This window comes from Psychrobacter sp. WY6 (genome assembly GCF_018448495.1).
In the GTDB taxonomy this organism is placed as follows: Bacteria; Pseudomonadota; Gammaproteobacteria; order Pseudomonadales; family Moraxellaceae; genus Psychrobacter.
Window position 1 is genome coordinate 2,998,912 of the sequence record NZ_CP049902.1, and the last position, 57,671, is coordinate 3,056,582.

Below are 57,671 nucleotides of genomic sequence, written 5' to 3' on the forward strand. Positions count from 1 at the left end.
CACGATGAACGATCCCAAAACACTGAATGCCTTTAGCACAGTGCTCAAAGATGCCATGATGAATACACTGACGAACGCAGATGAAGACAAAGACGTCAGAATCATCATCCTGCAAGGCGCAGGCAATAACTTTTCAAGTGGCGGCCATATCGGTGAGATGTTAGAAAACGGCATGGAAAGCGAGGCGCTGTCGAATAAGCTAAACTTTATGGTTGGCGAAGTCGCTGAGATTAGCTTAAAGTTGCGTAATATTCATAAGCCTATTATCGCCAAATTAGAAGGCGCAGTGGCAGGTGCTGGCATGAACTTGGCACTGACTTGTGATTTTCGCATAGCCGCTGATAATGCCAAATTCGTGCAAGCCTTTGTCAATATCGGTCTAATACCAGATGCTGGCGGCATTTATTTACTGAATCAATTGATCGGTGTGGCTAAAACCACTGAGATGGTCATGCTTGGCGATAAACTCAAAGCGGAAGATATGGCACGCTTAAACTTGGTTAATGATGTGGTCAGTAGCGACGAGCTGGATGCTAGCGTACTAGCATTGGCAACGCGCCTGAGCAATCTGCCTGGAAAAGCATTGGCATCAATGAAGCATATAATACGCACGCTTATATGGGCCTCAATGAAGCGCTCGATATGGAAGTGGATCAACAGACCATGCTTGCTAAAACGGATGATTTTAAAGAAGGTATTACCGCCTTTATGGAAAAACGTAAGCCGGTTTATCAAGGTAAATAATAACCTGATCACACTCTGTTTTGCGCTATCATCAAAAAGGCTACCTAATGGCAGCCTTTTTTTTAGGTCATACGATATAAAAAAATTTCGTATTTAACATATCTTTAAGTAACACTTTTAACTCTTAAGAATCAGAGGCTGTTTTATAATGATGCGGTAAGGTAAATATCTTGTCAAAACCCAAGGTAAAGATAAAGGTATAAACCAAGAAAAATAGCAGTAACGCCGCCTCCATCATAAAAGCTTTGATTAAGCCAACATCATACCAAATCATATAAAGTGGTAAGCAAATCAATACCAAGCCGCCTTCAAATCCTAAAGCATGCGCACTGCGAATGAGTAAGGTACGCTTTGCCACCTGCTTGCGACGTTCCCACGCTTCAAAAGCTGTATTATATAAGAAGTTCCAAATCACTGCTGCCAATGACACCATCACAGCAACTGGTAAGGATTCTGCCGCGTCGCTACCGCTCAGCTTCATCAATACGAAAGTAGAAGAAATGATAGCGATAAGCTCGAAAATAGTCACATAGACGATACGACGTTTGAGTGGGGATAAAGTAATCAACCAAGACTCCAAAGCACTTAAGCGTAAACAAAAAGTGCCTATCAAAGTATCGGTCCGTCCCGAGATAGAAAAGATAGATTCAGTACAGAGCCACGGTTTCCGCCTGCTGCTATATTATACCTAATATAACCGGGAAAATCAGTTAGTGCTTATGTCAAAATCAGACATCAAAAATCGCTTATTTTGCTGGTTGACCCCATTGATTTGTTTCATGCTTAGTGTCGCTTGCAAGAAATATAATCAATAAAATACCTAATAATGGAATAAGTGATATTAAAATCCACCATCCTGAGCGATTGGTATCGTGCAATCTACGTATAGTAACCGCTAAGTTTGGTATGAACAAACCGAGTGCAACTAGTATATAAAACAACCCTACGCCTGTATCAAAGATGATCGTATCTAGGATCTAGGATCATAGCAATAATCATTAACCCTGTTTGTATAAGCAAGAAATACCAGTACTCTTTACGGCGAGCGCGCCCAGAGAAATTGGTATAATTTCTCAAGCCTTTTTTGAACCAGTCGATGATGCCATAGTTTGCTTCAGCGCTATGATTATTAGCCATTACAGAGTTGTTCAAAGGTGGCGGCGTCGCTTTATCAAGCATACTTCTACTTTCTATCGGATTTGTCATTTTTAGTCTCTAAAGGTGAAAGTCGCTGATTAAGATTAATGAGCAGCTTGCATTATAATTACTCAATAAAAGTTTGCAAAGACTTATTGATATTTTTGAACTTTTATCCTTAACAAAAAACCTCGCATCATAAGACACGAGGTTCGTTTTAAATAATCTAAATTTTCAAACCAAAATTAGGTCAACTGAGCAACGTTAATTTTGTCGGCTTCTTCAGTATAAGAATCCATACGATCGAAGTTCATGTACTGATACACTTCCTCGCCCATGCTATCAAGCATACCAGCGTACTGCTGATATTCTTCGTTGGTTGGCAATTTACCAAGTACCGCTGCTACGGCTGCAAGCTCTGCAGAAGCTAGGTATACGTTAGCGCCTTGACCCAAACGATTCGGGAAGTTACGAGTTGACGTCGATACCGCCGTAGACTTCGGTGCGATACGTGCTTGGTTACCCATACATAGTGAACAACCTGGCATCTCAGTACGAGCGCCGGCTTGAGCGTAGATGTTGTAGTAACCTTCTTCCATCAACTGACGCGCATCCATCTTAGTAGGTGGCGCAATCCATAGACGAGTCTTGAGGCTTCCTGCTGGTACGTCTTGTAGTAGCTTACCCGCAGCACGGAAATGACCGATGTTGGTCATACATGAACCAATGAACACTTCATCAATGGTATCGCCAGCGACATCAGCCAATGTTTTTGCATCGTCTGGATCGTTCGGGCAGCAAAGGATAGGCTCTTTGATGGTGCTCATATCGATAGTCATATCGATGGCGTATTCTGCATCAGCATCAGCACGTAATAGGCTTGGGTTCGCTAGCCATTCTTGCATCTGCTCGATACGACGGCTGATAGTACGTGCATCGCCATAGCCTTCTGAGATCATCCACTTAAGTAACGTGATGTTTGAGTTTAAATACTCAGTCACCGATGCTTCAGACAAAGTGATGGTACAACCAGCAGCACTACGCTCAGCTGAGGCATCAGATAACTCAAACGCTTGCTCAGCGGTTAAGTCTTCTAGACCTTCGATCTCTAAGATACGACCATTAAACTCGTTGATTTTGCCTTTCTTATCAACGGTCAATAGACCTTCTTTGATCGCTTGATAAGGAATCGCATGAACCAAGTCACGCAACGTGATTCCAGCCTGACGTTCGCCAACGAAGCGTACACGGACAGATTCAGGCATATCAAGTGGCATCACACCAGTTGCTGCTGCGAATGCTACTAGACCAGAACCTGCTGGGAATGAGATACCCATTGGGAAACGAGTATGCGAGTCACCACCAGTACCAACGGTATCTGGAAGTAGCATACGGTTCAACCAGCTATGAATGATACCATCGCCTGGACGTAAGCTTACGCCGCCACGGTTCATAAAGTCAGGTAGTGTGTGCTGAGTCTCAACGTCAACTGGCTTTGGATAAGCGGCAGTGTGACAAATGACTGCATTACTAAGTCTGCTTGGAAACCTAGGCAAGCCAAATTTTAGCTCATCACGAGTATCGGACCAGTCGTATCCTGCGATCCTACAGTCGTCATTTTAGGCTCACAGTACATGCCCGGACGTACGCCTTCTAGACCACAAGCTTTGCCGACCATTTTTTGCGCTAGGGTAAAGCCTTTACCCGTATCAACTGGCTCTTCTGGCTTAGCAAAGATATCTGAATGTCCAAGACCCATGTATGCGCGGGCACGATTGGTCAAACCACGACCAACGATCAATGGAATACGACCGCCAGCACGAACTTCATCAAGCAATGTTGGTGAGTTCAATTTGAACGTAGACAACACTTCATCAGAATCATGCTTAGTGATTTTGCCTTCATACGGATAGATGTCAAACACATCACCCATGTTTAGGTTATCAACGGCTACTTTTTCGATTGGTAATGCGCCAGAATCTTCCATAGTATTAAAGAAGATAGGAGCAATATTGTTACCTAATACGAGACCGCCGCCACGTTTGTTTGGCACGTTAGGGATATCATCGCCCATGAGCCACAATACTGAGTTGGTTGCAGACTTACGGCTAGAGCCAGTACCTACCACGTCACCAACATAAGCGAGTGGATGGCCTTTTTCTTTTAACGCTTCGATTTGCTTCATTGGACCGACAACGCCCTCTTCGTCAGCAGTAATGCCATCGCGAGAGTTTTTGTGCATAGCCAATGAATGCAATGGGATATCAGGACGGCTCCATGCATCTTGCGCAGGCGACAAGTCATCGGTGTTGGTTTCGCCAGTCACTTTAAACGTCGTGTAAGTCGTCTTTGCTGGTACAGCATCACGGTTCAAGAACCATTCAGCGTCAGCCCAAGATTGAACCACTTCTTTAGCGATAGCATTGCCTGCTTCTGCTTTTTCAGTCACGTCATTGAACGCGTCAAAACACCAGTAACGTCTTTTTCAACGCTTCAGCATCTTGTGCCACTTCCGCGTCATCCAGTGCCGCAACCAATGGTTGAACGTTGTAGCCACCTTGCATCGTGCCTAGATTTGAACGCTTTTTGCTTGCTAATAAGTGGTGAAGAGGTTTCACCCTTAAGGATCGCTGCTAAAAACGCCGCTTTAACGTATGCCGCTTGTCACGCCAGCAGGGAATACGGTTTTCTAGCAGTCGTTCATCAAGAACGCATCTTCGCCTGCTGTGGATTCTTTAGTATTCAACCACTCTGCTACTTGTTTTTCATTCAGTGGTAGCGGAACCGTTCCTAGCTCAGCACGTTCTTCGACATGTTTACGATAAGCTTAACACACAATAGTCGTCCTCGTCGTTGGGAAGATTAGTACATTACGTGGGTAGTCAGCATGACCGCCTGCGTCTAATACTAGGATGGAATAATTATTGGTGCATCATAGCTTAAAACGCCCTAAATGTTAATGGCTCAGCCTTTAAAAGGCTCATAAAGCGGTTATAAAGGGCTCATATTGAACATTTATTATATAAATAGTACCATCAACAATATGATTGAGTACCCTTGCAAATCGAATACAGCTTGTCATTTTAGTCAAGCACCGCTCGATTTATGATTAAATAAACACCTGTGCCTGCTAGACGCTTTGTAGGATATTTTATAAAATGTCATCTTGATACGATAGCTTAGAGAAATCACTTAGAAAAATAGCGCTTGAAAAAACAGCTTTTATTAGCCATATACTAAATGAATAAATATTAAGGATGATGATATGGATAGTAGTGCAATGGAAAACAAAAATAGGGAAAACAGCGATATGGAAAACAGTATATAAAAAGTAACGCTAACTATCAAAACGGTCTCAAAGTTCGCACCGAGGTCATGGGAGCAGAGCACGTCAAACGCTCACTTGACAGCACGACTGGATTTACCCAACCGTTACAAGACTGGATTATTGAACACGCTTGGGGCAGCACATGGCAAGATGACTCAGTATTACCACGCAAATACCGCTCATTAATCACTATTGCTTTTTTAATTGCGCAAAAAAGCCCCACTGAGCTAAAAGGGCACATTCGAGGTGCAATCAATAATGGCGCACTGTCGCTGAGATTCGAGAAGTATTATGCACAGCTTGCCTTATTGCGGTGCACCCGCTACCCAAGAAGCGTTTCGTGCTGCCATAGATATCCTGAATGAGTTGGATATTGATATAGATTTTAAAACTATGGTAATCAACCAATCGTAGTAGTCTTAAATCAGTAACCTTAAAAAGGTCAGTTAAACACAGATTGATTAAAAATCGACCTCTAAATTTCTGTTATAATACCTCCACTCAGAAAACATGCTAATAATTCCATAAACCCTTACACTATAAAGGGTTAAGAGATAATTTATTATGACAACTGCCGTACAACACATGTGCCTGCTGCTAGGGTCAAACCTAAAAAAGCCATTCAAGGCGAAAAACTACGTGGCTACGATAAAGTTGCACGTATCCCAATTAAATGATTCCGACCATCGAGGCAAAGAAAAGCCAGATTGGATTCGGGTTAAAATGTCCTCACCTGCTGAAGTGGCGCGTATCAAAGCTACCCTTGCGTGAGCAGAAGCTCTATACTGTCTGCGAGGAAGCGGCCTGCCCTAACCTGCCGCAGTGCTTCGCTGATGGTACGGCTACTTTTATGATTATGGGTGATATCTGTACCCGTCGCTGTCCATTCTGTGACGTCGGTCATGGTCGTCCAAATGAGCTAGATGCAGATGAGCCGCGCCATACTGCCGAGACCATTTTAGGCTTGCAGCTTAAATATGCAGTAATCACCTCTGTGGATCGTGACGATCTAAAAGATGGCGGTGCTGCGCACTTCGTAGAAGTACTCAATGAATCTCGCGCACTTAGCCCAAATTGCCTCATTGAAATATTGGTGCCAGATTTCCGTGGTCGTATGGAAGTGGCTTTAGACCTACTGACAGAAACACCACCAGATGTCTTTAACCACAATATCGAAACCGTGCCACGCCTGTATAAAGCTTTCCGTCCAGGTTCTGACTATCAGCATTCGTTAGATTTGCTCAAGCTCTATAAAGAGCGTCGCCCTGATATTGCCACCAAGTGCGGTTTTATGGTTGGCCTTGGTGAGACTGAAGAAGAGATTTATGCTCTGCTTGATGACCTAAAAGCGCACAATGTGGATATGATTACGGTTGGTCAGTACCTGCAACCTAGTAAGAATCATGCGCCCGTTGATCGCTATGTGCATCCAGATGAGTTCCAACGTTATATGGATTATGGCAAAAAGATTGGCTTCTTTAATATTTGGGCAGGCCCGATGGTACGCTCAAGCTATTTTGCCGATCGTCAATATTACGGTGAAGACTGCCCTGCACCAATTCGTAGTAAAAAAGCCTTGGCAGCAGAAGGCAAACTTGGTTGTTAAGTGTCAGGGTTTAATGAGCTAATACTTAAAAATTAAGTTAAGCATGTAAAAAGGGTGAATAACATAAACTGTTATTCACCCTTTTTTATGACTTTAACGAATTATTAAAACCTTCAACCGAAACGTCTTAAATGGTTAAAGTGGGCGTTGGCTCGCCACTGTTTCTAGTATTAAGGATGGCGATAGCAATAACGATCACGCCACCCACTAGACCAGTCGTTATTCCAGGATAGATAATAGCAAAGCTCCGATTGCCAAAATAACGCGTGTTACTGGGCTCATATCGCTTTTAAAATAACCCTCTAATGCTGCACTAAGTGCGAGAACACCCGTAATTGATGTCAATACTACCGTGATAATATCGATAATAGGTGGTAGCGGGAAGTCCTTAGCAGTTACCGCAAGCCCAGTAGGATCAATCATTAACATCGCTGGACTATAGATAAACATAAACGGCACGATAAATCCGGCGAGTGCCAGTTTGAGCGATAAGAACCCTGTCTTCATCGGATCGCCACCAGATATGCCCGCACCAGCAAAGGCGGCTAGACACACAGGCGGTGTAATATTGGCAAAAATACCAAAGTAGAAAACAAACATGTGCGCTGATAAAATTGGGATATCAAAGCCAGCTAAGGCGGGTGCTGCCATCGTTGCCGTAATAATATAGGCAGGAATAGACGGTAGTCCCATGCCCAATACCATCGAGGCAAGCATGGTCAAAATGAGCGTGAAAAATAATGACCCTGCACCAAGTGTGACAATTGATGAGGTCATCACCGTTCCAAAGCTGGTTAGACTCACGACTCCGATGATAATACCGACGACTGCACAAGCTGCCATGACCGCGAGCGACTGGCGTGCGCCATCTTCTAATGCACCCAAAATGTCAGAGAAACCCATCCTGGTCTCTTTTCGCAGCATACTAACTACGACAGTAAAACCAATGGTATAAGCCGCTGCATATCCGACGGGCACATTTCTGATTAATAAGAAAATCAAAAATACAATCGGTAGCAGCATATGACCGCGGGCTTTTAACACTTCTTTCACGGCTGGCAAGCTTTCTTTAGCGATACCTTTTAGATCACGACGACCAGCGCGAAAATGTACCTGCGCAATGACGCCCAGATAATACAATATCGCTGGCAATAAGGCCGCCAACGCAATTGTGCTATACGGCAAGCCTGTTGTCTCCGCCATGATAAAGGCACTCGCGCCCATAATTGGCGGTAATATTTGCCCGCCAACAGAGGCACTTGCCTCAACGGCACCCGCAAAATCTTTGTGGTAACCAACCTTTTTCATGAGTGGAATGGTAAAGGCACCAGTACTGACCACGTTTGACAAAGCAGAGCCATTAATACTACCCATAAAGCCACTAGAAATCACTGCTACTTTTGCCGGACCACCTTTTTTGTGACCCGCGATTGCCAATGCCAAATCATTAAACAGCTGTCCCATCCCTGAGCGCGCTAAGAATGCACCAAAAAGAATGAATAAGAAGATAAAAGTGACCGATGCACCAATCGCAACAGAATATAAACCTTCCGTTTTTAAGAATAATTGACCAAAAATATCACCCATGTCATAAGGACGCGTCAGCAGCCTATCGGGCATAAAGTCCAAATGGCTGACAAACGGATACGCCAAAAATATCCCTGCCAATATCGGTAAAATCCAACCTGTGATACGGCGACTGCCTTCTAATACGCAGACTACCGTAATCAGCGAAAATATCACATCCATCTGATTGGCCATACCGCCACGTGAGGTCACGATATCTTGATACTCATATATGAGATAAGCCATACCAGACAATGACAGGGCAAACCATATCCAGTCATACCATGCCACGCGCTGACGGCTGCTTTTTTTACTTGCGGGGAAAATTAAGAAAATTAAGGCAAAACCAATGCCCACGTGTACAGAGCGCTGTAGCAGCGCTGGCATGGGATTAAAGGTGATATATAAATGAAACAGTGAATATAAAATGCAAAGTCCAGCGATAAAATACTTCACTGGCCCTTGAGTGATGTGCCTTGTGATGGATTCTCTATCATACTTTTCTAATATGGCTTTATTGTGGGCTTGCGCCTCAAGTTCAGCGTCGACATGAGTATCAGCATCCGTGTTGGAATGTATAGGCAAGTCGTTCTTGATATGGTTATCTGACATCGTTGTCACATTATTGTGATCCATCACTTGGGAGTTCATGACACAAGTCCTTGTTAAATCTATCAATGAAACCATACGTTTTCGGCATGATCGTTACTTCAGAATAGTCTGGCACCCAGCGATGAATGAGCATCTGGTAATTACCATAGTCAATCTCACCTTTGGTAAGCCGTGAGACCACCCAATTGAGCTTAGGCAATTTCTCATTGATTTGATAACCCAGATAGCCAGGTTTTTGTATGGGAGCAAGTGCTTCGGTTGAGGGTGTACCCGCCCCAAAAGCTTCAAAATAAGTGGTGGTCAGCAGCAATTCAGCGTCTTCTGTACTGCTGCTGTCTATACGTTGGTATTGCTCTTCCCCCATTGTTTTTCTACAGAGTGTATCCAGCGCAATTGAAAATTTGGCTCGACAAAGTAGCAAACCTTGTCGTTAGCACCGTCAACGCCTGCAACACGCACTTCCACCACAGGCTGACGAACAAAGAGATGCCATAGCGTAAAAAAAACCAGCGCGGCAATGCCTGCCACGCCAATCAATAACCCTAAACGCTTATTTAGCTGCTTGCTCATCATAGTACTTTTTAGCGCCAGGATGGATAGGTGCGACCATACCTTCACGAGCGGTTGCTAAGCTAATATCATTAGCCGCTTGGTGCGCTGTTTTTAGACCGTCTAAATTGTCAAATAACGCTTTGGTCAGCTTGTAACCATCTGCTTCAGACAACTCAGAGCTAACCAATAGAGCATTCATGATTGCTGCGGTTGGAATCGCGGCGTCATTGCCATAAGTGCCAGCAGGAATCTCAAAGGTCTTAAAGTAAGGCTTAGTCGCAATGATTTCTTGTAGCTTGTCTTGATTGATGGTGATCAACTGTAAGTCTAAGCCCTGCTCTAGCTCCATCAATGAAGAGTTTGGCAGACCACTACTAAAGAAAGCCGCTTCAATTTTACCCGCTTTCATACCGTCCGCTGCTTCCGAAAGCCTAAATAATCAACGGTAACGTCATCATATGTGATACCAAACCCTTCTAATAGCGTCCGAGCATTTACTTCTGTGCCAGAGCCTTGATCGCCCACAGCGATGCGCTTACCACGTAAGTCTTCAATATTTTTGATGCCAGATTTTTTGGTGGTGACAATTTGCACCACATTAGGGTACAAGACTGCAATCTGTTGGATGTTGGTTATTGGCTTATCAAAGTTGTTTTTGCCTTCGACCGCGTCGGTGACTACATCACTAAGCGCCAATACCATATCGACTTTACCTTGGGTCAATAGATTGACATTTTCGACTGAAGCCCCAGTAGTTTGTGTTTTGAGTTGACCCCAAAGGTTTTGACATAGACTTCTGATAATGAAGTGCCGATGATGTTATAAGGGCCAGATGCTCCGCCAGTGGCGATGGTCAGAAACTTGGTATCCAGCTTGTCGGCGGCAGTGTCAGTAGCAGCGCTATCTGTTGCCGTACTGTCTGTACTTTCTGAACTTGGTGATGAGCATGCTGTCAGACCTAAAGTGGCGCTTAACATTGCTGATAAAAGTAACGGAGATTTTAGAGAGTTGAGCATTGAATTCATCCTTGAAATAATCGAGTTAATACACTTAACGGCATCAATATATCAATAGTGATGCGTTACAGACCTGTAATAATATAGCAATTCTTGCTATAAATAAACTGCCATCCAGATTCCCTCTACACTCACACTTTATATGCGAAGCTATTTAAGTAAAGGCGCAGCAGTTCTTGTAATGAATCAATAGCCAAATATAGTTTTTCTATGCGGAACAATGTTTCATAATATAATTCATTTAACCAAAGTCTGTGTTTATTGTAAACCTTTATAATCATCTAAATATAAACGAGACTATTTGTTATTTGACAAAAAAATACTGATATAAAATGACTAGATGGTAGCTCTTAATGCACTTTTACCATACTGTAGGATTGATTATATTTTATATATAAACCCTAAGCCGTTATCTTGTAAGGCAGCTCACTTAAAGTAGATCCCGTCTAAATTTATAAATTCGTCACCACATATCTTGGCAACGTTATCTGTTACTCTAAAAATAGGGAAAACCTTTATGACAATATCTAGTGTAGAAAAGTCAGCGGCAGTATCAGCATTAGTATCTGCCGATATCGCCATCATTGGCGGTAGTGGTCTTTATCAGATGCAAGATTTAACCAATAAACGTAGTGTCAGCATATCGACGCCTTACGGCAAACCCTCTGATGATATTGTCTTAGGTGAATTAAATGGCGTAAAGGTCGCTTTTCTAACTCGTCATGGTCAAGGTCACAAACTCACCCCTTCCGAAGTGCCTTATCGCGCCAATATTTATGCCCTCAAAACTTTGGGCGTACGTTACGTCATTTCGGTATCGGCAGTGGGCTCATTAAGAGAAGCGCTTAAACCCTTAGATATGGTCATTCCCGATCAAATGATTGATATGACTAAGCATCGAAAAAGTAGTTTTTTTGGGGAAGGAGCAGTGGCACACGTCGCGATGGCTGATCCTTTATGTCCTAAAGTCGCGGATATTCTAACGCGTGCTTATACTCAGGCGCAGATAGCTGAAGGTCAATGTCATGCAAAAGCCACGTATGTCTGTATCGAAGGGCCGCAGTTTTCCACTCGTGCAGAGTCAAACTGGTATCGGCAGATGCAAGCGGACATCATCGGCATGACCAATATGCCAGAGGCCAAGCTTGCACGTGAAGCGAGTATGGCTTACGCAACACTCGCATTAGTGACAGATTTTGATTGTTGGCATCCGAATGAGGAAGCCGTTAGTGCCGATTATGCTATTCAGAATTTGATGAAAAACGCCGATAATGCGCAGCACGTTATTAAACAAGCGGTCGACCTACTAGCAGCAGAACAGCCTGACTCTATTGCCCATACAGCTTTAGCTCAAGCGTTAGTAACGCCAGTAGAAGCGATGAGCGATGAGACCAAGACCAGACTTTTAGTATTATTGCCTTAGCAGTATGCATTTATGGTCAACAAAAAAGCCATCAAACTATAATCAACCCAATAGGGTCTACACAATAGTTTGATGGCTTTTTAACACCTAAAAATCTCAAATGATAAGACGTTATCAATTCTTAGTTCTCAATAAACTTGCAATCACCAAGCCAACATTCAGGTAAATACGGTAAATCTTCAGGCTCATCGATATCAGGCAAAGGCGCTAACAACGCTACAGACCAGCTCAATTCTGCCAAGCGCTGTTGAGTGACCTTTGCTACGCTCGCTGTACTCCATTCGATAGTGCTAAATAAACGAGCAGCAACTTGCTTAAAACCAAACAGCACATAACCACCATCAAAAGCCGGAATCATCACGCTATCTTGTGTTTCTAACTGTTGGGCAGCCTGTCGAATACGAATAGTTGTGAGACTAGGACAGTCCGTACCGATTAATAAAACCTGTTCAAAGCGTTTCGTTTCGAGAGGGTGTAACGCACGCTGACTGGCGGTTAACATACGCAAACCCAAATCACCATCTGCTTGTGCTGACCATTGCAGCGAGTCAGGCAAATTAAGCGCTTGCCAGCATGGATCAGTTGGCGCAGGACTGACGCATAACTCCACGGCAAAGCCAGTAGCTAAGGCCTGCTCTATACTATGCAATAGCAGTCTACGTGCCATTTGCGCGGCACCTTCAATGCCAAGCGCGGGTTGCAAGCGCGTTTTTGCCATGTCCTGTGCGGGGAACTTGGCGAAAAGGATAATACAAGTTTGTGGTTTTTGATTCATGGTAAGAGTTTATGCTTTTATTTATAATAACGAGCTTTGATATTATCGGCCGATACACCGCGCCAATAATCAAATCGTAGGTGCCACATCAAAATAATCGTCCGCCAATTGCCGTGCTGTTGCCAACGTCTTGCCGAAGTAATGACTTGGCTTTTCAGACAAGCAGGTTTAGCAATATTTTTAACTGCTTACCTTTTAGCTGTTTGCAAAGCTCGACATCTTCCATCAACGCTTGGTTAGGATAGCCACCGATTTGCTCAAATAAAGACTGGCTAATAAAAATAGCTTGGTCGCCTGTCGCGATTCCGCTCAACCGTGAGCTAATTATCATTTGACTGACCAATCGCAGTATCAGTTGACGACTGGCTATTTGCACATTAAAACGTCCCCACTCTGCCCGTTTCATCGCCTCAGAAACACTCTCTATAGCATCCATTGGCAATTGCGTATCGGCATGCAAAAAAAGTAATACCTCACCAGTTGCTAACGCTGCACCTGTATTCATTTGCAGCGCGCGCCCTGCTTTAGACTCAGTCATTTGCCAATCAATTTTACGATCATTATCAGGCATTAACTCATTAATAAAACTTCGGATCATGGCAATAGAATCATCGTTTGAGCCACCATCAACCTTACTTGCTGCGGTTTTGGATTTAACCTATTGATATTATCAAACAATAGAGGCAAATTATCTGCTTCATTGAGTACTGGAATAATTATCGAAATCTTAGCCATTACAATTAGCAGCGCTCACTTTTATTTTTTATTACCATTATTTCTTATTAAGGTTCCAATTATAATTGGTATAGCCAATCTTCGTTTTACCCGCTTTTAGATCAGTGGTTTGCGACTTATTAAGCCCTAAAGACGAGCTGTAACGAGCCAAAAACCCTTCTAGATTATTCGTACCGCGCCAGTTGGTTTCAAAGTCTTCTTTATACCATTTAAAAATTGGCGATACCTCAAGCGTACCTCCTTTAAGACGATTACGACTGCTATCGCCTAAGAATTTACTTGTTACTTGTTCTAATTGCTTATCCAATTTACTGCCTGTAAAAGCATCATCTGACAAGGCTGGACAGCCAATACTCGCACAGTTTACGGCAAAATGAATACGTGGTTCGTTATAGCGTTTTGAGCCACGGATTAGATTGTGCTCGATGTCATCAAGTGAACGCTTTTTGCCTAATAGCGTGACAAAATCTTGTTTCCATGGCCAGCCAAAGAGGCCACCGATATCTTTAATTGATTTGATGTTAGGATACTTGGTCAACACGAGCTCTACGGTGCCAGCATTATAGACGTTGATCAAAAATGCCAATTGCTCGTCTTTATTCCAGCCGTTAAATTCCGACTGGCTAACTTTACTAGTCGCCGCCATATAGCTGTCAAGCTTGCTCTTATCCGCTTTCATACCATTATAATTAACGACAGACGCTTTACCACTATTAGTCATGGTAACGTTTTTATTCAGTAAGCTATCCCAAGTGCTATGATTAAAATCCGCATAACTTGCCATACTGGTTAACAGGATAGAAGTGGTCACTGCCGTTTTGATCAATAAACCACTACTTAAAAAAAGTCTTGTACTATTAAATCTTTGGCTATTAAATACTGACATGATTGACTCCGGTTAAATCGAGGATATTTCTTCTATCGCCTGCTCTGTTATCTCTTCCTCTAGCGCACCACCGCAGCTACTTCCCTGTCCCGCCGTACAGCCATAGCAGTGATCTGCAATGGCAATATCATCGCCAGCAGGATTTTGAGTTAATAAATCGCTTAGATGACGACGGGATTTGTTGGGCACCGGAATCTCTAATTGCTGGTTAAAGTCACAATCAAACAATTCCCCTAACCAATTGACACTGATGGTCGATCGGCACATGACTTCGGTCAAATTAGCAGCCACATAATTGGCTTTGAGCAAATCCATATAGGGGTGGAATTGGTTTTTGGCCAATAGCACCGCACCAAAGCGCTGAATCGGCATATTGGTCAAGGCAAATAACTGATGGAATTCGATATCGAAATGTTCTTTTAACTCGTGCTTATAATCTGCTTCTAGTTGTTTCTGATTGGGAGGTAGCGTAGCACCTTGCGGGTTATAAACGAGGTTGAGCGTTAAGTTTGAACCCACTTTGCCATAACCTAAGGCGTTGAGCTTATGCAATCCCAATATACTGCCATCAAATGCACCCTTGCCGCGCTGCTTATCGACATTTTCTAATGAATAACATGGCATTGAAGCCACCACTTCGACCTCATTGTCTGCCAAAAACTGCGCCATGTCCTCAAAGCCTTCTTCCATCAGGATAGTCAGATTACAGCGATCAATCACTGTTACACCCAAGGCGCGCGCGGCTGTGACCAAATACTTAAAGTCTTCGTGCATCTCAGGGGCACCACCCGTTAAATCAAGCGTCTCAATATTTTGTGTTACTAATACTTGTAGAATCAACTCAACCAACTCACGCGACATCATCTCTGTACGGTAAGGACTGGCCGCCACATGACAATGCACACAAGACATGTTACATAAGTAACCCATATTGACTTGTAGTGTCGTCAGCGCGCGACGTTTAATCGTTGGAAAATCTGTATGTTCGAGTAATTCGATAGTTGATTCATTAATGGTATAAAACCCGATGGTAGTACCTCTAAAGCAAGAGTAATAACGCAAAAATAAAAGGTTAAAAAAGAAAAACTCACACGCAAGCAATTGCTTTTTATGACTATTTCATAAAATTATCATCTCATTTTTAGACTTATCACTTTGTGTTTTATCTAATTAATCATACCTGATTGTGAAACAGTATTGACAACTAATATCTTAATTTTCACCTTTTATGCCAAATGAGCATGACGTCTCGTAGGATGTCATACAGCACTTGTCAATTTGGCTTTTAAGATATTATATTCAGCAGCTTTATAGATCGACCTTCTCATCCAATTGGCAATACCACAGTTGTCAGTGCAAAACTCTTAAATAGCATTGACCGCACAAGGCTTTATCGCTAAATTGGTTGCAACATTCCTATCTTTTAAAACAACATTCACTGATAAAATATGAATACTTTTAGAATATAGAAAGCCCACCACGTACCATGCTTTGACACACGGATGTAAGCATCAAATCACCTTTAAGGATAACGTAATGAATATGAGCACATTACTAAAACCAACTGTACTGAGCATTGGATTAATGAGTGTCATAGGTTGCACTACCATGCAGACCGCGCCCAAGGATATGAGCAACTCAGCAACTGTCTATTACAATGGCAACATCATCACGATGGAGGGTGATCAGCCGCAAATGGCTGAAGCCTTAGTCACCCAAGCGGGCAAGATTGCCTATGTGGGCAATTTACAAGAGGCGCAATCGAAATATAAAAATGCCGCGCAGATTAATCTACAAGATAAAACCTTATTACCCAGCTTTATCGATCCGCACAGTCATTTGATATGGTGTCGAACACCATGGGTCAGGTCAATCTCAACCCGCCGCCTATCGGTCAAGTCGATAGTATTCCCAAAATGATGCAAACGCTAAAAGATTATAAAGTGGACAATAACATTGCTGATGGCGATTGGATATTTGGTTGGGGTTATGATGAAACTCAGCTCGCTGAGGGGCGTCATCCGACCAAAAGTGAAATTGATAAAGTATTGCCAAACAATCCAGTGTATTTACAACACACAAGTGGTCACATGGGCGTGGCAAATAGCAAAGCGCTGGCCATGATGAACATCACTGCTGACAGTAAAAATCCAGCAGGCGGTAATATTGCTCGAATTAAAGGCTCTAATGAACCAAACGGTCTCGTACAAGAAACGGCGATGTATCCGTTCGTGCGCAATATGCTAGAAGTGTTAGCGCCGAATCAAGACAAATTCTTTGAGCAGACGCAAGATTATTATGCAAAGAATGGCATAACGACGGCGCATAACGGTTCGACAGCTCGTAATACCATTCAGTTTTTTCAAAAACAAGCCGATGCAGGTAAACTTAAAATTGACTTGGTCGCACTGGCAGGAGTGAGTGACTTAGATGAGAATTTGGCTGATAAAAACTTCGTATGGAAAACCTATAAAAACGGTTTTAAAGTACAGGGTACCAAAATCGTTGCAGATGGCTCGCCACAAGGCAAGACCGCCTATTTTAGCCAACCTTATCTCACGCCAGTTCCAGATTGTGAAAAGGACTGCCGCGGTCTACCAAGTGTCAGCCCAGATGAACTGAACGAGATTTGTCAAAGCCTATGCTCGTGACAATCAGCTCTTTATCCATAATAATGGTGATGGCGCAACCGATATGCTCATCAAGGCACACGAGTATGCGGTCAAAAAGACTGGTCAAGCAGCTGATAAAGATCGCCGTACTGTGCCCATTCATGCTCAATTTGCCCGACCTGATCAGCTAGCCGCATTCAAAAAATACAATATGGTGCCGTCCTTCTTTACCAACCATACTTACTTTTGGGGAGATGTACACGTTAAAAACTTAGGTAAAAAACGTGCCGACTTTTCAAGCCCGATTGCCACTGCTGATAGAATGGGACTTAAATACACCAATCACTCTGATGACACAGTGACACCTGTCGACCCGCTATTTACAGTCTGGTCAGCAGTCAATCGCACTTCACGCTCAGGTAAAATCATTGGTAAAAATGAGCGAGCGACGCCGTATCAAGCGTTAAAGGCCATTACCAGCAATGCCGCTTATGAGTATTTTGAAGAAGACAGCAAAGGCACTTTGACGCCAGGGAAACTGGCTGATTTGGTTATCTTGGATGCCAACCCGTTAACCATAGAGGCAAGCAAGCTCAAAGACATCAAAGTCATCACAACCATTAAAGAAGGTCAAACGATTTACCAACGTCCAGTACAATAGCTCATGGTAAGCGCCGTATAATAAGCCAAATTTTAGCAGGCGATTTCAAATTGTCATGCCTGCTATTTATTAAGATGATGAACCATTGAAACTATTTATTAAAAACATTCATTAAAACTGTTTAAGGAACCCTATATGAGTACCAACACCGATACAGGTAACGACCACATTCTCTCTTCCGATAATATTCATTACTTGCATCATGATTTTTTGAACCAAGCCATGAAAACACAGTGGTAAAAGCCACGTTACTGATTGTCCACGGTATGGCAGAGCATAGCGGACGTTACGCAGACTTCGCTCAGTTTTTAGCGGATAATGGTATCGCAGTGGCAACTTATGACCATTTGGGACATGGAAAGACCGTCAAAACATCAGCAGATTTAGGTTTTTTTGGTGAAGAGCATCCAGTACAGTCCCTGCTAAAAGACGTCATTGTCATGGCAGATAGCTTAAAAAACCGCCATCCTGACGTGCCACACTTTGTAATGGGTCACTCTATGGGCTCGTTTATTGTGCGTAATGTCCTAAAGCACCATGCACACAATTTTACAGGTGCTATTTTGATGGGTACAGCAGATGCCAACCCCTTGACTAAAGTACTACTCCCAGTCAATAAAGTACTGGCAAAAGTAGCACCCAAAAAACCAAATGCAATGTTTGCCAAGGTGATGAATAAAGTCTTGAATAGTAAGCTTGAAGATCGCATCTCTTCATCAGAATTTGCATGGTTAACTGAAAATCCTGCCGCCATTGAAGCCTATGAAGCAGATCCCTTAACGGGCTTTGATTTCACCAATAATGGCTTTATGACATTATTCTTTCTGATGGAAACTGGCTTAAACAAAGGCTGGGCAATGACTATTCCAAAAAACTTCCCGATGCTATTTATCAGCGGCGAAGATGATCCTATTGGAGATATGGGTAACGGCATCCGCAAAATTGTCACGCGCTTAAACAAGCAAAATTTCAGTCAAGTAGATATCCAACTCTACCCAAACATGCGTCATGAGCCTTTGCATGAAAAAGACCACCAAACAGTTTATAAAGATATCTTAGAATGGATAGAAAGCCATAGCTCAGATAATTAACAGCAGCGGTCAACTTGTTTGCTAAAAGTCGCCAAATTAGCGACAATACGGCAAGCAAGTTTTTACGCCAAGTCATGCGAGTTATTTCACGATAATATATGCTTTACCTTCCACTAACTTTAGGAACCTTTATGTCATTACAACAAACCATCGAACAAGCCTTTGAAAAACGCAACGAATACAGCCCAAGCACGATGCCACAGGACGTGCGTGATGCTATTAATCAAGTACTTGAGCAACTAGATAACGGCACATTGCGCGTTGCAGAAAAAAAGGATGGCGAATGGGTCGTGAACCAGTGGGCAAAAAAAGCCGTTTTGCTCTCTTTTCGCTTAAACGACAACTATGTTCAGGCAGCGGGCGAACATGTGCAATTCTATGACAAAGTGCCGACTAAGTTTGCCAACTGGACCGAAGCACAGTTCAAAGAAGCTGGCGTACGCGTTGTACCACCAGCCGTTGCTCGTAAAGGCTCTTTCATCGCAGCTGGTGCAGTATTGATGCCGTCGTATGTCAACATCGGCGCGTATGTCGATCAAGGCGCGATGGTAGATACGTGGGCGACCGTGGGTTCATGTGCCCAAATTGGTAAAAATGTGCATTTATCAGGTGGCGTTGGTATCGGCGGCGTATTAGAGCCATTGCAAGCGAATCCAACTATCATTGAGGACAACTGCTTCATTGGTGCACGTTCTGAAATCGTTGAAGGCGTAATCGTCGAAGAAGGCGCTGTTATCTCGATGGGTGTATTTATTGGTCAATCAACGCGCATTTATGATCGCGAAACGGGTGAGATTCATCGTGGCCGTGTACCAGCAGGCTCTGTTGTTGTACCGGGTAGCTTACCTTCAGAAGATGGTACGCATAGCTTATATGCTGCTATCATCGTCAAAAAGTCGATGCACAAACCCGCGCTAAAACATCAGTCAATGAGTTATTACGTTTAGCTTAGTATTTTTAATACTTAGAGTCTCGTACCCAAACCGTACGGACAGCGACAGATCCTCTTTATTAAAGACGCTGAAGAAAACTTCAGCGTCTTTTTTGCAGCTTAATAGAGGGTGGTGCGTTATAATCCCTTTTTTTGGTTTGGCTTTATCCAAACGCAAAACGCCCATACCAGAACTTGCCTTTTTTTACCATTGATAAATGCCTCATCCCATTAGCAATCTTTAACTGTATTTGACATATTATGAGTGAATCACTATTACGCACCGCCGCCATTCCTGTCACTGATCCTGAAGCGGGTCTACGTTTGACAGAAATTTTTTATTCTTTGCAAGGTGAAGCGCTGACCTCAGGCTTGCCAACGATATTTGTACGCTTGACTGGCTGTCCACTTCGCTGTGTCTATTGCGATACTGAATACGCCTTTACTGGCGGCGAGCGGCAGTCGCTAGAAACCATTATAGAGACCATCAAAAGCTATCCTTGCAAGCGTATTTGTCTGACTGGCGGCGAGCCTTTAGCTCAGCCGAACGCCATTGAGCTAATGAAGCGTTTACTGAACGACGGTTATGAAATCTCGCTTGAAACCGCAGGCGCGCTCACGGTAGCAAACGTGCCAAAAGCGGTCAGTAAAGTCATGGATCTCAAAACGCCAAGCTCAGGCGAAGTCGATAAGAATCTATGGTCAAACCTGGACTACCTCACTCAGCACGACCAAATCAAGTTTGTCATCATGAACCGTACTGATTACGACTGGGCAAAAGCCATGTTGATCGAGCATGAGCTAAACGATTTGGTCGGAACGGTTTGGTTCTCTCCGATGTTTAATGTCGCAGAGGATATCGACGACGAAGTCAGCCCCGATGTACCTTTGTTGGCGCGCGAACTTGCAGAATGGATGTTGGCTGACGCGCTGCCCGTACGCTTCCAATTGCAACTGCATAAAATCATCTGGGCAGATGCTAAAGGCAAATAATAGTCCAATCATCTAAATGGATATTCAACATAAATAGCGACCCAAGGATAGGAATATAGGTATGGTCAAACTCATTTTATTGGGCTTATTATCGGGGGCATTTTTTAGCTCGACGTTTGTGTTAAACGAAGTTATGAGTGCGGCTGGTGGGCATTGGTTTTGGTCAGCTAGCCTTCGCTATGCATTTATGTGGCTAATACTCACGGCTATTATAATTATGCAGCATGGTTTTGGGCGTATTACAGAGCTAATGACTATATTCCGTCAACATTGGGGCTTTTGGTGTATTACTGGCAGTATTGGTTTTGGAGTTTTTTATACAGGAATATGCTACGCGGCCGATCATGTCGCAGGCTGGGTAGTTGCCGCGACCTTTATGTTTACAGTGGTCGCAAGTCTACTCGTTTTGCTAGCATTCGGACAACGTTTTGATAAAAAATTCATTGCATATGCATTATTAGTATTTGCCGGTGTGGTACTGGTCAATATCAGTGAAGGACTGCATGCCGCTTCTTTGCTAGATGCTGATGCAGTGCCTATGAAAGATATGCTGCTTTATGGTGCCGTGCCTGCCCTAATAGCCGCCTTTAGCTATCCCATTGGTAACCAGTTGGTTTGGCAGGTATCTTACAATGCGCGCAAGCGTAGTGCCGAGCCTACTAGCACTCAAAAAATTGATATCCAAGCCAACGAGATTAGTAAAAAAACAACCTCACTTATTACAGAAGCACCTGCATTGTCAGCCGATATGAGTTATACGGCGGACGCGGTCGATTCCTTAAACCTTAACCACCCCACTCAAACCTTGCCGAGCTCTGTGCTGCAAACTTTAATCGCACGTATACCTGCTATCAAAACCACCCTGCTACAAAATGCCTTTAACAAAGTATGGTTAATGACCTTGGGCAGTCTGCCATTTTGGTTGGTTTTGGGTTTTATCGTTCATCCGGATTTGCCTGATACTAAGCAGGTATTCAATACCTTACTTGTGGCTCTATTGGCAGGCGTGGCGGCAACCAGTATCTTTTTATATGCCCGTGAAAAAGCGGAAACTTCAAGCGAAGTGGCTGGGGTTGATGCCACTCAGGCAAGTGAAGTGATATTTGCCTTAATTGGCGGTATGCTATTGCTCAATAATACCCTGCCATCAGCGATGGGCTTAATAGGTATTGCTCTGATTATCATTGGGCTTATTCTATTTGCAAAAGATGGCTAAACTACTATCTAAAATTAGGTTAACTCTATTTAAATTATTGATATAAACAACTTCAAAACTAACCTAGTCCAGCACAGCCAATCTATTTTGATGGCCATTATATTGGTAATATAATCATGGTTAATGATTTAATTTTTCCTGATATTTTATTATATTTATTAGATATGGTTGGTGTGATTGCTTGTGCGATCGCAGGTACACTGCTGGCACAGCACAAAGGCTTTGATATTGCTGGCTGTATCTTGGTTGCGATGGTCAATGCTATCGGCGGCGGTACACTACGTGATATGGCGCTAGACCGTCATCCGCTCTTTTGGATGACTGACCTCAATTATGTGATCGTCATCACAGTGACATCGCTTATTTTACAAATATTCTTTCATCTATATCATAAGATTGATAAGGCATTGAAGCTGTTTGATGCCATTGGGTTGGCGGCTTTTAGCGTGATCGGTTTTAAGATAGCATTGACACAAGATATGTCAGCTATTATCGCTATTATGATGGGGGTTTGGACGGCTATTATTGGTGGTCTGCTACGCGATATCATCTGTAATGAGATACCACTGTTACTTCAACGCGAGATTTATATCTCTGCTAGTATTGTAGGTTCGATCACTTATCTGCTGCTTGATCGTTTGGGTGTAAATGCTGGGTTGAACGAGTTTGTTATGCTGGGCGTTATCTTTGCTGTACGGATGCTAGCATTGCGTTTTGATTGGCACCTGCCTTCTATACGTTTGGTGAAATAAGACCGATATATATGGTTTAAACACTAGAGCGTGTTCTCAATTCAATCGTTTACTTTCTAAATGGCCTAAGAATAGCTAAATTTTGCCAAACATCGTCAAATAGCTTCTTAATATCTCAATATTATTTGCGCTTCTTTCCTTGTTTGACGGCAATTTATCTCATTTTTATCACTATTTTTAAAATGAGAACAAGCCCTAAGCTCTACTGCATTGGCTTATAATAATCAGACAATCATCATACAAACTTAGTGAGATTTGCTCATGCTGGCTATCGCATTGAACCCTTCAGCACTAATCACTACGTTTGACCCACGCTCTCTCATTTACCTTTTTGATATGATTGGTATTATCGCTTGTAGTATTTCAGGCACGATACTGGCAAAACACAAAAATTTCGATGTTTTGGTTGTTTACTGGTGTCTATTGTCACCGCTATCGGTGGTGGCACTGTGCGTGATGTCATTTTAGATCGCCATCCACTATTTTGGATGGTGGATATGAGCTACCTGACTGTTATCACCCTCTCTTCATTAGGGATGCAAATATTCTTTCACCCCAACTCTAAACGCGTTAATAAGTTCCTCAAACTCTCAGATACTATTGGACTATCAGTTTTTACCTTAATCGGTATCAAGGTTGCCGATAGTATGGGTGCAAATGTGCCCGTGGCATTATTACTTGGGGTGATCACCATTATTGTCGGCGGTATTATCCGCGATATGATCTGCAATGAGATTCCGCTGGTGTTGCAGCAAGAGATTTATATTTCGGCAGCCTTGGCTGGCGGCATCCTCTATTTCGCACTACACAATCTGGGTGTGACAGCTTGGATTGCTGACATCGCTACTATGGGTACGATTTTTACCTTACGCATGCTCGCTATTCGTTATGACTGGCAGTTTCCAACCATCGAATGGAAATACTAAAAAAGCGTCAACCTTAAACAAAGTCGACGCTATATTTGCTACTTATTAAGTATCTTATAATAAGATAATGCCATCATTCCTGTACCACTGCTAAATCCCTTACCATCAACTGTAGACTTTGTTTGCCGTTCCACTCGTTGATGTCTAGCTGAAATAATACATGCACTTTTTCTGCACGATAATCCCATCTCTCGCTATCAAAGTTAAATAAATTGCTTCAATCGGATATTGCACATCAGGGTAACGCAGCGACAGTTTAAGGTGCTTGTCTTTTAATATCTTAAAGCTTAACACTTCAAAGACCCCGTCAAATATTGGCGGTGCAAAGCCATGACCCCAAATATTGGCATCAGCTAGGTGTTCAGCAAACCACAAGCTAAAGTCACTCGCCTGCAACGCACCATCAGTGAGTTTTTGCTCGGCAAACACTTCATTATCCATCTGTGCCATGACGTCATTAAAAGCCATAACAAACCCATCAAAATTACGACGGTTGATCGTTAAGCCTGCTGCCATCGCATGACCACCAAAATGACTGATTAAATCAGGATGGCGCTCGGCAACCTGCTCAATCGCATCACGAATGTGCACGCCAGCGATAGAACGCGCCGAGCCTTTGATAAGGTCATCGTCACTGGTACGCTCTGTATCCGCGGGCGCAAAGACGATACTTGGCAAATAATGACTTTCTTTTAACCGTCCAGCGACGATGCCGATGACGCCTTGATGCCAATCATCTTGGTATAAAACGATACTGCGTTTATGATTATTATTCGTCTTTTTCTCAGATCTATTTTGAATAATAACATCGCCGCTTTCATGGTTATCCGCCGTAGCCTCATCGTCCATGTCTGTATCCGCAGCGGCTAATGTCTGTACGATGTTATCCGCTTGCGCGCGCATCTCACCTTCTACCTGCCGACGCGTTCGGTTTAACTGTTCAAGCTCTTGCGCCAAGCGCTGCGCCGTACTCCAGTCATCCGTCAACAAACACTCAATACCGATGCGCATATTGTCCATACGACCAGCGGCATTGATACGAGGTCCTAAGACAAACCCAAAATCCTGTGCCTGCAACTGCTTAGGATCTCGCCCTGCTTGTTCAAGGAGTGCCAAGATACCGAGCGAGCAGCGCCCTTGGCGGATAGCCGCCAGTCCATGATGCACTAAAATGCGATTGTTTTTATCAAGCACCCCAACGTCAGCAATCGTCCCTAATGCCACCAAATCCAAATATTGACTCACTTGCACGGTAGATTTACCGGCTTCGCGGCGCAGCTTGGCTAAGCGTCCAAGCACATAAAATGCCACGCCCACCCCTACGAGCGCTTTACTGCTAAAGTGACAATCAAGCTGATTGGGATTAACCACAGCCTCCGCAGGCGGTGTTTCTTTAGTCGTCAAATGATGATCAGTAATAATCACAGTGATGCCATCGGCTTGCGCACGAGCCACGCCTTCATGGCTTGAGATACCATTAACAGTCACTATCACCTCAGGATGATACTTCTCAATACCCAATTCGACAATTTCTGGTGTCAAACCATAGCCATACTTAAAACGGTCAGGCACTAAAAAGTCAACGACTGCGCCCATTTTTGTGAGCGCACGCATCATCAATGCGGTACTGGTCGCACCATCACAGTCAAAATCACCCACGATAAGGATACGCTGACCGGCATCGATGGCGACGTCTAATAGACGCACTGCTTCGGTGACACCATGCAGCATTTCGGCTGGCAATAGCGCGAGAGTTGCGTCTCTAGCTCATCAGGTCGAGTAATGCCGCGACCTGCGTATAAGCGGGCAAGCGTCAATGATTGGGCGGCAAGTGGTTGCAGCGCGGCGGGCAACTCGTCGATGCGAGTGCTGGTATAACGGGGGGTTAAATTTAGCATGTGCATATTCTACTGGCTTTGGCAGAGGGTCACAATGACAATTTTTGGTGGCTTGGTTTATCGTTTTTTGTTGCAGTACATTGTGATAAGCCATATTTTAATACTAGCATGGAGCAAATAATTCATACTCTGTGCATATTATACGCATAATATTTCATTTACAAAAACGGTGCATAGCGACTGCATTTTTCTGCATTTTGCTACAAAGCAATGATTGTATGCCGCTCAGAAATCCATAAAATGGTAAACAACTGAGATACTTGCTATCTATTGAGATTTTTTATTTGATTTTTTATTTTAACCATTTATAAGGATGTTTTATGAAAACCACACCACTGGCTGAAAAACTACCAAATACCATTGACCCTAGCTTGGATCTCGAACAAGTAAAAAAGGAATGTCAAAAGTTGGTTAAAAAACGCGCCAAATATTCTGCTGGTGTTGCCATCGTTCCTGTGCCATTTTTTGATGTTGCAGTAGATGCAGGTATGCTTACTCAACTATTACCTGACATTAGCGAACGATTTGGCTTACTTGAAGACCGTAAGGCAGCAGTTGATTTAGAATCACGAGCCATTCATTGGGGCGCATTAAAAGATCGTACTGTCGATTTTGCAGGGTTGATGGCGACACGTGGTATTGTTAAAAAGACCGTACAAGGCTTCGGTGGTCGTATCGCTGCTAAACAAGTAACGAAATTTATCCCACTAGGGGGTCAAATGGTTGCTGCTACAATGGGCTATATGATTTTCAAAAAAATCGCCAATGACCACATCAATGAGTGTTACAAGCTTGCAAAAGATATTCAGCAAAAGCAACACGGTAAAAATGTCTAAAACAGTTAAAAAACTGACATCAACTTTATAAAATAAAACCAGCTAAGAGCCATTGCCTTAGCTGGTTTTTTTGTGCTGAGTTACGTATATATGGGTTTGAATCGGCTGCTTTGCGCAGAATGCTATTAAGCTAAATAGCATTAACAGTGGAAAATGGCAAAAATCACCACCAAATATAGCAATACTTCATGAATATTTCACCTCTCTCGGTTAATGAACTCGTTAAAGTAAGATAAATTTTATTCATGGATTCTTGTATGCTGCACTTTAGCGTAGATAGTTATGAGCTCACGTCAACACTGATATTGCTATTGGGTTGCATCATTCTTTTCATCGCCAGTATTTCGGCGGCATTTAATGACCGTTTTGATGATTGTTCGTGGGAACACCTCACCACTTGGTTATTTATCGTCGGTGGTTTATTGATGATTGTCGGCTATATTGGTTATAAAGCCTATGCATATTATCACCCCTATGCGTGGCTGGATTAATAACGTCAAGCTTTGATAAAAAAAAGCTTTATTCAATACTAGGGCATGTCTTCAATTGGTTAAGCCATAAATAATAGTTACAATACCGCATCTATTGAGACGCTGCGAGAAGTACAAGTCATGGCAAGAACAGCACTAACAGATACGCTTTGGGATCAACTTCAATCAACGATGACACAGCATGCCTGCTATCAAACTCAAAACAGTCGAGAGGTCATGGAAGCCATACTGTGGAAGGTACGCACAGGTGCGCCTTGGCGTGACATACCTAAAGAACTGTGTTCTTGGAAAACAGCTTATAGTCGCTTTAATCGCTGGTCGAAAACTGGCTTATGGGCGAATTTTTTTTAGCTTACGAAAAGAAACTGATACGGAATGGGTATTCACAGACGGAAGCTATGTTCGCTGTCACCAGCATGCAAGTGGAGCTCGGCGTGGTGAAGATCGAGCGATTGGGCGAAGCCGTGGCGGCGCAACTACAAAGATACACCTATCCTGTGATGCCGATGGATATCCGCTCCATTTTAAAATCACTGGGGGTGACGTCCACGACAGTCAAGTTGCAGGTGAATTGATTGACATGATTAGGCATGCAGATTACTTCATCGCTGATAAAGGCTATGATTCACAAGCGATCAGGGATAAAGCTTGCATGCATGACATGATTCCTATAATTCCCAAAAGAAGCAATACTAAAGCACCTAATCCAGAATTTGATAGCTACTTATACAAACTGCGCCATCTTGTTGAGAATATGTTCGCAAGGCTCAAACACTTTCGTAGTATCGCCACTCGCTATGAAAAGTTAGCTCGTAATTTTAAGTCAATGCTTTATCTGGCGTGTACTATCGTTCATTGTAAGATGAATTGAAGACACGCCCTAATAATAGTTGGTGGTGTTATTGATAAGTTTTGCTGATAATATACGACCTGCTTGGAAAAAATACATGTCAACTAGCAAACATCAACTCCTACAAAATGCCAGTTTCTATTAAGCATAAACCTTCAAACCAATAAAAATCTTAAAGGATCAGACCCATGAAAAAATCTTAATATCAACGGCTATGCTCGCTACCCTCGCTCTATCTGGATGCACGACGACTGGTGGCATGAATAATAACGCAGGTACTGCTATCGGTACTGCAAATGAGATTGGTATGAATGTCTTTAAATCAGCGATTGATAACCAATGCCGCAGTCAGATTGAAAAGCAAACTGCTTGGCGTGTGGCTAGCGTGGCTATGACCGACACACAACAAGAAGCTGTAAAAAGCAATGTTTGTGGCTGCGTCAGTGAGCAAGCGCCGCAACAAGTGACACTCGTTGAATTGGGCAATGCTGCTATCGATTCGCAATATCGCACACAGTTGGTCACGAAAGTCGTCGCAAAATCTCTACAAAGTTGCTATACCAGGTTTATGAAATAAAATATAAGTATCGTTAACTGCACTAGATATAGTCAGTTCTTTTTAAATAAGATACAATCGTTTTAAAACAAGCGAAATGGCGGCAGAATAACAAATGACCTATTCAGCAGATTTTCGAGCACAAGTGATTAAAAGTGTCAAAAACAAAGACATGAGTATCCGTCAGGCTTGTACTTTTTATAATATTAGCAAAACCGCATTACAGCGCTGGCTCAAAGATTCAAGTATCAAACAAACCCGGAATAAACCACCGACTAAAATACCGAATGAAGCACTCTTAAAAGACGTTGAACAACATCCAGATGACTATTTATATGAGCGAGCTAGGCGATTCAACTGTAGTAAGACCGGCATGCACAATGCTTTAAAACGCCTAGGTATCAGTCAAAAAAAAGACCTTAGAGCATCCAAAAGCCTGCCTGATAAAAAGAGCGTCGTATCAGAGTAAGCTTGATAGCTTTACACAGCAAGGCTATCCCATTGTGTATATGGATGAAAGCGGCTTTGAGGCTGAAACTATAAGACCTTACGGATACTCACCGATAGGCAAACCCTGTATCGACAGCTTCAACTGGCAAGCAAAAAAGCGCACTAATGTCATCGGTGCTTTGTATAAAAAGATGCTGTTTGCGCTTGATTACTTTGAACAAAATATCAACAGCCATATATTTTATGACTGGTGCAAGTTCACGCTAATTCCAAGTCTCAAGACTAAATGCGTGATCGTTATGGATAATGCCCGCTTTCATAAGAGCAAGCGTATTCAAAAACTACTGAACAGGCACGGTCATCTATTCTAGGCTGCCACCCTACAGTCCTGATCTAAACCCCATTGAAAAGAAATGGGCTCAAGCTAAGTTTCTACGCCAAGGGTGGATGGAGAATAATCTGCCTAAGCTATTTCAGGATATGGGCTGTTATTTTATTGTGAACTGACTATATTTAAAGCATCATGTTCATTGAGAATAAAAAGTAAAAAGGGTGCGTTATAAATAACGCACCCTTTTTATTGCTAAGTCTTTGTACCATCACTTATCTTATTAACTTGGCTTAGAACTTGTTTTTGTCAACTGGATTCTGTGACAAGCTGTAAAGGGCAGTATTTTATGCGGCTAAAATATAGAAGAGCCATCGATAATCTTGTCTCTTTGATCAAATCATTAATAACGTCATCATAAACGCCATGATATAGTTCAGTTTCGAATGCCGTAAAGGGCTGCTACGTGATGCGAGCCGACCTCTGTCAGCCTTGCTTACTATAAAAAATATCGACTCGTCCATCACTGTTGAGTACACAATTTAATACTCCGCCCTCCAGCTCCATCTCTACTCGCTCAGGCATAAAAATAATCGTCTACATTGATGAGTTTTTTTTCTACTTCTCTCTTAAAAATGATTTGATATCAAACATGGATATATCCCTGACCTTAAAATTATAATATACGTTAGCACGCCTGATTTTATGACTATTACCAAGCATTCGACTGCATGCTTGTTAGTTCGTGCCTTATAAATCAATACTATAAGATGACGTGATATTTTTTAAGACAGGATATGTAAAACTGCGTTTGATGTTGGTAAAAATAGAATGTTAGCTATGGCTTCTTTATCCTATTGCAAACAAAGGAAATGGCAAACTAGGCAACTCCCCTTTTCTAATGATGAAACTACTCTATCTGGCTTAATCACACCCAGCCTTTCTCACGAAACGATTTCAACACCTCAACAAACACTGCCATCTCATCAGGTCTGCCAAGCGTCAAACGATTAAAGCCAGTGATAGGCGCAAACTCGCGACCAACAGCGATGCCATGGTCGCACATTCTATCGATATAGGTTTGTACATCGCCTTTGATTTCGTGAAATATAAAGCTGGCTTGTGATGGTAAGTAGCGTAGTCCAAGCTCATCCAACGTCTGCTCAACCAGCTGACGCGATTGATTGGCAGTATGCAAACTCAACGCCAAAAACGCCTCATCATCCAAAGTTGCTATCGCGGCGACAGCACCAGACAGATTGGTATTATCCACTGAGATAAACGCCTCTAGCTCAGTGATCATTTGCGGACTGGCAATTGCATAGCCGACACGCATACCCGCTAGCGCACACAGTTTAGAGAAAGTCCGAACCACGATAATATTGTCTGAGCGCTGCTCTCTTATCCACGCAATCCCACTCTCAAAACTTGGGTCAGTGACATATTCTGAGTAGGCTTCATCTAGCAAGAAATAATGATGGTCTGGTGCCGTTCCTACCCACGCTTTTAACTCATCTGTGTCAGTAATCGTCGCTGTAGGATTGTTGGGATTGCAGAGATAAAATAAGCTTATACCATCAAAATCATCAGCCACTTTTTGCATATTTTGTAAATCAAAAGAATAGCTTTCAGGCATCAGTGCTACTTTTACCACGGGCACATTGATAGAGGTTGCATATAGTTCCGCATAAGCAAAGGTTGGGTGCGGCACAATTACTTGAAAATTCCTGCCTTCCCTTAACGCTTTGTTTTGCAGCATTTGTACGACCGTGCGGATATTCTCACTGGAGCCGCTGCCTAGAGATATTTGATTTTCAGTCACGTCATTAATTTTCGCAACTTTAATAATTAAGGCTGCACGCTGGTCATCTGGATAACGAAAGCCGATGTCTAAAGCATCGATAACCGCTTTTTTGGCAGAGTTTGCCATGCCTAGTGAGTTTTCGTTAGAGTTTAATTCTATTAATGGATTGGTAAGCACAATAGTAATACGCCTAATTGATACCCATACCAAATATGCAATTAGCAATGTCAAGCTCGCTCAGCCAGCGGATGTAGCACTTGCACTCGTCTTTTTGCTACTCTGATTATTTAGTAGGGTTTATATATGGATGGTGAGATGCATTCGGATAATAATGGTTATGGTAAATGGCATTTACCCTGATTACAAGCGCTCTGAGCGATGAAACTCTTTAGCAGCTGTTATGAGTAAGATGCTCACTTATTGATAGCATCCATTAAATAAAAAAGAGCTACCCTATAGGCAACTCACTTTGTAAAATTCTTAACATTTTTGCTAATACTAGGGCGTGTCCTCATTTTAAAAATGGTGATAAACATGAGATAAATTGCCGTTAAACAAGGAAAGTAGCGCAAATAATATCGAGATATTAAGAAACTATTTGACGATTTTTGGCAAAATTTAGCCATTTTTAGCCATTTTTAGCCATTTTTAGCCATTTTTAGCCATTTTTAGCCCATTTAGCAAGTAATCGATTGAATTGAGGACACGCCCTAGTCTTGTTAGTTTATCGATATTTCAAATTAGCAATTTTTTAATGCACTACTTAGACCCAGCCTTTTTCACGGAACAGCTTTAATACTTTAATAAATGCTGCCATCTCGTCAGGTGTGCCAAGTGTTAGACGGTTGAAACCTGTAATAGGTGGAAACTCGCGACCAACCTTGATGCCATGGTCACGCATTCTATCGATATAAGTTTTTAAATCACCTTTTATCTCATGAAAAATAAAATTGGTCTGTGAAGGTAAATAACGCAATCCAAGATCGTCTAATACTGTCTCAATCATTTGGCGCGACTGATTGGTATTGCGCAAGCTGAGCGCTAAAAACTTGGCATCATTTAACGTCGCAATAGCAGCAACCGCACCTGACAAGTTGGTGTTGTCCATAGACATAAACGCTTCGACAGCCTCGATTGCTTGCGGATTAGAAACTGCGTATCCCACTCGCATACCGGCTAAGGCACATAACTTTGAGAAAGTATGGATAACAATAAGATTGTCGGATAACCCTTGTTTCACCCACTCAATACCGCTCTCAAAGCTTGGATCTGATACGTACTCCAAGTAAGCTTGATCTAGCAAGAAGTAATGGTTATCTGGTGCATTACTTACCCAAGTTTTAAGCCTTGAAGTTGATGTAATGATGCCCGTTGGGTTGTTTGGATTGCAAATATAAAGTAGGCTGATGCCATCAAAATCGTCAGCTGCTTTTTGTAGTTCATCAAAATCATAATCATAGTTTTCAGCGGTTAATGGTATCTTGACCACAGGCACGCCAATGGAATTTGCATACATCTCTGCACAATCAAACGTTGGCACAGGAATCACCATTTGAAACTGCTTACCCTCTTTTAATGCTTTGTTTTGCAACATTTGTAAGGTAGCTCGAATATTTTCAGTCGAGCCATTGCCTAAGGAGATTTGGTTTTCTGCCACACCATGGATGGTGGCAATTTTGCTAATGAGCGCCGCGCGTGGATTATCTGGATAACGAAAGCCCTCACCTAAAGATTCTATAATGGCTTGTTTAGCAGAATCTGCCATGCCTAGTGAGTTTTCATTCGCATTTAATTCTAAGAATTTGTTATTTTGCATGATGGATTATATGCCTCAACGTCCGTTGTTATAAGTTCATATTGCTCATTGATATCATATTAAGGGGCATTTGGTATAAACACAAGTTTTGATATGACCAATTATTAGTTATTAATTTACACCTATGAAGCCCTTCCTTTTAATCCCAATATTAGGTCAATTCAACACAACAGACAGTCATTTGTCGTCACGCATACTGCTATGAGAAATAGGACAAAAATTACCAAAAAATACTTTTAAGTTATAATCATTCAGCCTTTTTATTCTCTGCATAAATATCGGGTGCGGCTTCAAATACTAGCCAGCCCTTCTTCATCCATTCTTGAATAATATCTTTACCCATAATATGCATAAGATTAGCGAGTTGCATGTGTTGTGAGCCATGATACCAAATTTTTATAGTGACTCTATTCAACAGATTATCACTGTTCAGATTAAACATTTCTCTAATATACTCTCCATCTGAAGAATCTAAAGAGTGTCCCCAGATAATAATCTCATAGTCATTTTGAAGCAGGTAGTTTATAGGTGGCTTACTTGTTAGCTTCACATCACTATTATCTAAAAACATATAATCAGTATTACTGACAAGTTTTTGAAAAGTCTTAACAAAGCCGTAAATTTTATATTTTTTTAATTTTCCTTCATCTAAGTCGCTTATTCCAAGCACAATATTTTTGCGTTCCGCACTGCCATGAATATACTGTACTTCTACTTGATTAAGTTGACTTTCAAGACTATTTGGATACAGTCTCTCGAAGGTGTCAGAATAATTAAACGTATAGACTGCATCAATTTCTTTTTTCAAATTACCAAAGGCATCAAGAGGTTTAGTTGGTTTAAGTTGGTTAATTACTAGGTTGATATAGATTGTAAATATTTTTGAGAAAAGCTCTAAATCTTTGAGTATTTTATTGTATATTTCTATTTCGTTAAATGATGTATATACAGTTGAGTTTCGACTCAAATATTTAGTTTCCACTATATTATTGAAAGATTTTTTTATATTTGTTTGAGTGGTATGTTCACTAATTCTCCTTTCCCTATACTCCTCCAAAACCTCATAATCTTTGAGTGTTAACCTTTTAGATTCTTGTTCATAATTAAGGTGTCTTCCAGACTTATTTTCTACTTCATAGGTAATATGCCCATATACGTGCTTTAAAACTCCAAAACTTTTAAGTAAATTTATAAAATAGTTCACCTTGAGACCAGTTTGGTTTAGCAATCTCCAATCAAATATTTTTCATTATCAAGGATTTTCTCTATGTTTACATCTGGTTCAGTACTTGGATACATACTGTTTAAATTATCTGAAATAGTACTAGTGTTAAAATCAATATTAAAAATAAAATCAAAAGATAGGAGGCTGTTTTCTATCTCATTCTCAAAATCAATCCATGTATCTACATCGGTCAAATGATGCTTAAAATGCTGAAACCAACCATTATTTATTAACTTCTCTTGCAAATCATTTACAGTATCAATCGATAACCTCAAATCATCTGTTTTATACAACTCCCTAGTCTTTGTAAAAAAATCTTTGTCTCTATTGGAACACTCACCTGAGATATATTTCTGAAACAAGTCATCAAAACCAAGTTGTTTTTCTTCTTCGCAAGATTCCACAACCATCATTGCATCCATAAAATGCACATAAGCAGTTGGTAGATAATGTGCTAAATCAAAGCCATTACCCAGTACAAATATTCTTTTAGTGTCCAATTTTTATTCTCCTTTTTATAATCCAAAAAGAAGGCGAGCTAACTATCTGTTAACCCGCCTACTGTTTTTATATTCTAAGCCTTACCATCTAAATCAAATGCGCCTTTAACTCTAGCACTTTATCACGCGTTTTTGCAGCATCTTCAAACTTCAAATCACGCGACATCTGCTTCATGAGCTTTTCAAGACGATTGATTTCTTTCGCCAGCAAATCAGGACTGCGTAAGATACTAATATCGACATCAGGTAGATTGCTCTTGATAGGAATCACTTGATTGTCATTGGCATTCTGATCGTCACCCGTATCGATTTTATCAGTAATACTGCGACGCGCCCCTTTTGGTGTGATGTTGTGTTCAAGGTTAAATGCCACTTGTTTTTCACGGCGACGGTCGGTCTCGTCTATCGCCTTTTGCATACTGTTGGTAATACGATCAGCATAAAGGATAGCCTTACCATTGATATGGCGCGCAGCACGACCGATGGTCTGAATAAGTGCACGCTCAGAACGCAAAAAGCCTTCTTTATCGGCATCAAATATCGCGACCAATGACACTTCTGGCATATCTAACCCTTCACGCAATAGGTTAATACCGACCAACACATCATGCACGCCTGTACGTAACTCATGAATGATCTGCATACGCTCAACGGTATCGATGTCCGAGTGCAGATAGGCAACTTTGACATCGTATTCTTTTAGATAACTGGTCAAATCCTCTGACATGCGCTTGGTCAACGTGGTAATCAGCACGCGCTCATCTTTTTCTCGGCGCTTAGTAATCTCTGATAACACATCATCGACCTGCGTCAATACAGGACGAATCTCAATCTCAGGATCAATCAAACCCGTTGGACGCACGACTTGCTCGACCACTTGCTCGCTGTGTTCAAGCTCATACAATGCAGGCGTGGCACTGACATAAATCGTTTTTGGCTTGATACGCTCCCACTCTTCAAACTTCATCGGACGGTTGTTCATCGCACTTGGCAAACGAAAGCCATAATTGACCAAGTTCTCTTTACGTGATCTATCGCCTTTATACATTGCACCGATTTGCGAAACAGTGACATGTGACTCATCAAGGAACAGCAGTGCGTCTTCTGGAATATAGTCAAATAAGGTCGGCGGCGCTTCCCCTGATGGACGACCAGAGAGATGCTGCGAATAGTTTTCAATACCGTTGCGTAGCCGAGCTGCTGAATCATCTCAAGATCATACTGGGTACGCTCTTTAAGACGCTGTGCTTCAATCAGTTTATTGTTTTCACGGAAATACTCCAAACGCGGCTCAAGCTCAGCCCGAATCGTATGACTGGCAGCTTCCAGTTTATTACGCGGCGTCACATAGTGCGACTTTGGATAAATAGTAATACGCGGCACGCTACGTACCGTCTTACTGTCAATGGATCAAACCAAGTAATTTTCTCCACTTCATTATCAAATAAATGCACACGTACCGCCAGCTGCTCAGACTCCGCAGGATAAATATCTAGCAGCTCGCCACGCAGCCGATACGTACCGCGTCCAAAGTCTAGCTCATTGCGCGTATATTGCATTTCAACAAGACGTTTAATGGTAGCAGTGCGATCAATTTTGTCCCCAACGACGACGTGCAGCAGCATTTTTAAATAACTTTCTGGATCACCCAAACCATAAATGCACGAGACCGAGGCGACGATAATTGCATCACGGCGCTCTAGGAGTGCTCGCGTCGCTGACAGACGCATCTGATCGATATGATCATTAATAGCGCTGTCTTTTTCGATAAAGGTGTCACTTGCCGCGACATAGGCTTCCGGCTGATAATAGTCATAATAACTGACGAAATACTCAACGGCATTGTTTGGAAAAAATGACTTAAACTCACCATATAACTGCGCGGCAAGCGTTTTGTTATGTGCCATGATAATGGTTGGACGCTGCGTCTCAGAGATGACCTTTGCCATGGTATAGGTCTTACCCGAACCCGTTACACCCAGTAGTAACTGCTCATCCATGCCAGAATTAATACCGTTGACGAGCTTTTCAATCGCTTGCGGTTGATCGCCTGCTGGCTCAAATTCGGTAACCATCTCAAAAGCACGACTTGATATTTGCGTCCCAGACGCATTGACACCACTAATTTCAGCTTCGCCCTGTAGCTGAGTGGCCAATTGGTTTAACTGACGCGACGAGCGCGGTTCAGGCATTCGCATAATGGCTTTCTTCTTCTGAAGGTTTATAACAATGTGGGGTCTAAGCTAGGGTTTTTAAAGGTAATTAAGGGTTTTATCTTGTCATCTTCTTACAATATTGGCATCTAGATATGACGTCACACGCCCTATTTATAACGAATAAATAGTACCTTCGTTATAAAAAACGCACACAGCAACTACTAAATTTACAAAGCTTTTCATGATTAACAAACTCATTACACGACCACCTAATAAAGCCTAACGCTTGAGGCTTTCAATCTTCATTTAAGCTGCTATTATTTATAACGAATCAACAAGTAGTTCATAAGTAAGATACCAATAACAACAAATGAGATTTTCATTAAAATAATACACATAATGGAGTAGAACATGAGAGAACGTTACGCAAGTGGAATAGATGATGCAACCGCAAAGAAAATGATCGACTTATTGAACGCTAATCTAGCGAATCTCATTGATTTGAGTATGGACAGTAAGCAATGTCATTGGAATTTGCAAGGTACTGGCTTTATCGGTGTGCATCAGTTATTAGATGATACCTATGGTCGCTTGACTGAAGCTTATGATACGGTTGCTGAGCGTATTGTTATCCTTGGCGGTAAAGCCAATGGTATCTCTAAACGTGTCGTTGAGGACTCTATCCTCGAGACTTACCCTACTGATATCACTGAAGTCGATCAGCATGTTCGTGAGCTTACCAATCGCTATAAGACCATTGCGGCATCATTGCGTGAAGGGATTGATGCTGCTGGTGATGCGGGTGACGAAGATACCGCTGACCTATTAACGGAAATAAGCCGTACTGTCGATAAAGATGCATGGTTCATCGGTGCCAATGCACCAAAAAATAACATCTTTGTACCTAAACCAGTTATACCAATAAAACAGGTATATCAATAAGATAGTCCATATCAGCAAAAAAGGTCACTTTTATAGTGACCTTTTTTGTGTGTACTAATTTATGTGTAATAACTTTAAGATTCGCGTTCAGAGACGGGCTTTAAAGTAGCTAAATTGTCAGTTATTAGTTAAAAAACACCTTGGATTATTTGTTGCATCTGCGGTAAAAGCTCACCCAGCTGCGCCTCTGTCTCACTGGTATCGTCAGGCAAAGATTGCTTTAGAAATGCAGCTGTAATCTGTGGTTGTTTCGACAAGATACTTTGACCCATCACCGTATCATAAAAATCAATTTGAGCATCAACTTCCGCTTGCGTATAGTAAGTTTTTGCTGCGTTAATATATGCTTGCGTCAACGTCTGCTTGTCAGCAGCATTGCCTATACCATTGGTCATTATCTTGGCATATTGACCTAGCACTTTTTGAATCTGCTCTTGTAGCGCCTGTTGGCGTTTATTTAAGTTACCATCACCTACTGACTCAGTACGATTTTGCGTTTGTACATTGATAGCATTAATAGCCGCTTGTTGCCCGTTAACGATAGATTCTATTTGCTCATCAATGTGCATCACTTCATCAGCTTAACGATAGACGTATCTGTTGGGGAAATATTATTATTCATAAAAGCGGTATTGTTAATAGAAGCGCTATTCGCACTTATTCTATTGATACTTACGCTTTGCTGTTGAGCAGACCCATTATGAATTACCAGCTCAGCCTGTGCTTGAGTCAGACTGGCTACTGCGCTAATAGTGACAACGGCCATACTTAATGAGCGAACCATGAGTGAACGCCCAACAGGGCTCTCTATAGCAGACTGAAGACTTAGTTTCATATTAGTTTCTCTTTATCAGGCATCTTGGTTATAACTATTGGGTAAGCTCAAAGTTTCGGCATTGGGTACAGATAATGTCAGGATAGCTTCCTGAAATAAAGGATTCGCACGGAACTGACTTTCAATAATTTCGAATTTTTGGGCAATCTCTTTTTCTTTTTGATTACCAGCGATATCGACTGCCGCCACCATAAATATCTTTTTGGGTCCCACCCACTCCAAATGTAAGTACGACACACTATCTATATCTGGATGATTGAGTAACTCGCTCAATGCATAGCCATGTATCCTCTCTGATACTTTATAACCGACCAAAAAGTCACGGTTACGGCTAATTAAAAAGATGGCTACCGCACCCAATAATATTCCGACAATGATAGAGCCGAGCGCATCCCAAAACGGCTGTCCCGTATAAGCATGCATACCCATGGCAGCAGCAGCGACAACCAAGCCAATGACAGCTGCCAAGTCTTCAAAGAATACGCCACGTAAAGTTGGGTTTGACGTATCGACCACATAGCCAATGGCGCTGACATTTATCGCTTCACCATGCTTTTTACTTTGTAAGTAAGCTTGCCCTAATGAAAACCCTTCGAGCACAAACGCAATCGCCAATACAATGAAACCGATGGTATAGTTGGTCTCGCTTTCCGCAGCATTCCACTCGGTGATACCAGTATAAATGGAGACAATCGAACCTGCCATAAAGACACCAAAAGCGGCAATCGACCAGACATAAGCTTCTTTGCCATAGAGGGGATGGCTTTCATCAGCAGGTTTGATCGCCTTTTTCTCGGCGACGATTAATAAGGTACCGTTACCTGCATCTGCCCACGAATGCGCTGACTCTGCGATCATAGAAGCAGAACCCGTCATAAATGCTGCTACCGTTTTGGCAATCGCAATGATAATGTTGGCTCCAACGGCAATTAATACCGTTACCAATGAAGCGGAATGTTGCTTGTCTTTATTAGTGGTCGACTTAGCAGAACCGTCTAATACAGAACGAGAATCACTATCAGAAGTGGTATCTTTAATGAGCGTACCAGTGCCTCGAGCACGACTATTATGCGGCGCTGACTGATGAGAAACAGGAGTGTGTGACTCGGCTTCCGATGGTTTTAAGCTCATAATAATCTCGATATAGGCTTTTTGAACGCAGATATATATATTTAACCAGATTAATAGACCGTATATTGAAAGCCGTTTAACTGACTATACAAGGTCTATTTTGTCTTAACGATCATGAAGATTAGCCAGCTCACCAATCATATCTCCTATATCACACTGGGTCGATGCGAGCTTCCAGACGCAGGTTTTTTACGCTCCTAGTGCGGCATCAGCGCGGCATTGCTGCATGGGATTTTTGATATCAAGTGGCGGCGCAGGTGTGGGCTTGCCATTATCATCGATAGCGACCATCGTAAAATAGCAGCTGTTGGTATGGCGTACAGTACGGGCTCGAACATCTTCTGCTTCGACGCGAATGCCGACCTCCATCGAAGTATTCCCCACATAGTTGACACTTGCCGCAAAGGTAACCAATTCGCCACATATATAGGCTCACGAAACATCACTTGGTCAACAGACAGCGTCACCACATAATTACCGCTATAGCGACTGGCGCAAGCGTAAGCGACTTGATCTAACATCTTAAGCAAATCACCACCATGCACATTGCCAATAAAATTTGCCATATCAGGCGTCATGAGTATCGACATATATAGCTCATGATTTAACGGGGCTTTTTTGGCAGTCGAGCTGGTATTGTATTGCGGCATAAAAATCCTTGAATGATTTAGGGCGTGTTGATAGTAAGTATCATTTATACAGCAGCGCACAAGAGAGCACAAACGGCACTCTGTCATTGAATGGTCTAGGTTATGTAAATCTGAAGCTATTTAACTTTAGCTCAACCAATGAAAACGATAAGCAAGCCAAGCAACAATGGCGCTCACTGAACCTGTCAAGATACCGCCCCAAGCAAAATCAACCAACGCTGTATCTAGTGTAAAACCTTTGTACAACGCTAAACTGGTAAAGTCATAAGTACCGTAAGCCATCAGCCCTATTAGGCCACCAAGCAAGAATATATGACCAATCGAAGCGCGCCTGCTTTGATTTGTGGATATAAAATCAAGACACAGAGAGCCAGTAGATAAAACATATAGAACACGCCAGCAGCAATCATGTTTGGCTCATCGGCAAGCAGATGCCCGATACGCTTTTCATAAAATAAGCCAGTCATAGTCTTGAGCCAAACTGCGTCAATACCCAAAAATATAAGCACAGCAGCCAGATATATAAATACATAACCCATAACCACATCCTTTTAATTAGCGTTTTTTAATCCCAGCTTGTTTCCATCATCGCTTGTTAAGTCAGTGCTTGTTAAGACACTACCTGTTGAAACGCAACTTATTAAGACGCTATGTTTCGTTTGGAGGCGTCTTGACCATCACTGTTGGCATTACCGCTTTCATTAGAATTCATAATATCGTGAATCAGGCGGCTGCTTTGCTCATCGGTGAGAGTGTCATGAGAAGACAAATCAGAGAAATGCATCACATCAATATTGTCAGGCTTCACTGCGGTCAACTGTACCACGCCGATGGTGCGCTCTAAAAACCCACCTTCACAGTAGCAAAAGTAAAAATCCCACAAGCGAATAAAGGCTTCATCATAACCCAGCCCCTTAATTTCTTCACGCTGTGCCATAAACGCCGCACGCCAATCGCGCAAGGTATGAGCATAGTCAAAACCGTAATCATGTAGCTGCTTGATGACCATGTCGGTTTGTTCAGCAAACTGATTGTTTAGCTCTTGATTAGACAGCAAACAACCACCAGGAAAAATGTGCGTCTGGATAAAATCGACTGAATTAACATAATCTTGGTAGTGTTGATCGTTAAAAGTAATCGCTTGCAGCACCATCAGCCCTGTGGGTTTGAGCAAGCTATTACATTTGGCAAAAAACGTCGGTAAGTACTCGTGCCCAATGGCTTCAATCATTTCGATACTGACCAGCTTGTCATACTGCCCTGTCAGCTCACGATAGTCTTGCTTCAGCAGGGTAATTTTATCGGACAGCCCTGCCGCATCGACTCGGCGCTGCGCCTCATCATACTGGGCGTCAGAGATGGTCGTCGTCGTTATGTGACAGCCATAATGTGTGGCGGCATAAATAGCAAACCACCCCACCCTGTGCCAATTTCTATCACATGATCATCAGGCGTCAATTGTAATCGATGCAATGAGCGCCAGTTTATGCTGCTGCGCTGCGCTCAGTGATACATCAGGCGTACGATAGACTGCCGCTGAATACATCATCGTATCGTCCAAAAAACGCTGATACATATCATTGCCCAAATCATAATGCGCTAAAATATTGGACTTAGCACCAGACTGATCATTACTGCGCAGCCGATGCTTCGCTTTTTCAAAAGCCTTACTCACACCTGCAAAGCGATTTTCTAACTTATTCAACACCGCCAAGTTACGCGCTGCCAACCGAATCAGCCCGGTCAAATCGTCCGTATCCCACTCACCATTGATATAGCTGTCTGCTAGCGCAATAGAGCCGCCAAGCAACAGCTGCCGATAGACAGTAGGATCATGAATCATCAAGGTGACGTGTAGTGAATGGCGACCCACTGCCGAACTGCTCGCGACACTATCGGATACTTTACCAAAGCTGACGGTATTAGGTGCTTGCTCATCGAATGCTTCGACTATAGTCAGGCTACCAAACTGGATATGCGCTAATGCGCGGAAGATGAGTTTTCTTGCCAATTGATTCCCGCACTGACTGGCTGAAAAATGGCGCGCTCATTGACGACCTTACTCATCTGTGCGGTCAATTTTGCTAATGTCGAAACGGGTGCTCGGTCGGTTGGTCGTGCTGACATCGTATATTCATCCTTGTTTAAATGCTCTATGCTTAAGCGTTAAGCTGATAAATTTCTTTGGCTGATCGTTAGCCCTTCAACTATCAAAGAATATCTTTTGGAGTCGGTGCTTTGTTCTGTTGGCTATCGGCCAGTTTTTCATCATAATGAATATAAGGCACTTTTTTAATCGCATAAAGCTTGAAAGCATGCCAATAAATACGGGTTACAGAGGTCATGTTCATTAGCGGACTTTTTCGCAAACTGTTGCGAATCGTTGTGGCGGTCATTGGAACGCCAGCCATTTTTATACCCGTTTTTAATACCTCACCGCGCTCATCGCTGATATCGATAGCAATACGAACTTGCAAGCAATTATCCGGCTGCTTTTTTACCTTAACCTGCCAACGATATAGCTGATCGATCGGGGTTAAAAGGTGAGACGTGAAAATCTTTATTATGACAAAATTCAGTATTCGCACCATTGAGTGTAAACCCATAATAATGGCGCTTATCCCATGGTGTAAGAGACTTCAGCCAATAAATGGGACGGTATCTGCTGCTCATCGAAACCTAAGTAAAAATTGACTGGACTAAAATATACCCGCATTGCGGCAAACGAGCATTCCAATAATATCGCCTGTTGGCGCACTACCCGTTTGCTCAGTAAACGCTTGGTTTAAGCGATGATTAAGTGCTTGAACAGAATTTGAACGACAATTATCCTGCTTATCACTCATTGATAGATTACTTAGGCTATTTGACTTTTGTAAAGGTAGACCTTGTAAGTAATCATCAGGACAAAACTGCTGCAAGGCTTTTTCTTTGCTGAAAATAACGGCAATCCTTTGACCAGCCGTCCTTTGAAAGCAACTTTTTTAAAAGCTTATTTTTGCTACTCATACCTGTACTTACTTCAGGAAGCTCCAGCCCTTTAGCCAATGCGCTGATATTGATGCAATAACGGTATGGATACGCAAATTTATGTACACTTGGCAGTAACCGACTGTGCCAAGTCGTCCCATGGAACAACTGATGGGGTAACAGCTTATTAGGCGTGTCGGTTTCAATAGACATAGCATTCTCTTCAATAGTGTTCGTTGATCTCACGGCCAAAATCACTGCACGTTATGACGACCGAATAAGCGACGCTTTCGCTTTGGTTCATCATTTTTAACAGTCGGTTGTAAACGTTCAATGTACTCAATCAGCTCCTGATTGGTGAACGCCGTGACAACCTCACGCTTATTAAGTATGCGCAATTTGGTATCTGCCTTTACTGGCAAGTCGTTATAACGAAACGGCGTATGTGCGCTCTCGGCATCAGGCAGATGAGTCGGATCAACCTCGTCCTTTATCGCAATATCATGACCGAGCGCCTGACAGACACGTAGACCACTACGTACGCCATCTTCATGAAAACCATTAAACCAATAGGCACCGCAAAAATGTGTGTGCATGTCGTTACCAGAGATACTCGACCATCTGCTTTGCGCCTCAATCATCGCTTTATCAAACACAGGATGGCTATAATCGATGCGCTTGATGACGTGCTTATCATCAACATTTTCATGAACGGTTTCTGGATTCAGCGTAACCAAATAATTGTGCTTTTTGGTCAGGCGTTGCAGAATATTCATGTTATAAGTCAGCACTGGTTTTGCTGATGTTTGCGCTTTTTTAGTATGGTTTTCAGTAGCTGATTGTCCTGATTGTCGCGCAGTTTTATTTGCGAGATTCTCATCAATCAGATAATTCCAGCTGGCCCATGCCAATGGCTTGTTCGGTAGGACACTGACATCGGTATGCAGTACGGCGGTATTTTCGGTAAAGCGAAAATGACTGAGTACCTCATGTTCATCCTTACTGGCGTCTGTTAAAATTTTGAGTGCGGTGTCTGCATGACAAGCAAAGATAACTTCGTCAAATACCAATTTTTCGTTCAAGCTTTCGATATTGTTATCAGTAATGCTTTTATTTTGAACCGTCAATAATACTTGCTCACTATCGCGAACCACAGACTGTACGGGACTGTTTACTCTCACCTTACCGCCCGCTTTGATGAAGCGTGGAATCAACTTATTGACGTACTGTTTTGAGCCACCTTTGATCGTAAACCACTGCGGACGATTAACCACATCGAGCAAGCCATGATTGTCAAAGAACTGTGCAAAAAACACCAGTGGGAAGTCTTGTACTTCATGCAGACTGGTTGACCAAATGGCAGAAACCATTGGCAGCAGATAGTTGTCTATAAACGCTTGCCATAGCTTTTTTGTGAGATAGCTGCCCAGCGTTTGCTCAGTAAAAATACTAACATCTTGCCCGTTAGCACGTGCCATTTCGTAGTCTTGGCGTAGCTGCTTGATATGTTTATTGAACTGTAAAATATCTTTGATAAATTGCCAAAACTTTGGATTGAAGGCATTCTTACGCTGCGATAATAAAGTATTGAGCGTGTGACCATTGTATTCAAAATGGCGCGCTGTATTCTTTACCGAAAAGCTCATGTCAGTCGATTGAAACGGCACTTGTAGCTCATGCAGTAGACGAAAAAAATTGGGATAAGTACGCTCATTGAAGACGATAAAGCCAGTATCTATGGCACTGTTTTCCACATTGCTGCTCTTTGCTTTTTTGCCGTCTTGTAGCGCCACATCGATGGTATTTACATGCCCGCCAATATAATCATTAGCCTCAAACACTATCACTTCATGTTGCGCCACCAGATAATGAGCGCAAGTCAATCCTGATACACCTGAGCCAATGATAGCAATACGTTTTTTAGCTTGAGCGTTAGTCGTCTGTTTTGAGAGGCTGCTGGCTTCATGAGAGATTGTCTCTAGGTTCTTACGTTTACGGTGGTTAAACAGCATTGATGCGTTCCTTTCCATATTTTTAATATTTTTTGCCATTTTTCAATATAAGCTATTTTTTATTAATTTTTTCACTGACTTGCTGCCACACCAAATCTGGCAACGTACCCAATGCTTTTAGCGGTAAAGTGAGCTTTTTGGGAAATTCAATCACATCGTGACCACTCGCGATACCATCACGAATAGCTTTGCTTGCCTGCGCTGTTGTTTGGATAAAGGGCATGGGAAAATCATTTTGCTTAGTCATTGGCGTCTCGACAAAACCAGGCACGACCAAGCTTACCGACACATCATGCGGTGCAAGGCTAATTTGCAAAGTTTTCATTAGGTAATGGATGGCAGCCTTTGAGCTTCCATAAGCTTCGGCACGAGCAAATGGCACATAAGCAGATGCTGAACCAATGCCAACCAAGCGACCTTTTGAGGCGATTAGTTTTGGCAATATCCCTTCGATAGCATGTGACAACGTACCCATATTTACCGACATCACTTTCATAAACGAGGCGCTATCGAAGTTTGGCATGTCCAAATATTCGCACATGCCAGCGCCACAAATCGCCAAATCAACCTCTTCAATTTTTTCAAAAGCGTCGATAACTTTATCCCGATCCATGAGGTCTAAGTCAACCGTTTCTGCGCCTAGTGACTCAAGCTCAGCCAATGCGCTATCGTCTCGACCAACGGCATAGACATGATGACCGTCTAGTAGATAGTCTTTTGCCAATTGATTGCCAATACCCGACGTCGCGCCAGTAATAAGTATATGTGATTTCTTAGTAGAGTCAGTCATCGTAAACGTCCTTTTATTTGTGCTGATAGTACAAAACTTACCATGCATTCAGGTGTCAAACACTTGCGTATCATCTTTAGTCAGCTGATGGCATTAACCCTTTTTCATTAAGGTATCATCCATTTTATTTATTAAATCTAAACAATCATAGCGCAAGGCTATCGATTTATTGTTGTGGTTTCGCAATCAATGCGTCTCTAAATTGACTGAACCTGTCTACTCTCGCGCACTGGAAAAATTGCTCTTAGGTCTGTCGTTTTATGTTACTAGCCCTATAAGACAGCCTAATTACGGCATGCTACAATACTAAAAATCAAAAATAGCTTTACATTAAAGGGCTGATTAGTCAGCGTATTTATCATGAAAATATCCAACCTGTTAAAAGCGCTTGTCTTTATTAACGGTTATTTATTTTCAAAAATCAACTTCCCTTGCGACAGTTTTTGAAGCTGCCTGATATCGTTTCCTAATGACATCTCAAACGTTATACAATTAATGATAGTGCTTCACCAATCCCACTCCACTATAAAAAGGATCTCTCATGAGCGAATTGCACCTCTCTGACCGCGTCAACAACATCAAGCCATCGCCTACGCTAGCGATTACCAATAAAGCCAAAGAGCTAAAAGCAGCTGGTAAAGACATAATCGGTCTGGGTGCGGGTGAACCTGATTTTGATACGCCAGAGCACATCAAAAAAGCAGCAATCGATGCCATTAATGACGGTTTTACCAAATACACCGCTGTCGATGGTACGCCAGAGCTCAAAAAAGCCATCATTGAGAAGTTCAAACGTGATAACAACATCAGCTATGAGCCCAATGAAATCCTAGTATCGGTCGGTGGTAAACAATCATTTTTTAACCTTGCGCAAGCCTTTATCAATCCAGGTGATGAAGTCATCATTCCGGCACCTTACTGGGTCAGCTATCCTGATATGGTCATCATTGCAGAAGGTGTGCCAGTCATCGTCAAATGCCCCGCTGAGCAAGATTTCAAAATCACCGCTGCGCAATTAGAAGACGCCATCACTGACAAAACTAAAATGCTGGTACTAAACAGCCCCTCTAACCCAACCGGTATGATTTACACGTTGGATGAGCTAACAGCCATCGCTGAAGTGCTGAAAAAGCACCCACAAGTTTATGTTGTGTCAGATGACATGTATGAGCACATCCGCTGGACGGGCGATAAGTTCTACAATATTTTGAATGCCGCACCTGAGCTAAAAGAGCGGGCGATCATTTTAAATGGCGTGTCAAAAGCATATGCGATGACTGGCTGGCGTATTGGTTACGCTGGTGGCCCTGCCAAGCTGATTGGGGCGATGAAAAAAGTACAATCACAGTCAACCTCATGCCCAACATCGATCAGCCAAGTGGCTGCCGAAGCCGCTATTAGTGGCGATCAAAGCGTGCTCACGCCGATGGTAGAAGCCTTTGAGAAGCGTTGTGATCTAGTCGTTGATGGTTTGAACGCGATTAAAGGTATTACCTGCCTGCGTCCTGATGGCGCTTTCTACGTATATCCTGACATCAAACCACTCATCAAAGCTGCTGGTCTGTCATCATGTACTGAATTTTCAGCATGGTTGTTAGAGAAGGTTGGCGTAGCAGTGGTGCCTGGTGACGCCTTTGGTCTTGGTGGCTATATGCGCATCTCTTACGCGACTGATGAAGCAACGCTAAAAGATGCCTTATCACGTATCGAAAAAGCGGTGGCTGATCTAGACGTTGCTGAATAAAGACTAAACAGCCACTGTCTTAAAACTATGCTTAGACATGTGCTTAAACATGTGCTTATAAACGAAGACGCCACCTATCCTCTATGTGGCGTCTTTCTTATTTATCTCACAATTGCGAGTTTTTTTGGCAAAAAACCTCAAAAAAAGCCTTATCTCCTTATTAAAACAATTATCTTTGATAATTATGCAAAAAAGGCTTGACGTATTTTTTATTTTTGCTAGAATACGCCCCACTTAGCAAGAACTCGTTAGAGACTTCTAAGGCTCGTTGTAAGGTTTTAAACACTTGCAGCTTATTCTCCAATAGCTCAGTTGGTAGAGCAACGGACTGTTAATCCGTGTGTCCCTGGTTCGAGCCCAGGTTGGAGAGCCACATTTTAGTTGTAAATTTCTTGAATTATTTTTGATTCAATTATGGCATTTGCCAAAACCCTCATCTCTTTGATGAGGGTTTTTTTATGGCTACTATTTTTATTGGCATGAAGAAATTTATATAAAACTCAGTAGAAAATAAGTAGCCAACGATATAACAATTATTACCTTGCTGTCCTAACAGTTTTTATTTCAGCACAACGTATGCAGCTGAAATAAAAACTGTTAAAGAAGTTAGCATTTAAAGTAAGGAAAATAATTAAGGTAGAAAAATTGAGATATGGGCTTGCTCTTTGTTTTCTTGAATCACATTGTCGTATGCTGACAGCTGCTCATTCGAGAAACTATTGGTAAACTGCCACATGGTAGCAAATATCGCGGTCAACAACACTGCCATGACCGTGAGTATGACCCATAGTGGCGTTTCGCTCGTGAGCGTGTGCTTGATTTGGTCCGGTATCGCCCAAAATGGCGAAAACTCGTTCTTATTACCCCGTAGATGCTCAATTTCATCCCCTAAACGTGAGATAAGATAACGAATTTTCTCTGGCGCTTCTAAACGATACTTCCCTTGAAAGCCAAGTAGCATCGCATAGTGATAGACCTCCAGAGCAGGTAGACGCCTCTCTCCTTGCTCGCGTAGCCCATCTAAACGCTCAAAGAACTCATTACCAGCAATTTGTGAGCCAAATAAATCCAACTGTAAAGGATTTAGCTCCCAAGCATCTTTGAGGGTTTGAAACTCTGGCTCTTGCGAGGTCATGATGGTCTCATCAATCAACGCACAATACGCATACTTGGCTTCATGGATATCTTCTGACAGAAATCCTTTTTTGCGCGCATTCATCTCGAATTTATCTAAGAAATCATATATTTTTTGACGAAATTGTCGCGGCTCTGTACTGAAATAATGATTACGCAATAAAAACACCAAGTAAAAGCCGTCATACATGATGTCTACCAGCGACTGACTACTGATACGCTTATCTAGACCCGTTGCTGAGACCTTTGAAGCCACCTCGCCTGAATCTAACAACGAAGGTGCAGAACCCATTGAATTATTCCCTGACATGATTATTCCTAATGCTTATTATTTCAAATACTATTGAGGGCGCGCCATATAGTGCATACTCATCTTGCAACCTCAGCATCTCTAGACACAAAGAACTACTGTACGATAGCCATCAGCTCTATTTTTAAATCATCAAAGCCATTTGGCACATAAATACAGATAGATTCAGATTTGAGCATTTCGTCATATAGCTCGCCTACCGGTTCGATGGTGAAGTAGCTAAAACCTGGTCTCACTGGTATCGCACTGGGTACTTGGCTGACATGTGAAATAGAAGAGCCTGGCAGCGCTGACAACACACGTTTCTCTACTGAGTCAGGCGTCGCAATTTTAAATCGACGTGGTACGATGTCGATGAGCTCGTGCATCGGCAATGATGAGCTAACAGACAAATACAGCTGTGAGCCACGCGTGATCTTGTCACTACTTAGCTCGCCTGTATAATAAGATGGCTTATTTTGACGTAATGGAATCGAGATAAAGTTACTGGCAATGACGGTATTGAGTAGCTCACGAATAATCAAAATGATACTAACAAATGAGTCATTGGCATTATCGTGATGATAAGAAGGTAAGTCGCCCACCTTATATAATGAGCTAAAAGTAGCCAATTGGCTGGCGACATTTAATAATGCTTCATAAAGGCGTTCTGGATGTAGTTTGGCATTATTATATAGATGACTGAGCTGAGAGTATGCGGTATTTAGCGTATGCAATAGCCAAAAAGAGGCAATATCTGAGGAGCGAAACTCCAGTAAGTCATTGTTAGACTGACGATGATGGTCATACAGTGACGTAGACTTGGTATTAATCATCGTCATCAAACGATATACGTGACCAATAAGCGCAGGGTTACTCGTAATATGCACACTTGGGACGATATAATCATCGACTTGATAGATGCCTTGAGTGGTACGCACGAGCTTGGCTACCAATAAGGATACGGTATCTTGGCTAGGCGCTTGCGCAGAATGGCTTAATTGCAAACTTGGCGACAGTTTAATCACGTCAATGACTGCTTCAGCCGCTTGGCCATATAGATCTTGTGCCTCAATAGCACCCCTTACATAGCGTGCTGGATTGTCACTACGATCCGTCTGTATATTGCTGCCGTCTAATCACTCTAACTCAAACTCAAAAATACGAAAACTTCATCGCCATTGTCTTGGGCATCTAAGGTAATGGCTTTCGGTAAGGTGTCGGTACGAGGCGCATGATATATCGTACCATCGGGCAATACCGCATAAATACTTTGAAAGCTTAGTAAATTGCTTTCCAAAAGTTGCTTGTCAATCTGAACATCAGATACGCCATAAGCATAAGGATGCACCAGCATCATACTCAAAGCTCGTTGCGAGTCATGATAAGTGTCTTGAATCTGAAAATGTTGGGGTCGCAAAAACAACCCTTCTCCCCATAATACCCTGTGTTTACTCAAGACAATCTCCTAAGAACAGCTGACTAGTGGCTGCTGATAATATTTAAGTTTGGTGGTAAATGTAGGTGGTGCAACACCCTCAGTAATGCTGACATCGCATCCACCAATATTGATCGCCAGTGGCGTATCAAAATTGAGACTGGCAAGTGGGATAAGAAACTGTGAACGTTTTTTGGTATATCTCAGCCCCACTTTAATAGCGATAAAGCGCGCGTCTTGTGGAATGTTTACAGTCAGACTGCTCTCACGATTTGGGATAATACTGATCTCTTTGGCAGCCAGTACTTCAATATCCGTAAACTGGCTCTCCTCCTCCAAAATGCGATATAGGCAGTACTTGCTGTGCCTACTTTGGTACGCCCTGCATTGGCATTAGTGGTGGGTTTGATATTTAGAGTAATCTGCTGACGCTTCAGTTTTTCTTGCAATGCTTGCTGCTCAGCACTCATGGTCGCCAGCTGCTGTTGCTGTAGTTCTAGCTGTACTTTTAAACTTTGCAAATCGGTACTATTTTTGCCATTATCAACGATATGGCTCATGGCATCTATAGTAGGAGGCTCGCCTGCTAATGCCGATACCTTGTCATTTGACTTGCTCAACTTATCAGTGCTGCATCCGGCGATCGTACCACTTAGCAAGCAAGTAGCAGCGATTAATGATACTGGCAATGTCATACATTTATTCATACTTTCAGTTTACCTTAGCTTTTTATTATCATTATTGACTGGTCAAAATCTCAGCCATTTCTGGGCGACCGAGCACGCCTTTTTTGCGCAGCTCGACATGCCCAAGATCCATCATACGCCAATCACCACCCCACACAAGTCCGGCAGATTTGGCTACTTTACCATATAATTTATAGCCCCGCATTGCCCAAGGATCCTTTTCGCTTATGACAATTTTACCATTTCTGATAAAGGCGCTATCGCCCGCCAAACCAAACTGATGATAGCTCTTGTATGATCCTGCCTTCGTTACATGAGTCCCTTTTTTCAATAGTCTTGCTTGCCTTGCAGGGCTACGATAGCCTTCTAACAGCACCATGTCATAGCCATATTGGTCACTCATTACTTTATACACAGTCAACAGCCGTTGAACAAAATCTGAGTTCATTTTTTGCCAATTACGGTCAGCATTCTTAATATTGATATGACCGTTGTTTAGATGTGTAGCCAACATGTCACCTGAATAGCCAGTGCTATTATCTTGCGTGTTTAAGTCAGACAAATCAGGCTCAGGGAGCATGAGCGGTCTATCAGTCTGAGGTATATTTGTCTGATTATCCGGCCAATACCCTTCCTCTGTCTTGTCAGCTTGATAGCTTGCAACCTCAGCTTCTAGTTCAGCAAACAGCTCCTCTGGCGGAGGCGACGGTGGACGCAGACGCTCTCCTATGAGTAGTTGACTGATTTGCAAATTTGTCGTGCTAGCCACGGTATCATTGGCATGATAAACCTCCAGAGAATGATTGGTAATCAGGGCATAACACAATCCAACCGTTGCCATGACAATCAAAAAACAATGCCGATATCACTGGAATACGAGAAACATCTATATCTGAAATAAAACGAATAAACTGCTTGATACGATAATGAAATACCTTCTTTGGTGTCTTTATTGATGGACGCTTGAATTTTAGGCTAGGCAATCGATGAAAAAACACCATTACTTTATCTAATAGTCGCCCACATAGCTGCCGATCAAAAAGTATGACCATCATGAGGATAGAGAGCAATGTAAAGACCGATACAGTCAAGTAAATCATAAGCAAGAGTCATAGACAGTTGAGACGATAAAAACAAATATAATAAACAGGCGTTGATAATTACGATTTCGTCAGTATTATATAGACAAATCATCCCCTTTTAAAATAAAGCTAACTTAATTGCACTAATTTTTATTTATTCCTATCCATTAGCTTATCTACAGACAACTTAAAAATACTATTTCATTATAAAAATTTACTTAATAATGCTTAAAACCCTCACTGGTTATCGATTTTATAGTTTAACAACGTTTTCAAAGTGATTCCTATCATTACAACCGAATTATAAAAAAGACAAATAAAGTTAACTAGCATAGTAAAAATAAGCTTATAGATATCACAAAATCTGGATCATAAAGCTTGTCTACATGGTAATAATCATAATAACAACCCAACAAATAGGGAGTTTAAATAAGTGGGCGCAAAAAAAATACTGTCATACGGCCGATCTGTTTTAGTCATGATTTTGGTGTTGTATCTCATTTTGGTCTGGATGTACTTTAAAGACAATGCGCGACAGCTGACCTCATCTGGCTTATTACTATGGTTTGTTACCATCCCTTTATTGTTTCTTGGCTCTATCATGGCGCTCTTATGGTGGCAAAAAAAACTGGATAAACAAACAACCGATTCACCAGAGATACTTGATAGAACAACAGATAAAACAGACGCTTAACCGCCCAATACTTATCAGTTATTTATCTATAGCCGTGTCTGCCTACCAGAAGGAGACTGTTGGTCTGAAGTGGTGGACAATGAGGCAGACCTAACCGTATTGAGCGAGGATTTGACAGATATTGATGGTATGCCAATGTTGGTCAAACCGATTGCAAGACTCCCTGATGCCGCCGCCCTACCATATCCTAATATATCTGATGCCTATTCAGCAGATTCAGAGTTTGACGACAGCTATTTAGATTCGAACAGTGATTTAGACAGTAGTTTAGACAGCCATCTCGATGATGAGAGATTTACTGAACGTAAAGCCGCGTTAAATGATACTACCTTGCGTTTACAGGCATTAATTTATGAGCAGCTAGTCTTGAGCGAGGAGATGCTGTCTAGCCTTGCCGAATACTTTTACCAACATCACCAACAAGATACGACTCAGTCCAACGCAGCCATTCATATTCATCCCGAATGGCAGCAACATTATTTGGTGAGTGCCAACGAAGTAAGTAGTGAAAATAACAGCCGTAAAGAGAACGGTGATGACAAAATGACAGCAGCCTCTGCTGGTCATTTAACCAATCTTCCTATCTATCTATGCTTACCTGCCAGCGCCGATTCAGCATTTTTAATCGCGACCATAAAAGAACAGTTAGCAACTTACGGTATTCCTGATACACGGCTTGCTATTACGACCATCATAACTGACAGCACTGATGTCGCAAACACCGTAGCAAATAATGGCGCTAACAATATCGCCATTGCCACACCTACAGAATTCATCAATAGACATCTACTGCCTTTATCTAAATCAACTGCGCCTGATCTTTGCTTAATTATCATTGCAGATTCACAGATAAGTGAAGAATGGTTAGACACTCATTTGTATGCTGAGCAAATGACCAATGTCGTTCCAACTGAGGCGGGTGCGCTGTTGCTATTCTCGAATCAAGCGGCTCAAGAGCTACTCAATATTGACGCCAGTACCCGTATTTTATTAACGGAGATAGCTACAACTCATCGCACTGAGCTTTTGAGTGATAATCGTCGCTATTTGAATCATTTAACGACTATCAAAAATCTATTAATAGACAATATGCTTTCACTGTCACCGACCGATACGACCACGCTAAAAACCACTGATAAACAGATAGTAAAGCCCGCAAAAAAATCGTCTGACATCAACAGCAAAGAAAAATACAAGACTAATGTTGCTATAACAGACATGACCATTACCGCCATGTCTGACATTAATCCATTAAAGCAGCCCTATGACTTATCAACGTATATGAGCTTTCTTGAAGCATTTATAGCACAAGGCGCTCTAGTAAATGAGCATCATTTAGGGCATTATATGCCATTGAATAATTGGTTGAAGCCATTCATCAGCTTATCACTCTTCATTGACTTAGCCAAAGAAGACCAACAAGAGTCAGACAGATCATTTTTAATTACTCAACATAAGCACTGCAATATACTTTGGTTGCTAGACTCTTCTCAAACATCTGAGTCGTAGTTTTAATGGTGTTTTGTCGTGGTAAATACTCGTTTTATTATCTTAAGTTCACACTAGGTAGCACGCATGTTTTCAAGGTTTTTTCATCTTATCTATAACCCAAGAGTATTATTGGCGCTGGGGCTCATAGTCGCTCTAGTCTTACTTTATGATTATGTGACTATTAAAACCTTTGTCATAATCATTGGCGTTCTAATCACATGTACGGTGCTGGGGGCGCTTGGCTATTACCTGTGGAAAAAACGTAAGCTTGCCTCAGATGAGCTGGCAAACTTAGTGGAGGATAATGGCAACGAGAGACAAGGTGACAATAGCCCTCATGTGGCCAAAGATGAAAACGCTCAAGAAGTGCAAGCGCTACGTCAGCAAATGCAAGATGCCATTAAAACCATTCGCAAATCAAAGATAGGCGATCAAACAGGCAAAGCGGCGTTATATGAGCTGCCGTGGTATATGGTCATTGGTAATCCAGCGGCAGGCAAAAGCTCTGCAGTGCTACACTCTGGCTTAAAATTCCCCTTTATGGAGCAAGGTAACAAGCTATCCGTTAAAGGCGTCGGCGGTACACGTAACTGCGATTGGTTTTTTTCGACTGAAGGTATTTTGCTCGACACTGCAGGACGTTACTCCGTTTATGAAGAAGATCGCTCAGAATGGTTGTCATTTTTAAGCCTACTCAAAAAGAATCGACCTAAAGCACCGATCAATGGCATCATCATCGCGGTCAGTATCGCCGAACTCACCAAAAATGACCCAAACTATGCGTTGGATTTGGCCAAGAATCTGCGCAGCCGTGTGCAAGACTTAACTGAACAGCTAGAAGTTTATGCGCCTGTCTATGTGGTCTTTACTAAAATGGATTTGATTTCAGGCTTCCGTGACTTCTTTAATGACTATGAGCAAGAAGAGCGCAGCCAAGTATGGGGCGCGACCATCCCCTACCCTGAAGACCCAGAAAATATCAATATTACGGACATATTCGAAGAGCATTTTGGCGTATTGGTCAATGGTCTAAAAGATTTGAGCACAACTAAGCTATCCTTGCGTCATCAGCGCACGGTATCTCCCAGTCTAATGACTTTCCCAATGGAATTTCAGTCATTACGTCCCATGATACGGACACTGATGCATGCGTTGTTTGAGGACAACCCTTTCCAATTTAAGCCCATATTGCGTGGCTTTTACTTTACCAGCGCCTTGCAGGACGGGCAAGTTAGCAGCCAAATGACGTTGCAAATGGTGCAAAATTACGATTTGCACCCACCTGCGATACCGCTCAATGCGCAGCAAGAAGCCGCAGACAAGCCCTATTTTTTACAAGATCTATTTTCTAAAGTCATTTTAAAAGACAAGCATTTGGTCAAGCAGCATAAAAACCGACACAAGCGCAGTCATCGTGCGCTTGCGACGCTAGCTGCTGTCGTGACTTTGTGTGCGGCTGTCGGTCTGTGGACATGGTCTTATGCCATAAACAGCTCACTGAGCGTGTCGTGGCTGACTTACAGCAAGTCGCAGCGCTACAAAAAAATTCTAATGGTGACTTACAATCGCAGCTTGAGTCGCTCAATATTCTACAAAGTCGAATCGAGCAGCTTGAAGGCTATGAAGACGACAAGCCGCTGTCTTTGAGTTTTGGCCTCTATCAAGGCGATAAGCTTAAGCAAAAATTGCTAGCAGAATATTACAACGGCATCAGCATCATCGTCTTAGCGCCAACCAAACAAAATATCGAAACGTTTTTAACCGAAGTAAATACCAATGCCGATCAATTAGAAGTCCGTACAGAAGACTCAAGCACTGATGACACCTCTGATGCTGCCGTTAATGATGCTTATATCCAGTCGGACCCCACAGACGTTGAAGATGCTTATAATGCGCTCAAGGCTTATCTCATGCTTGGCAATCATGACAATTTAGAGGCCAGTCATTTGAGTGATCAGATGACCCGTTTTTGGCGCAACTGGCTCGAAGCCAATCGCGCTGACATGCCGCGTGACAAGATGATTCGCCAAGCTGAGCGTATCTTGAGTTTTACCTTGGCTCATGTCGACGACCCGCCTTTCCATTGATCCAAAATGACTTAGGGCTGATAGACAAAACCCGTAGCAATTTATCCAATGTTAGCAAAGGCCAACCTGCTCGTGAGCGGGTTTACTCTGAGATTAAAATGCGCGCATCTGCCCGCTTCCCATCGGTCACGGTTGCGCAGATTACGCAAAACAATGCTAATGAAGCACTGCTTGGTAGCTATGTCATTTCAGGCACTTTTACTAAAGAGGCATGGGAGGCTTTCGTCAGTGATGAGATTGATAAAGCTGCCACCACAAGAGTGGTCGCCGATGATTGGGTGTTGGCCACCAGCAGCCAAGATGACCTTACCTTGACGGGTAGCCCTGAACAGATACGACAATATCTGGTCAATCGCTATAAGCAAGAATATATCAGTGAATGGAAACGTTTTTTATCTCAAGTGTATGTTCGGGATAGCACAGGCTTCGATGATCATGCAGTCTTATTAAATCAGCTGTCCAATGCCACAGAGTCACCGTTAAAAACCCTGTTTGAGACAGTAGATCGCCAAACTCAATGGGACAATAAAGCGGCCAATCAAGCAGCTGGCAATGGTGGCGAATCTCGTCGCTCATTTGTCAATTGGTTTAAGCAAACCATCCTGCGTCAAAGCCCTGCTGAGCTGCGGCAAGCAGAAGCTGCGATGAATAATGGTGGCAGCTCTAGTAACGCCGCGCCTGTAGCACAAGCAAGCTCAGGTGTGATTGCTCAAGAATTCTCCTCTATACATGCGCTAGTAACGCCAAGAGAAGAAAATCAGGATCTGTCATTATTAGACAGCTATTTAGTCAGTTTAGGCGATATCAGAACCCGCTTTAACAATATCGCTCGTAGTGACGACATCGGCCCTGATGCTTTGTTGTTTGCCTCACAAACCCTCAGTCCCGAAGGCTCAGAGTTAACCAAATCTCTACAGATATTAGATGAGCAGATCCTAAGTCAAGCCAACTCTGAAATAAAACAACTGGTTCGTCCGTTGTTGAGTGAGCCACTGACTCGTTCATTTAACATGCTGCTGACGCCCACTAAGGCTGAGATTAATAAAGTTTGGAAAGCGCAGGTCTATAAGCCTTTCCTCGATAATTTAGGCAGTAAGTATCCCTTTACCGCCAATGCAAACTTAGAAGCGACGCCTGCAGAGATCGGTCAATTCTTCGGCGAAGATGGCTATGTGGCGCGATTCGTCAACGAAACGTTATCGCCCTTTATCATTCGCCGCGGCG

The 57,671-nt window shown here is 42.4% G+C and carries 52 protein-coding genes, 1 tRNA gene and 13 pseudogenes (2 of these 66 only partly in view); 27 read left to right on the top strand and 39 right to left on the bottom strand.

Features of this window, described 5'->3' with window-relative positions; all coding sequences use genetic code 11:
* Nucleotides 1-744 (top strand): annotated as a pseudogene (locus G7Y90_RS14970) (enoyl-CoA hydratase/isomerase family protein); it begins 50 nt to the left of the window's first position.
* Between the two features lie 124 nt (nt 745-868).
* Here G7Y90_RS14970 and G7Y90_RS14975 read toward each other — a convergent pair.
* The 4 genes and pseudogenes from G7Y90_RS14975 to acnB form a co-directional block, all read right to left on the bottom strand.
* On the bottom strand, nt 869-1,312 hold the full coding sequence (locus tag G7Y90_RS14975; RefSeq protein WP_238048655.1) for a PACE efflux transporter: 444 nt from the start codon (nt 1,310-1,312) through the stop codon (nt 869-871).
* A gap of 178 nt (nt 1,313-1,490) precedes the next feature.
* Nucleotides 1,491-1,685: a DUF805 domain-containing protein gene (locus G7Y90_RS18110; protein ID WP_349773366.1), complete on the bottom strand. Its 195-nt coding sequence runs from the start codon at nt 1,683-1,685 to the stop codon at nt 1,491-1,493.
* 13 nt (nt 1,686-1,698) lie between these two features.
* Complete coding sequence (locus G7Y90_RS18115; RefSeq protein WP_284143752.1) at nt 1,699-1,950, bottom strand: DUF805 domain-containing protein; 252 nt, start codon at nt 1,948-1,950, stop codon at nt 1,699-1,701.
* Between the two features lie 176 nt (nt 1,951-2,126).
* Nucleotides 2,127-4,708 (bottom strand): annotated as a pseudogene (gene acnB / locus G7Y90_RS18120) (bifunctional aconitate hydratase 2/2-methylisocitrate dehydratase); the annotation flags it as partial.
* Nucleotides 4,709-5,256: 548 nt separating this feature from the next.
* Here acnB and G7Y90_RS15000 point away from each other — a divergent pair.
* Together G7Y90_RS15000 and lipA are read left to right on the top strand one after the other, a co-directional pair.
* Nucleotides 5,257-5,623, top strand: a pseudogene (locus G7Y90_RS15000) (carboxymuconolactone decarboxylase family protein).
* A 173-nt stretch (nt 5,624-5,796) separates the two neighbouring features.
* Nucleotides 5,797-6,815 (top strand): annotated as a pseudogene (gene lipA, locus G7Y90_RS15005) (lipoyl synthase).
* A gap of 127 nt (nt 6,816-6,942) precedes the next feature.
* Here lipA and G7Y90_RS15010 read toward each other — a convergent pair.
* The 4 genes and pseudogenes from G7Y90_RS15010 to G7Y90_RS15025 all read right to left on the bottom strand — a co-directional run bounded on the left by G7Y90_RS15010 (nt 6,943) and on the right by G7Y90_RS15025 (nt 10,561).
* A pseudogene (locus G7Y90_RS15010) lies at nt 6,943-8,993 on the bottom strand (TRAP transporter permease).
* A 10-nt stretch (nt 8,994-9,003) separates the two neighbouring features.
* Complete coding sequence (locus G7Y90_RS15015; RefSeq protein ID WP_250162784.1) at nt 9,004-9,357, bottom strand: DUF1850 domain-containing protein; 354 nt, start codon at nt 9,355-9,357, stop codon at nt 9,004-9,006.
* Nucleotides 9,330-9,563 (bottom strand): hypothetical protein, encoded by a 234-nt coding sequence (locus tag G7Y90_RS15020; RefSeq protein ID WP_250162785.1) that lies wholly within the window; start codon nt 9,561-9,563, stop codon nt 9,330-9,332. Before G7Y90_RS15020 ends, G7Y90_RS15015 begins: the two co-directional genes overlap by 28 nt.
* Nucleotides 9,544-10,561, bottom strand: a pseudogene (locus tag G7Y90_RS15025) (TAXI family TRAP transporter solute-binding subunit). The gene G7Y90_RS15020 and the pseudogene G7Y90_RS15025 overlap by 20 nt, the downstream one beginning before the upstream one ends.
* A 517-nt stretch (nt 10,562-11,078) precedes the next feature.
* On the opposite strand from G7Y90_RS15025, the gene mtnP reads away from it, so the two are divergent.
* Entirely contained in the window at nt 11,079-11,984 is a 906-nt protein-coding gene (gene mtnP, locus G7Y90_RS15030; RefSeq protein ID WP_250162786.1) for an S-methyl-5'-thioadenosine phosphorylase, read from the top strand.
* Between the two features lie 121 nt (nt 11,985-12,105).
* Here the strand turns inward: mtnP and G7Y90_RS15035 are convergent, their stop codons facing one another.
* From G7Y90_RS15035 to arsS, 4 genes are all read right to left on the bottom strand, one after another.
* Nucleotides 12,106-12,759 carry a TIGR04282 family arsenosugar biosynthesis glycosyltransferase gene (locus G7Y90_RS15035; RefSeq protein WP_250162787.1) on the bottom strand — a complete coding sequence of 218 codons (654 nt, stop codon included), beginning with the start codon at nt 12,757-12,759 and terminating at the stop codon, nt 12,106-12,108.
* A 154-nt stretch (nt 12,760-12,913) separates the two neighbouring features.
* Nucleotides 12,914-13,330, bottom strand: coding sequence for a glycosyltransferase (locus G7Y90_RS15040; RefSeq protein ID WP_250162788.1), 417 nt, complete (start codon nt 13,328-13,330; stop codon nt 12,914-12,916).
* Nucleotides 13,331-13,531: 201 nt separating this feature from the next.
* Nucleotides 13,532-14,380, bottom strand: a complete 849-nt coding sequence (locus G7Y90_RS15045) for a DUF547 domain-containing protein (RefSeq protein ID WP_250162789.1) — start codon at nt 14,378-14,380, stop codon at nt 13,532-13,534.
* 12 nt (nt 14,381-14,392) lie between these two features.
* A complete protein-coding gene (arsS, locus tag G7Y90_RS15050; RefSeq protein ID WP_250162790.1) occupies nt 14,393-15,442 on the bottom strand; it encodes an arsenosugar biosynthesis radical SAM (seleno)protein ArsS in 1,050 nt (349 codons plus the stop codon).
* 480 nt (nt 15,443-15,922) lie between these two features.
* Here arsS and G7Y90_RS15055 point away from each other — a divergent pair, with 480 nt between their 5' ends.
* The 9 genes and pseudogenes from G7Y90_RS15055 to G7Y90_RS15090 all read left to right on the top strand — a co-directional run bounded on the left by G7Y90_RS15055 (nt 15,923) and on the right by G7Y90_RS15090 (nt 23,562).
* Nucleotides 15,923-16,300: a hypothetical protein gene (locus tag G7Y90_RS15055; protein ID WP_250162791.1), complete on the top strand. Its 378-nt coding sequence runs from the start codon at nt 15,923-15,925 to the stop codon at nt 16,298-16,300.
* Nucleotides 16,240-17,031: an amidohydrolase family protein gene (locus G7Y90_RS18125; RefSeq protein ID WP_284143753.1), complete on the top strand. Its 792-nt coding sequence runs from the start codon at nt 16,240-16,242 to the stop codon at nt 17,029-17,031. Before G7Y90_RS15055 ends, G7Y90_RS18125 begins: the two co-directional genes overlap by 61 nt.
* Nucleotides 17,032-17,044: 13 nt before the next feature.
* Nucleotides 17,045-17,653 carry an amidohydrolase gene (locus tag G7Y90_RS18130; RefSeq protein WP_284143878.1) on the top strand — a complete coding sequence of 203 codons (609 nt, stop codon included), beginning with the start codon at nt 17,045-17,047 and terminating at the stop codon, nt 17,651-17,653.
* A gap of 135 nt (nt 17,654-17,788) precedes the next feature.
* Nucleotides 17,789-18,744, top strand: a pseudogene (locus G7Y90_RS15065) (alpha/beta fold hydrolase).
* 131 nt (nt 18,745-18,875) lie between these two features.
* A pseudogene (gene dapD, locus G7Y90_RS15070) lies at nt 18,876-19,696 on the top strand (2,3,4,5-tetrahydropyridine-2,6-dicarboxylate N-succinyltransferase).
* A gap of 240 nt (nt 19,697-19,936) precedes the next feature.
* A complete protein-coding gene (gene queE, locus G7Y90_RS15075; protein WP_193007588.1) occupies nt 19,937-20,668 on the top strand; it encodes a 7-carboxy-7-deazaguanine synthase QueE in 732 nt (243 codons plus the stop codon).
* A 61-nt stretch (nt 20,669-20,729) separates the two neighbouring features.
* The gene (locus G7Y90_RS15080) at nt 20,730-21,884 is read left to right on the top strand and encodes a multidrug resistance efflux transporter family protein (protein WP_193007589.1); all 1,155 of its coding nucleotides are present in this window, start codon (nt 20,730-20,732) and stop codon (nt 21,882-21,884) included.
* A 116-nt stretch (nt 21,885-22,000) separates the two neighbouring features.
* A complete protein-coding gene (locus G7Y90_RS15085; RefSeq protein ID WP_193007591.1) occupies nt 22,001-22,636 on the top strand; it encodes a trimeric intracellular cation channel family protein in 636 nt (211 codons plus the stop codon).
* A gap of 261 nt (nt 22,637-22,897) precedes the next feature.
* Nucleotides 22,898-23,562: pseudogene (locus G7Y90_RS15090) on the top strand (trimeric intracellular cation channel family protein).
* A 73-nt stretch (nt 23,563-23,635) separates the two neighbouring features.
* Here the strand turns inward: G7Y90_RS15090 and recJ are convergent.
* Nucleotides 23,636-25,460: pseudogene (gene recJ / locus G7Y90_RS15095) on the bottom strand (single-stranded-DNA-specific exonuclease RecJ).
* Between the two features lie 320 nt (nt 25,461-25,780).
* Here recJ and G7Y90_RS15100 point away from each other — a divergent pair.
* From G7Y90_RS15100 to G7Y90_RS15125, 6 genes are all read left to right on the top strand, one after another.
* Nucleotides 25,781-26,296, top strand: coding sequence for a hypothetical protein (locus tag G7Y90_RS15100; RefSeq protein ID WP_055123847.1), 516 nt, complete (start codon nt 25,781-25,783; stop codon nt 26,294-26,296).
* A 257-nt stretch (nt 26,297-26,553) separates the two neighbouring features.
* Nucleotides 26,554-26,787 (top strand): hypothetical protein, encoded by a 234-nt coding sequence (locus G7Y90_RS15105; RefSeq protein WP_045445299.1) that lies wholly within the window; start codon nt 26,554-26,556, stop codon nt 26,785-26,787.
* A 120-nt stretch (nt 26,788-26,907) separates the two neighbouring features.
* Nucleotides 26,908-27,658, top strand: a protein-coding gene (locus G7Y90_RS15110; protein ID WP_226951658.1) for an IS5 family transposase whose coding sequence is annotated in 2 segments (ribosomal slippage) — nt 26,908-27,128 and nt 27,127-27,658 — 753 coding nt in all. Because the reading frame shifts where the segments join, the coding sequence is not laid out codon by codon here.
* 193 nt (nt 27,659-27,851) lie between these two features.
* Nucleotides 27,852-28,214: a hypothetical protein gene (locus G7Y90_RS15115; protein WP_250162792.1), complete on the top strand. Its 363-nt coding sequence runs from the start codon at nt 27,852-27,854 to the stop codon at nt 28,212-28,214.
* Between the two features lie 94 nt (nt 28,215-28,308).
* Nucleotides 28,309-28,662, top strand: coding sequence for an IS630 transposase-related protein (locus G7Y90_RS15120; RefSeq protein ID WP_045456530.1), 354 nt, complete (start codon nt 28,309-28,311; stop codon nt 28,660-28,662).
* A gap of 40 nt (nt 28,663-28,702) precedes the next feature.
* Entirely contained in the window at nt 28,703-29,014 is a 312-nt protein-coding gene (locus G7Y90_RS15125; protein WP_250162793.1) for a transposase, read from the top strand.
* A gap of 885 nt (nt 29,015-29,899) precedes the next feature.
* Here the strand turns inward: G7Y90_RS15125 and G7Y90_RS15130 are convergent.
* The 5 genes and pseudogenes from G7Y90_RS15130 to uvrB form a co-directional block, all read right to left on the bottom strand.
* A complete protein-coding gene (locus G7Y90_RS15130; RefSeq protein WP_250162794.1) occupies nt 29,900-30,952 on the bottom strand; it encodes a pyridoxal phosphate-dependent aminotransferase in 1,053 nt (350 codons plus the stop codon).
* Between the two features lie 586 nt (nt 30,953-31,538).
* Nucleotides 31,539-32,591, bottom strand: coding sequence for a pyridoxal phosphate-dependent aminotransferase (locus tag G7Y90_RS15135; protein ID WP_193008687.1), 1,053 nt, complete (start codon nt 32,589-32,591; stop codon nt 31,539-31,541).
* Between the two features lie 247 nt (nt 32,592-32,838).
* Nucleotides 32,839-33,795, bottom strand: coding sequence for an AbiH family protein (locus G7Y90_RS15140; protein ID WP_250162795.1), 957 nt, complete (start codon nt 33,793-33,795; stop codon nt 32,839-32,841).
* Between the two features lie 17 nt (nt 33,796-33,812).
* Entirely contained in the window at nt 33,813-34,316 is a 504-nt protein-coding gene (locus tag G7Y90_RS15145; protein ID WP_250162796.1) for an AbiH family protein, read from the bottom strand.
* Nucleotides 34,317-34,404: 88 nt separating this feature from the next.
* Nucleotides 34,405-36,514 (bottom strand): annotated as a pseudogene (gene uvrB, locus G7Y90_RS15150) (excinuclease ABC subunit UvrB).
* A gap of 369 nt (nt 36,515-36,883) precedes the next feature.
* Between uvrB and dps the strand changes: the two are divergent.
* On the top strand, nt 36,884-37,414 hold the full coding sequence (gene dps / locus G7Y90_RS15155) for a DNA starvation/stationary phase protection protein Dps (RefSeq protein ID WP_250162797.1): 531 nt from the start codon (nt 36,884-36,886) through the stop codon (nt 37,412-37,414).
* 128 nt (nt 37,415-37,542) lie between these two features.
* On the opposite strand, the gene G7Y90_RS15160 is transcribed toward dps, so the two are convergent.
* The 14 genes and pseudogenes from G7Y90_RS15160 to G7Y90_RS15220 all read right to left on the bottom strand — a co-directional run bounded on the left by G7Y90_RS15160 (nt 37,543) and on the right by G7Y90_RS15220 (nt 45,802).
* On the bottom strand, nt 37,543-37,983 hold the full coding sequence (locus G7Y90_RS15160; RefSeq protein ID WP_349773438.1) for a DUF2059 domain-containing protein: 441 nt from the start codon (nt 37,981-37,983) through the stop codon (nt 37,543-37,545).
* Nucleotides 37,983-38,249 carry a hypothetical protein gene (locus tag G7Y90_RS15165; RefSeq protein WP_250162799.1) on the bottom strand — a complete coding sequence of 89 codons (267 nt, stop codon included), beginning with the start codon at nt 38,247-38,249 and terminating at the stop codon, nt 37,983-37,985. Before G7Y90_RS15165 ends, G7Y90_RS15160 begins: the two co-directional genes overlap by 1 nt.
* Before the next feature lie 15 nt (nt 38,250-38,264).
* Nucleotides 38,265-39,380, bottom strand: a complete 1,116-nt coding sequence (locus G7Y90_RS15170; protein ID WP_250162800.1) for a cation diffusion facilitator family transporter — start codon at nt 39,378-39,380, stop codon at nt 38,265-38,267.
* Nucleotides 39,381-39,581: 201 nt separating this feature from the next.
* Nucleotides 39,582-40,030 (bottom strand): annotated as a pseudogene (locus G7Y90_RS15175) (acyl-CoA thioesterase); the annotation flags it as partial.
* 126 nt (nt 40,031-40,156) lie between these two features.
* On the bottom strand, nt 40,157-40,312 hold the full coding sequence (locus G7Y90_RS15180; protein WP_502937365.1) for a DUF2177 family protein: 156 nt from the start codon (nt 40,310-40,312) through the stop codon (nt 40,157-40,159).
* Between the two features lie 8 nt (nt 40,313-40,320).
* Nucleotides 40,321-40,569 carry a DUF2177 family protein gene (locus tag G7Y90_RS15185; RefSeq protein WP_250162801.1) on the bottom strand — a complete coding sequence of 83 codons (249 nt, stop codon included), beginning with the start codon at nt 40,567-40,569 and terminating at the stop codon, nt 40,321-40,323.
* A 101-nt stretch (nt 40,570-40,670) separates the two neighbouring features.
* A pseudogene (locus G7Y90_RS15190) lies at nt 40,671-41,873 on the bottom strand (class I SAM-dependent methyltransferase).
* A 137-nt stretch (nt 41,874-42,010) separates the two neighbouring features.
* A complete protein-coding gene (locus G7Y90_RS15195; RefSeq protein WP_250162802.1) occupies nt 42,011-42,157 on the bottom strand; it encodes a hypothetical protein in 147 nt (48 codons plus the stop codon).
* Nucleotides 42,158-42,240: 83 nt separating this feature from the next.
* Nucleotides 42,241-42,507 (bottom strand): DUF1365 family protein, encoded by a 267-nt coding sequence (locus G7Y90_RS15200; protein WP_250162803.1) that lies wholly within the window; start codon nt 42,505-42,507, stop codon nt 42,241-42,243.
* 140 nt (nt 42,508-42,647) lie between these two features.
* Nucleotides 42,648-42,746, bottom strand: a complete 99-nt coding sequence (locus tag G7Y90_RS19295; protein WP_502937366.1) for a hypothetical protein — start codon at nt 42,744-42,746, stop codon at nt 42,648-42,650.
* Nucleotides 42,730-42,951: a hypothetical protein gene (locus tag G7Y90_RS15205; protein ID WP_250162804.1), complete on the bottom strand. Its 222-nt coding sequence runs from the start codon at nt 42,949-42,951 to the stop codon at nt 42,730-42,732. Before G7Y90_RS15205 ends, G7Y90_RS19295 begins: the two co-directional genes overlap by 17 nt.
* Nucleotides 42,932-43,213 carry a hypothetical protein gene (locus tag G7Y90_RS15210; RefSeq protein ID WP_250162805.1) on the bottom strand — a complete coding sequence of 94 codons (282 nt, stop codon included), beginning with the start codon at nt 43,211-43,213 and terminating at the stop codon, nt 42,932-42,934. Before G7Y90_RS15210 ends, G7Y90_RS15205 begins: the two co-directional genes overlap by 20 nt.
* A gap of 41 nt (nt 43,214-43,254) precedes the next feature.
* On the bottom strand, nt 43,255-45,012 hold the full coding sequence (locus G7Y90_RS15215) for an NAD(P)/FAD-dependent oxidoreductase (RefSeq protein WP_250162806.1): 1,758 nt from the start codon (nt 45,010-45,012) through the stop codon (nt 43,255-43,257).
* A 52-nt stretch (nt 45,013-45,064) separates the two neighbouring features.
* Entirely contained in the window at nt 45,065-45,802 is a 738-nt protein-coding gene (locus G7Y90_RS15220) for an SDR family NAD(P)-dependent oxidoreductase (RefSeq protein ID WP_250162807.1), read from the bottom strand.
* 541 nt (nt 45,803-46,343) lie between these two features.
* Between G7Y90_RS15220 and G7Y90_RS15225 the strand changes: the two genes are divergently transcribed.
* On the top strand, nt 46,344-47,546 hold the full coding sequence (locus G7Y90_RS15225) for a pyridoxal phosphate-dependent aminotransferase (protein WP_250162808.1): 1,203 nt from the start codon (nt 46,344-46,346) through the stop codon (nt 47,544-47,546).
* Between the two features lie 297 nt (nt 47,547-47,843).
* Nucleotides 47,844-47,919 (top strand) — tRNA-Asn (locus G7Y90_RS15230).
* Nucleotides 47,920-48,177: 258 nt separating this feature from the next.
* Here the strand turns inward: G7Y90_RS15230 and icmH are convergent.
* The 7 genes from icmH to G7Y90_RS15260 form a co-directional block, all read right to left on the bottom strand.
* Nucleotides 48,178-48,990, bottom strand: a complete 813-nt coding sequence (gene icmH, locus G7Y90_RS15235; RefSeq protein ID WP_060491495.1) for a type IVB secretion system protein IcmH/DotU — start codon at nt 48,988-48,990, stop codon at nt 48,178-48,180.
* Between the two features lie 95 nt (nt 48,991-49,085).
* On the bottom strand, nt 49,086-50,093 hold the full coding sequence (gene tssK, locus G7Y90_RS15240; protein ID WP_349773440.1) for a type VI secretion system baseplate subunit TssK: 1,008 nt from the start codon (nt 50,091-50,093) through the stop codon (nt 49,086-49,088).
* Between the two features lie 20 nt (nt 50,094-50,113).
* Nucleotides 50,114-50,428, bottom strand: a complete 315-nt coding sequence (tssK, locus tag G7Y90_RS18135; protein ID WP_284143754.1) for a type VI secretion system baseplate subunit TssK — start codon at nt 50,426-50,428, stop codon at nt 50,114-50,116.
* Nucleotides 50,429-50,437: 9 nt separating this feature from the next.
* Complete coding sequence (locus G7Y90_RS15245; RefSeq protein ID WP_250162809.1) at nt 50,438-50,746, bottom strand: hypothetical protein; 309 nt, start codon at nt 50,744-50,746, stop codon at nt 50,438-50,440.
* Nucleotides 50,662-51,114 (bottom strand): hypothetical protein, encoded by a 453-nt coding sequence (locus G7Y90_RS15250; protein WP_250162810.1) that lies wholly within the window; start codon nt 51,112-51,114, stop codon nt 50,662-50,664. Before G7Y90_RS15250 ends, G7Y90_RS15245 begins: the two co-directional genes overlap by 85 nt.
* A gap of 31 nt (nt 51,115-51,145) precedes the next feature.
* Nucleotides 51,146-51,844, bottom strand: coding sequence for a M15 family metallopeptidase (locus G7Y90_RS15255; RefSeq protein WP_250162811.1), 699 nt, complete (start codon nt 51,842-51,844; stop codon nt 51,146-51,148).
* A gap of 22 nt (nt 51,845-51,866) precedes the next feature.
* Nucleotides 51,867-52,193: a hypothetical protein gene (locus G7Y90_RS15260; protein WP_250162812.1), complete on the bottom strand. Its 327-nt coding sequence runs from the start codon at nt 52,191-52,193 to the stop codon at nt 51,867-51,869.
* 415 nt (nt 52,194-52,608) lie between these two features.
* Here G7Y90_RS15260 and G7Y90_RS15265 point away from each other — a divergent pair, with 415 nt between their 5' ends.
* The 5 genes from G7Y90_RS15265 to G7Y90_RS19305 all read left to right on the top strand — a co-directional run.
* The gene (locus G7Y90_RS15265) at nt 52,609-52,869 is read left to right on the top strand and encodes a hypothetical protein (protein WP_250162813.1); all 261 of its coding nucleotides are present in this window, start codon (nt 52,609-52,611) and stop codon (nt 52,867-52,869) included.
* Nucleotides 52,870-52,938: 69 nt separating this feature from the next.
* On the top strand, nt 52,939-54,378 hold the full coding sequence (locus tag G7Y90_RS15270; RefSeq protein WP_250162814.1) for a hypothetical protein: 1,440 nt from the start codon (nt 52,939-52,941) through the stop codon (nt 54,376-54,378).
* 66 nt (nt 54,379-54,444) lie between these two features.
* Complete coding sequence (tssM, locus tag G7Y90_RS15275; protein WP_250162815.1) at nt 54,445-56,007, top strand: type VI secretion system membrane subunit TssM; 1,563 nt, start codon at nt 54,445-54,447, stop codon at nt 56,005-56,007.
* A complete protein-coding gene (locus G7Y90_RS19300) occupies nt 55,962-56,447 on the top strand; it encodes an ImcF-related family protein (protein ID WP_502937440.1) in 486 nt (161 codons plus the stop codon). The genes tssM and G7Y90_RS19300 overlap by 46 nt, the downstream gene beginning before the upstream one ends.
* Nucleotides 56,444-57,671: the 5' portion of an ImcF-related family protein gene (locus tag G7Y90_RS19305; protein WP_502937367.1), read on the top strand. 812 nt of this gene lie beyond the right edge of the window; only the first 1,228 of its 2,040 coding nucleotides appear in the window; it begins with the start codon at nt 56,444-56,446; its stop codon lies off the right edge, out of view. The genes G7Y90_RS19300 and G7Y90_RS19305 overlap by 4 nt, the downstream gene beginning before the upstream one ends.

Bases quoted from the DNA above. Each gene is read 5' to 3' on its own strand.
- G7Y90_RS15125 (WP_250162793.1), top strand. From the start codon at position 28,703: ATGGATGAAAGCGGCTTTGAGGCTGAAACTATAAGACCTTACGGATAC.
- G7Y90_RS15170 (WP_250162800.1), bottom strand. From the start codon at position 39,380: ATGAGCTTAAAACCATCGGAAGCCGAGTCACACACTCCTGTTTCTCAT.
- G7Y90_RS15160 (WP_349773438.1), bottom strand. From the start codon at position 37,983: ATGCACATTGATGAGCAAATAGAATCTATCGTTAACGGGCAACAAGCG.
- G7Y90_RS15040 (WP_250162788.1), bottom strand. From the start codon at position 13,330: ATGCCTGATAATGATCGTAAAATTGATTGGCAAATGACTGAGTCTAAA.
- G7Y90_RS15220 (WP_250162807.1), bottom strand. From the start codon at position 45,802: ATGACTGACTCTACTAAGAAATCACATATACTTATTACTGGCGCGACG.
- G7Y90_RS18115 (WP_284143752.1), bottom strand. From the start codon at position 1,950: ATGACAAATCCGATAGAAAGTAGAAGTATGCTTGATAAAGCGACGCCG.
- G7Y90_RS15165 (WP_250162799.1), bottom strand. From the start codon at position 38,249: ATGAAACTAAGTCTTCAGTCTGCTATAGAGAGCCCTGTTGGGCGTTCA.
- G7Y90_RS15185 (WP_250162801.1), bottom strand. From the start codon at position 40,569: ATGGGTTATGTATTTATATATCTGGCTGCTGTGCTTATATTTTTGGGT.
- G7Y90_RS15115 (WP_250162792.1), top strand. From the start codon at position 27,852: ATGCTCGCTACCCTCGCTCTATCTGGATGCACGACGACTGGTGGCATG.
- G7Y90_RS15085 (WP_193007591.1), top strand. From the start codon at position 22,001: ATGGTTAATGATTTAATTTTTCCTGATATTTTATTATATTTATTAGAT.
- G7Y90_RS15215 (WP_250162806.1), bottom strand. From the start codon at position 45,012: ATGCTGTTTAACCACCGTAAACGTAAGAACCTAGAGACAATCTCTCAT.
- icmH (WP_060491495.1), bottom strand. From the start codon at position 48,990: ATGTCAGGGAATAATTCAATGGGTTCTGCACCTTCGTTGTTAGATTCA.
- G7Y90_RS15180 (WP_502937365.1), bottom strand. From the start codon at position 40,312: ATGGCTTACGGTACTTATGACTTTACCAGTTTAGCGTTGTACAAAGGT.
- G7Y90_RS18125 (WP_284143753.1), top strand. From the start codon at position 16,240: ATGGGTCAGGTCAATCTCAACCCGCCGCCTATCGGTCAAGTCGATAGT.
- queE (WP_193007588.1), top strand. From the start codon at position 19,937: ATGAGTGAATCACTATTACGCACCGCCGCCATTCCTGTCACTGATCCT.
- G7Y90_RS15135 (WP_193008687.1), bottom strand. From the start codon at position 32,591: ATGCAAAATAACAAATTCTTAGAATTAAATGCGAATGAAAACTCACTA.
- G7Y90_RS15045 (WP_250162789.1), bottom strand. From the start codon at position 14,380: ATGTCAGTATTTAATAGCCAAAGATTTAATAGTACAAGACTTTTTTTA.
- G7Y90_RS19295 (WP_502937366.1), bottom strand. From the start codon at position 42,746: ATGCGGGTATATTTTAGTCCAGTCAATTTTTACTTAGGTTTCGATGAG.
- G7Y90_RS15260 (WP_250162812.1), bottom strand. From the start codon at position 52,193: ATGATTTACTTGACTGTATCGGTCTTTACATTGCTCTCTATCCTCATG.
- G7Y90_RS15250 (WP_250162810.1), bottom strand. From the start codon at position 51,114: ATGAATAAATGTATGACATTGCCAGTATCATTAATCGCTGCTACTTGC.
- G7Y90_RS15080 (WP_193007589.1), top strand. From the start codon at position 20,730: ATGGTCAAACTCATTTTATTGGGCTTATTATCGGGGGCATTTTTTAGC.
- G7Y90_RS15100 (WP_055123847.1), top strand. From the start codon at position 25,781: ATGAAAACCACACCACTGGCTGAAAAACTACCAAATACCATTGACCCT.
- G7Y90_RS15225 (WP_250162808.1), top strand. From the start codon at position 46,344: ATGAGCGAATTGCACCTCTCTGACCGCGTCAACAACATCAAGCCATCG.
- G7Y90_RS15020 (WP_250162785.1), bottom strand. From the start codon at position 9,563: ATGAGCAAGCAGCTAAATAAGCGTTTAGGGTTATTGATTGGCGTGGCA.
- tssM (WP_250162815.1), top strand. From the start codon at position 54,445: ATGTTTTCAAGGTTTTTTCATCTTATCTATAACCCAAGAGTATTATTG.
- G7Y90_RS15120 (WP_045456530.1), top strand. From the start codon at position 28,309: ATGACCTATTCAGCAGATTTTCGAGCACAAGTGATTAAAAGTGTCAAA.
- mtnP (WP_250162786.1), top strand. From the start codon at position 11,079: ATGACAATATCTAGTGTAGAAAAGTCAGCGGCAGTATCAGCATTAGTA.
- G7Y90_RS15035 (WP_250162787.1), bottom strand. From the start codon at position 12,759: ATGAATCAAAAACCACAAACTTGTATTATCCTTTTCGCCAAGTTCCCC.
- G7Y90_RS15195 (WP_250162802.1), bottom strand. From the start codon at position 42,157: ATGTCAGCACGACCAACCGACCGAGCACCCGTTTCGACATTAGCAAAA.
- G7Y90_RS15210 (WP_250162805.1), bottom strand. From the start codon at position 43,213: ATGTCTATTGAAACCGACACGCCTAATAAGCTGTTACCCCATCAGTTG.
- G7Y90_RS15015 (WP_250162784.1), bottom strand. From the start codon at position 9,357: ATGGGGGAAGAGCAATACCAACGTATAGACAGCAGCAGTACAGAAGAC.
- G7Y90_RS15055 (WP_250162791.1), top strand. From the start codon at position 15,923: ATGAGCACATTACTAAAACCAACTGTACTGAGCATTGGATTAATGAGT.
- G7Y90_RS15105 (WP_045445299.1), top strand. From the start codon at position 26,554: ATGCTGCACTTTAGCGTAGATAGTTATGAGCTCACGTCAACACTGATA.
- dps (WP_250162797.1), top strand. From the start codon at position 36,884: ATGAGAGAACGTTACGCAAGTGGAATAGATGATGCAACCGCAAAGAAA.